Origin of the sequence: Shewanella avicenniae (assembly GCF_017354945.1) — a bacterium.
GTDB classification, from domain to species: Bacteria; Pseudomonadota; Gammaproteobacteria; order Enterobacterales; family Shewanellaceae; genus Shewanella; species Shewanella avicenniae.
In genome coordinates, this window is record NZ_CP071503.1 from 2,939,203 (window position 1) to 2,996,873 (window position 57,671).

The 57,671-nt window shown below is 44.3% G+C and carries 52 protein-coding genes and 2 pseudogenes (2 of these 54 only partly in view); 7 read left to right on the forward strand and 47 right to left on the reverse strand.

Annotated features, from left to right (window positions below):
- Together JYB87_RS13030 and JYB87_RS13035 are read right to left on the reverse strand one after the other, a co-directional pair.
- Positions 1–1,679: the 5' portion of a TonB-dependent receptor gene (locus JYB87_RS13030; RefSeq protein ID WP_207353910.1), read on the reverse strand. Its footprint begins 985 nt before the window's first position; 1,679 of the gene's 2,664 nt are visible here — the first part of the coding sequence; it begins with the start codon at positions 1,677–1,679; its stop codon lies beyond the left edge, outside the window.
- 255 nt (positions 1,680–1,934) lie between these two features.
- The gene (locus tag JYB87_RS13035; RefSeq protein WP_207353911.1) at positions 1,935–2,969 is read right to left on the reverse strand and encodes a LacI family DNA-binding transcriptional regulator; all 1,035 of its coding nucleotides are present in this window, start codon (positions 2,967–2,969) and stop codon (positions 1,935–1,937) included.
- Between the two features lie 181 nt (positions 2,970–3,150).
- On the opposite strand from JYB87_RS13035, the gene JYB87_RS13040 reads away from it, so the two are divergent.
- The 5 genes from JYB87_RS13040 (at position 3,151) to JYB87_RS13060 (ending at position 8,660) form a co-directional block, all read left to right on the forward strand.
- Complete coding sequence (locus JYB87_RS13040; protein ID WP_207353912.1) at positions 3,151–4,227, forward strand: acyltransferase family protein; 1,077 nt, start codon at positions 3,151–3,153, stop codon at positions 4,225–4,227.
- A 64-nt stretch (positions 4,228–4,291) separates the two neighbouring features.
- The gene (locus JYB87_RS13045) at positions 4,292–5,173 is read left to right on the forward strand and encodes a BadF/BadG/BcrA/BcrD ATPase family protein (protein WP_207353913.1); all 882 of its coding nucleotides are present in this window, start codon (positions 4,292–4,294) and stop codon (positions 5,171–5,173) included.
- Positions 5,170–6,174 carry a glucosamine-6-phosphate deaminase NagB-II gene (gene nagB-II / locus JYB87_RS13050; RefSeq protein ID WP_228729867.1) on the forward strand — a complete coding sequence of 335 codons (1,005 nt, stop codon included), beginning with the start codon at positions 5,170–5,172 and terminating at the stop codon, positions 6,172–6,174. The genes JYB87_RS13045 and nagB-II overlap by 4 nt, the downstream gene beginning before the upstream one ends.
- Positions 6,175–6,181: 7 nt before the next feature.
- Complete coding sequence (gene nagA / locus JYB87_RS13055; protein WP_207353914.1) at positions 6,182–7,306, forward strand: N-acetylglucosamine-6-phosphate deacetylase; 1,125 nt, start codon at positions 6,182–6,184, stop codon at positions 7,304–7,306.
- A 31-nt stretch (positions 7,307–7,337) separates the two neighbouring features.
- On the forward strand, positions 7,338–8,660 hold the full coding sequence (locus JYB87_RS13060) for a sugar MFS transporter (RefSeq protein ID WP_207353915.1): 1,323 nt from the start codon (positions 7,338–7,340) through the stop codon (positions 8,658–8,660).
- A 428-nt stretch (positions 8,661–9,088) separates the two neighbouring features.
- Here JYB87_RS13060 and rfbB read toward each other — a convergent pair whose 3' ends face one another.
- The 25 genes and pseudogenes from rfbB to JYB87_RS13185 all read right to left on the reverse strand — a co-directional run bounded on the left by rfbB (position 9,089) and on the right by JYB87_RS13185 (position 37,518).
- Positions 9,089–10,198, reverse strand: a complete 1,110-nt coding sequence (gene rfbB / locus JYB87_RS13065; RefSeq protein WP_207353916.1) for a dTDP-glucose 4,6-dehydratase — start codon at positions 10,196–10,198, stop codon at positions 9,089–9,091.
- A gap of 23 nt (positions 10,199–10,221) precedes the next feature.
- Positions 10,222–10,767, reverse strand: coding sequence for a dTDP-4-dehydrorhamnose 3,5-epimerase (gene rfbC, locus JYB87_RS13070; RefSeq protein ID WP_207353917.1), 546 nt, complete (start codon positions 10,765–10,767; stop codon positions 10,222–10,224).
- Positions 10,768–10,777: 10 nt separating this feature from the next.
- Positions 10,778–11,650 (reverse strand): glucose-1-phosphate thymidylyltransferase RfbA, encoded by an 873-nt coding sequence (gene rfbA / locus JYB87_RS13075; protein WP_207353918.1) that lies wholly within the window; start codon positions 11,648–11,650, stop codon positions 10,778–10,780.
- 30 nt (positions 11,651–11,680) lie between these two features.
- Positions 11,681–12,571 (reverse strand): annotated as a pseudogene (gene rfbD / locus JYB87_RS13080) (dTDP-4-dehydrorhamnose reductase); the annotation flags it as partial.
- 68 nt (positions 12,572–12,639) lie between these two features.
- Positions 12,640–14,109 carry an undecaprenyl-phosphate galactose phosphotransferase WbaP gene (gene wbaP / locus JYB87_RS13085; protein WP_207353920.1) on the reverse strand — a complete coding sequence of 490 codons (1,470 nt, stop codon included), beginning with the start codon at positions 14,107–14,109 and terminating at the stop codon, positions 12,640–12,642.
- Between the two features lie 123 nt (positions 14,110–14,232).
- Positions 14,233–15,666 carry a phosphomannomutase gene (locus JYB87_RS13090; RefSeq protein ID WP_207353921.1) on the reverse strand — a complete coding sequence of 478 codons (1,434 nt, stop codon included), beginning with the start codon at positions 15,664–15,666 and terminating at the stop codon, positions 14,233–14,235.
- Between the two features lie 4 nt (positions 15,667–15,670).
- A complete protein-coding gene (locus JYB87_RS13095; protein WP_207353922.1) occupies positions 15,671–17,089 on the reverse strand; it encodes a mannose-1-phosphate guanylyltransferase/mannose-6-phosphate isomerase in 1,419 nt (472 codons plus the stop codon).
- Positions 17,086–18,270 carry a glycosyltransferase family 4 protein gene (locus JYB87_RS13100; RefSeq protein WP_207353923.1) on the reverse strand — a complete coding sequence of 395 codons (1,185 nt, stop codon included), beginning with the start codon at positions 18,268–18,270 and terminating at the stop codon, positions 17,086–17,088. The genes JYB87_RS13095 and JYB87_RS13100 overlap by 4 nt, the downstream gene beginning before the upstream one ends.
- A gap of 94 nt (positions 18,271–18,364) precedes the next feature.
- Positions 18,365–19,477, reverse strand: a complete 1,113-nt coding sequence (locus JYB87_RS13105) for a glycosyltransferase family 4 protein (RefSeq protein WP_207353924.1) — start codon at positions 19,475–19,477, stop codon at positions 18,365–18,367.
- Entirely contained in the window at positions 19,455–20,795 is a 1,341-nt protein-coding gene (locus tag JYB87_RS13110; protein ID WP_207353925.1) for a hypothetical protein, read from the reverse strand. The genes JYB87_RS13105 and JYB87_RS13110 overlap by 23 nt, the downstream gene beginning before the upstream one ends.
- 28 nt (positions 20,796–20,823) lie before the next feature.
- Positions 20,824–21,855 carry a glycosyltransferase family 2 protein gene (locus JYB87_RS13115; RefSeq protein ID WP_207353926.1) on the reverse strand — a complete coding sequence of 344 codons (1,032 nt, stop codon included), beginning with the start codon at positions 21,853–21,855 and terminating at the stop codon, positions 20,824–20,826.
- Positions 21,856–21,862: 7 nt separating this feature from the next.
- Positions 21,863–22,435 carry an acyltransferase gene (locus tag JYB87_RS13120; RefSeq protein ID WP_207353927.1) on the reverse strand — a complete coding sequence of 191 codons (573 nt, stop codon included), beginning with the start codon at positions 22,433–22,435 and terminating at the stop codon, positions 21,863–21,865.
- A 1-nt stretch (position 22,436) separates the two neighbouring features.
- Positions 22,437–23,420, reverse strand: coding sequence for a glycosyltransferase family 2 protein (locus tag JYB87_RS13125; protein WP_207353928.1), 984 nt, complete (start codon positions 23,418–23,420; stop codon positions 22,437–22,439).
- Entirely contained in the window at positions 23,404–24,765 is a 1,362-nt protein-coding gene (locus JYB87_RS13130; RefSeq protein ID WP_207353929.1) for a hypothetical protein, read from the reverse strand. The genes JYB87_RS13125 and JYB87_RS13130 overlap by 17 nt, the downstream gene beginning before the upstream one ends.
- A 161-nt stretch (positions 24,766–24,926) precedes the next feature.
- Positions 24,927–25,357 (reverse strand): annotated as a pseudogene (locus JYB87_RS13135) (IS30 family transposase); the annotation flags it as partial.
- A gap of 426 nt (positions 25,358–25,783) precedes the next feature.
- Complete coding sequence (locus JYB87_RS13140; RefSeq protein WP_207353930.1) at positions 25,784–26,680, reverse strand: NAD-dependent epimerase/dehydratase family protein; 897 nt, start codon at positions 26,678–26,680, stop codon at positions 25,784–25,786.
- 22 nt (positions 26,681–26,702) lie between these two features.
- Entirely contained in the window at positions 26,703–28,016 is a 1,314-nt protein-coding gene (gene rfbH / locus JYB87_RS13145; RefSeq protein ID WP_207353931.1) for a lipopolysaccharide biosynthesis protein RfbH, read from the reverse strand.
- Positions 28,017–28,095: 79 nt separating this feature from the next.
- On the reverse strand, positions 28,096–29,181 hold the full coding sequence (rfbG, locus tag JYB87_RS13150; RefSeq protein WP_228729868.1) for a CDP-glucose 4,6-dehydratase: 1,086 nt from the start codon (positions 29,179–29,181) through the stop codon (positions 28,096–28,098).
- Between the two features lie 6 nt (positions 29,182–29,187).
- The gene (rfbF, locus tag JYB87_RS13155) at positions 29,188–29,961 is read right to left on the reverse strand and encodes a glucose-1-phosphate cytidylyltransferase (RefSeq protein ID WP_207353932.1); all 774 of its coding nucleotides are present in this window, start codon (positions 29,959–29,961) and stop codon (positions 29,188–29,190) included.
- A 13-nt stretch (positions 29,962–29,974) separates the two neighbouring features.
- A complete protein-coding gene (locus tag JYB87_RS13160) occupies positions 29,975–30,952 on the reverse strand; it encodes an FAD-binding oxidoreductase (RefSeq protein ID WP_207353933.1) in 978 nt (325 codons plus the stop codon).
- 29 nt (positions 30,953–30,981) lie between these two features.
- Positions 30,982–31,950 carry a Wzz/FepE/Etk N-terminal domain-containing protein gene (locus JYB87_RS13165; protein ID WP_207353934.1) on the reverse strand — a complete coding sequence of 323 codons (969 nt, stop codon included), beginning with the start codon at positions 31,948–31,950 and terminating at the stop codon, positions 30,982–30,984.
- A gap of 73 nt (positions 31,951–32,023) precedes the next feature.
- Complete coding sequence (locus tag JYB87_RS13170; protein ID WP_228729869.1) at positions 32,024–34,507, reverse strand: SLBB domain-containing protein; 2,484 nt, start codon at positions 34,505–34,507, stop codon at positions 32,024–32,026.
- A gap of 356 nt (positions 34,508–34,863) precedes the next feature.
- Positions 34,864–35,361, reverse strand: a complete 498-nt coding sequence (gene rfaH / locus JYB87_RS13175; protein WP_207353935.1) for a transcription/translation regulatory transformer protein RfaH — start codon at positions 35,359–35,361, stop codon at positions 34,864–34,866.
- Between the two features lie 186 nt (positions 35,362–35,547).
- Positions 35,548–36,660, reverse strand: coding sequence for a response regulator (locus JYB87_RS13180; RefSeq protein ID WP_207353936.1), 1,113 nt, complete (start codon positions 36,658–36,660; stop codon positions 35,548–35,550).
- Positions 36,661–36,741: 81 nt separating this feature from the next.
- A complete protein-coding gene (locus JYB87_RS13185; protein WP_207353937.1) occupies positions 36,742–37,518 on the reverse strand; it encodes an MlaA family lipoprotein in 777 nt (258 codons plus the stop codon).
- Between the two features lie 207 nt (positions 37,519–37,725).
- Between JYB87_RS13185 and JYB87_RS13190 the strand changes: the two genes are divergently transcribed.
- Both JYB87_RS13190 and JYB87_RS13195 read left to right on the forward strand, forming a co-directional pair.
- Positions 37,726–39,687 (forward strand): hypothetical protein, encoded by a 1,962-nt coding sequence (locus JYB87_RS13190; RefSeq protein ID WP_207353938.1) that lies wholly within the window; start codon positions 37,726–37,728, stop codon positions 39,685–39,687.
- A gap of 15 nt (positions 39,688–39,702) precedes the next feature.
- The gene (locus JYB87_RS13195) at positions 39,703–40,014 is read left to right on the forward strand and encodes an EscU/YscU/HrcU family type III secretion system export apparatus switch protein (protein ID WP_207353939.1); all 312 of its coding nucleotides are present in this window, start codon (positions 39,703–39,705) and stop codon (positions 40,012–40,014) included.
- A 14-nt stretch (positions 40,015–40,028) separates the two neighbouring features.
- Here the strand turns inward: JYB87_RS13195 and JYB87_RS13200 are convergent, their stop codons facing one another.
- From JYB87_RS13200 to fliM, 20 genes are all read right to left on the reverse strand, one after another.
- On the reverse strand, positions 40,029–40,430 hold the full coding sequence (locus JYB87_RS13200; protein ID WP_207356704.1) for a DUF2802 domain-containing protein: 402 nt from the start codon (positions 40,428–40,430) through the stop codon (positions 40,029–40,031).
- Positions 40,431–40,464: 34 nt separating this feature from the next.
- Positions 40,465–40,956, reverse strand: a complete 492-nt coding sequence (locus tag JYB87_RS13205; RefSeq protein ID WP_207353940.1) for a chemotaxis protein CheW — start codon at positions 40,954–40,956, stop codon at positions 40,465–40,467.
- A gap of 7 nt (positions 40,957–40,963) precedes the next feature.
- On the reverse strand, positions 40,964–41,989 hold the full coding sequence (locus JYB87_RS13210; protein WP_207353941.1) for a chemotaxis protein CheW: 1,026 nt from the start codon (positions 41,987–41,989) through the stop codon (positions 40,964–40,966).
- Entirely contained in the window at positions 41,973–42,764 is a 792-nt protein-coding gene (locus tag JYB87_RS13215; protein ID WP_207353942.1) for a ParA family protein, read from the reverse strand. Before JYB87_RS13215 ends, JYB87_RS13210 begins: the two co-directional genes overlap by 17 nt.
- Positions 42,765–42,809: 45 nt before the next feature.
- Positions 42,810–43,298 carry a hypothetical protein gene (locus tag JYB87_RS13220; RefSeq protein WP_207353943.1) on the reverse strand — a complete coding sequence of 163 codons (489 nt, stop codon included), beginning with the start codon at positions 43,296–43,298 and terminating at the stop codon, positions 42,810–42,812.
- Entirely contained in the window at positions 43,291–44,469 is a 1,179-nt protein-coding gene (locus JYB87_RS13225; RefSeq protein WP_207353944.1) for a protein-glutamate methylesterase/protein-glutamine glutaminase, read from the reverse strand. The genes JYB87_RS13220 and JYB87_RS13225 overlap by 8 nt, the downstream gene beginning before the upstream one ends.
- A 19-nt stretch (positions 44,470–44,488) precedes the next feature.
- Positions 44,489–46,753, reverse strand: coding sequence for a chemotaxis protein CheA (locus JYB87_RS13230; RefSeq protein ID WP_207353945.1), 2,265 nt, complete (start codon positions 46,751–46,753; stop codon positions 44,489–44,491).
- A 15-nt stretch (positions 46,754–46,768) separates the two neighbouring features.
- Positions 46,769–47,512 carry a protein phosphatase CheZ gene (locus JYB87_RS13235; protein WP_207353946.1) on the reverse strand — a complete coding sequence of 248 codons (744 nt, stop codon included), beginning with the start codon at positions 47,510–47,512 and terminating at the stop codon, positions 46,769–46,771.
- Positions 47,513–47,525: 13 nt separating this feature from the next.
- The gene (cheY, locus tag JYB87_RS13240; protein ID WP_011760392.1) at positions 47,526–47,909 is read right to left on the reverse strand and encodes a chemotaxis response regulator CheY; all 384 of its coding nucleotides are present in this window, start codon (positions 47,907–47,909) and stop codon (positions 47,526–47,528) included.
- A 45-nt stretch (positions 47,910–47,954) separates the two neighbouring features.
- Positions 47,955–48,674 (reverse strand): RNA polymerase sigma factor FliA, encoded by a 720-nt coding sequence (locus tag JYB87_RS13245; protein ID WP_207353947.1) that lies wholly within the window; start codon positions 48,672–48,674, stop codon positions 47,955–47,957.
- A complete protein-coding gene (locus JYB87_RS13250) occupies positions 48,667–49,548 on the reverse strand; it encodes a MinD/ParA family protein (protein ID WP_207353948.1) in 882 nt (293 codons plus the stop codon). Before JYB87_RS13250 ends, JYB87_RS13245 begins: the two co-directional genes overlap by 8 nt.
- Positions 49,549–49,552: 4 nt before the next feature.
- On the reverse strand, positions 49,553–50,950 hold the full coding sequence (flhF, locus tag JYB87_RS13255) for a flagellar biosynthesis protein FlhF (protein ID WP_207353949.1): 1,398 nt from the start codon (positions 50,948–50,950) through the stop codon (positions 49,553–49,555).
- A gap of 12 nt (positions 50,951–50,962) precedes the next feature.
- Complete coding sequence (gene flhA, locus JYB87_RS13260) at positions 50,963–53,062, reverse strand: flagellar biosynthesis protein FlhA (protein WP_207353950.1); 2,100 nt, start codon at positions 53,060–53,062, stop codon at positions 50,963–50,965.
- A 146-nt stretch (positions 53,063–53,208) separates the two neighbouring features.
- Complete coding sequence (gene flhB / locus JYB87_RS13265; RefSeq protein WP_207353951.1) at positions 53,209–54,345, reverse strand: flagellar biosynthesis protein FlhB; 1,137 nt, start codon at positions 54,343–54,345, stop codon at positions 53,209–53,211.
- Positions 54,345–55,142 (reverse strand): flagellar biosynthetic protein FliR, encoded by a 798-nt coding sequence (fliR, locus tag JYB87_RS13270; RefSeq protein ID WP_207353952.1) that lies wholly within the window; start codon positions 55,140–55,142, stop codon positions 54,345–54,347. Before fliR ends, flhB begins: the two co-directional genes overlap by 1 nt.
- 1 nt (position 55,143) lies before the next feature.
- A complete protein-coding gene (fliQ, locus tag JYB87_RS13275) occupies positions 55,144–55,413 on the reverse strand; it encodes a flagellar biosynthesis protein FliQ (RefSeq protein WP_207353953.1) in 270 nt (89 codons plus the stop codon).
- Between the two features lie 8 nt (positions 55,414–55,421).
- Positions 55,422–56,126, reverse strand: coding sequence for a flagellar type III secretion system pore protein FliP (fliP, locus tag JYB87_RS13280; RefSeq protein ID WP_228730012.1), 705 nt, complete (start codon positions 56,124–56,126; stop codon positions 55,422–55,424).
- A gap of 50 nt (positions 56,127–56,176) precedes the next feature.
- On the reverse strand, positions 56,177–56,551 hold the full coding sequence (fliO, locus tag JYB87_RS13285) for a flagellar biosynthetic protein FliO (RefSeq protein WP_207353955.1): 375 nt from the start codon (positions 56,549–56,551) through the stop codon (positions 56,177–56,179).
- A 4-nt stretch (positions 56,552–56,555) separates the two neighbouring features.
- Complete coding sequence (gene fliN / locus JYB87_RS13290) at positions 56,556–56,939, reverse strand: flagellar motor switch protein FliN (RefSeq protein ID WP_207353956.1); 384 nt, start codon at positions 56,937–56,939, stop codon at positions 56,556–56,558.
- 11 nt (positions 56,940–56,950) lie between these two features.
- Positions 56,951–57,671, reverse strand: the 3' portion of a protein-coding gene (fliM, locus tag JYB87_RS13295) for a flagellar motor switch protein FliM (RefSeq protein WP_207353957.1). Its footprint extends 308 nt past the window's final position; only the last 721 of its 1,029 coding nucleotides appear in the window; its start codon lies beyond the right edge, outside the window; its stop codon occupies positions 56,951–56,953.

Genomic DNA, 57,671 nt, shown 5'->3' on the forward strand with positions numbered 1-57,671 from the left:
CCCACGTTACCGCGGATCGGAAAATCACCGATTTCAGATTGGAAATCCAATTTTAGGTATGCAGACCAGATGTCGCGGTCTATTGAGTAGCTGCTCTGTGCGGCGAATAACGTTGGGATGGTAACGCCTTCGGCAACCAGTGCATCTTTATAAGCTTGGATATCTGGGATGGCCCAGCTATGAGGAATTGAGTATTGGTTATCTAAGAAACCTGAAACCATGCCATATGAGTCTTCAAATGGTGGTAAATCTTCGGGCGCTGCATCACCGATGGTGATCCGGTCAGTACGCCAAACATTTCGATCAAATGTTTCATGGCGGAATTTGCTGCCGAACGATACTGCACTGAAGAAACCGTCAAAGGTGCGTTTGATATCCAATTGAGCAGAGCTCTCTTTTGACTCCATGATACGAGTCGCACCGTTAGGATATTCGTTACGGATCAGATTTTCCTGAGCCCAAGTAGACGGATCACTGAGATCGGTTCCACCAAGTGACATGTAAACATCGTCAGGATTTGAAATATCGAGATCTGCTGAAAGGTAAGTCGCTAGAATGACAGCGTCTTCAACCTGGGTTGCTTTGCCCGTGGTATAGTTCAGTACGCCAGAAATAGTCCAGTTATCAAGTTCGTATTTGCCCTGTAGGGTATAGCCCTGACTTACGGCATCTTTATCTTCTAGCTGACGGTTGTTTTCAGCCCAAATATTTGAAGTCGAGACATTGGTAAAAACACCATCTGTGTCAGCACTATTGGCGAAGGTATAATCACGATCAAAGCCAAATACTAATTGGTTCAAATCTTGTTTGGTTTTGTCTTGAGCGTAAACAGCTGTGAACTTCCCTTCAAAGCTGTCTGTTGGACGCCACTGGAAGGCACCGTTATACAGGTAGCGCTTCGTCTCACGATCTATTCGACGGTCACGAGGACGGCGAGGCAACTCAGTACCATCTTCATTTTCAAACCAACGGTCAATCCAGAAGTTATCTACACGGTCATCTAACTCTTGATAACCAGCGTTCAAAAATACCCCCACAGTGCTATCAAGAAACTGATCAATGTAAGTGACGGTTCCTTTAGGGGTAACATCTCCCGTTGGAGAAAATTCAGAATATTGCCCTTTTGCAGACACTAACAGTTTACGCTCATCATAAGAGAGAGGATTAGCCGTATCGATATTGATGGTACCGGACAAGCCACCTGCGTCCATATCTGCTGTTGGCGATTTTACTACCGAAATATTTGATGCTAATTCAGATTGAATGATGTCGAAACGAAAGCCGCTAGTGAAGTCTGCGCTGTTAAAACTCTGCCCGTTTACGGTTGTACGAGCGTACTGAGCCCCTAAACCACGAACACTGATGGTAGAACCGCGACCGTTAACGTTAGAGATCTGCACACCAGGAATACGTTGAATCGCTTCAGCAATGTTTTCTGTTGGAAATTTACCAATGTCCTCAGACGTAATGACATCCGCTACGCGGTCATCTTCTCGTTTTAAATCGGCAGCGGCAGCTAAGCTCGCTCGATATGTAACCGCGATACGTTCAATTTGTTCTTCTGCTGCGGGTTCATTGGCCTCTTCTGCATAAGCAAACGGCATAACACCTAATGCGCATAGAACCGCACTAGCAAGGATTGTGTGCTTGGGGGGAGCAAATTTTAATAGCTTAGTCATACGTCCTACCTGCCTTACGAGAATTGTTTTGTTAACGAATCAACCACTGTCGAGATAGCTGAAAATGCAATATCTGTTTTGTTGTTAAGGTGAATTTTTCACCATTGCATCCTGACGCTAACATTTCGATGTCAACGTTGTCAATTTAGATTGTGAAAAAATTGTGTAGATTCTTTACGGCATGTTTGAGACTTCGTTGCAAATGATGAGCACTGCTGGGCATTAGCAGGCTAAAACAGGTAAACGAAACAAATTTTATGCGGTTAGGGCTTTTGCGGCAGAATCTCTAATTAATAATTTCGGACAAAAACCTACTGACTCAACGGCTTTTTCATCCTGCATCATTGAAATTACCAGTGAAGCAGCACTCGCTGCTATGTTGAAATTCGGTTGATCTATCGTTGTCAGATGCGGCCATGTCTGCACCGAGAACGGGCTGTTCTCAAACCCTACGATAGAAATATCTTCAGGTACTCTCAGATTTTTTAATCTCGCCATAAAGACCGCGCCCGCGGCAATTTCATCGTTACAGGCAAAGATTGCAGTGGGCGACGTGGTTTGATTTTCAAGCAAATCTTTGGTCATATTCATACCTGATTCAAAAGTGAATTCACCTTGTAAAATCAGGTTCTTATCAACAGCAACACCCGCTTTTTCATGTGCTAGTTGATAGCCTTGCAAACGTCCTCGGCTGGACTCGTGCTCAGGATTGTAACCAAGGAATGCGATGCGTTTGTGTCCCAATGAAATCAGGTATTGGCTAATTTCTTCGCCAGCAGCCTTGTCATCGACATAAATCACCGGCGCAAGCTCATCAGGCTCTTCACTGCCCGACAGAATTCTCACAACCTTCGCACCTTGGTTAATCAGAAAAGACACCAAGGCTCGGTTTTCAGAAAGTGGAGGCGTTAAAATGACACCGCCAATTTGATTTGAACCGATCATCGCAGCTAATTCTTTACCAACATCTTCTGCTTTCGAATTGGTTGGTCTAATAACAAGTTCAAAACCTTGCTTCCTACACTCAGAAATAATGCCGTTTTGCATTTGGATCACATAATGGCTGTTCGGATTATCATAAACAAAAGCCAGTGAAAACGGCGACTTACGCATAATTCTAGCAGTGTGATTAGGCTGATAATTAAGCTTTTTAATGCAATCGTTTACTTTTTCTCGGACAGCATCACTGACACTAGCTTCGTTGTTTACGACGCGAGAAACGGTTTTAAAAGAAACGCCGGCTAGTTTTGCCACGTCTTTTATAGTCGGCTTTTTCGTGCTTAATGCCATGATTTTTATGTACCTATTGCTGATATTTGGCCAGCATACGGTGAATATCGCCCCTCCGCAACTCAGCCAAATCACTTATGAACGTTATTTCCATTAGAGTTTAACTTTACCACCTCTGTATTGACAACGTTGACATATTGCCATTATGTTAATGGGAAATGGTTAAAAAGAAATCATCAATATGACTGTTCAAAATACAAAAAAGCGCCTGATGGCTTTAGACATTTTCCGAGGGCTAACCATGATGGCGATGATTATCGTCAATAGCCCAGATACCTTTGGAGAGTTATCTCACGCCTATTGGATTGGGGTTAATTTTGCTGACTTGATCTTCCCCTTCTTCATTTTGATTGTCGGCGTATCCATCAGCCTAGGATTCAGAAATGTCGACAAACAGAATTTAGCGCCAGTCACCCAAAAAATCCTAAAACGTACCGTCATCATGTTTGCCATAGGCATGGTTGTGAACCTGTTTTATACCCATTTTGAACAAATCCGCGTACTTGGCGTTTTGCAACGAATTGCGTTGGTCTACTGTGCCTGCTGCTTCTTAACAATCTATTGCAGCACCAGACAATTAGTAAAACTTGGGGCGGCCATTCTATTCACGTATTGGATTTTTATTTTGATCGTTCCAGCACCCGGTCTTGAAGCAGGTCAATTAGAGCGAGGCAAAAACATCATTAACTGGTTCGATCAATTTATGCCTGGAATGTTGTGGCGAGGCGACTGGGATCCTGAAGGACTTCTCAGCACATTCCCAGCAATTGTCACTGGGATCATTGGCGTTCTGATGGGACGGATTGTGATGAGCAAAGAATCACTCACTCACCAAGTTATGCAACTTTTCCTTTTAGGCTTCGGATTGTTTTGCCTAGGGTGTATTTGGAGCTTGGCATTCCCAATGATTAAGCAAATATGGAGCAGCACATTTGTACTCGTCACAGGTGGGCTTGGTGCAATGAGTCTCGCCGCCATTGTTTGGTACACCGACATGCGAAGCTTTCGTTGGGGCACTTACCTTCCCCTAGTGTTCGGAGCAAATGCAATCTCCGCCTACGTTATCCATGTTGTTATAGAAAAAATCTTGGACTGGAAAATCGGCAATCAGTCTGTTCACGACAGTTATGTGGCAGCAATGTCATCGGCCGGATTCAGTGAGATAACGAGTATTACACTGTGGGTCATCGTGTTCTTTGCTGTATGCACAGTTCCTGTGTGGTGGCTATATCACAAAAAAATCTTCATCAAGATCTAATGGCGAGCTGTAAACGAATTCAATTTAAGTACCGATGTAGGTGCAAAGATAGTAAGGGTTGTTGATGAAGTACGAACTATACCTCGGCATCGATGGTGGTGGCAGTAAGTGTAAAGCTAGGTTAGAGCTAGAGAACGGTGAACTCCTTGGTGAAGGTGTTTCTGGCCCAGCTAACCCAGTTCACAATTCAGAATTGGCGTTTCAATCGATTGTAGAAGCAAGTGTCATTGCCCTAACGAATGCAGGCTTCTCTCCAGATGTATTAGGACGAGTAAACACGGTAATGGGACTTGCGGGCGTAAACATCCCTAAATACCACGCAATTGTAGAAGCTTGGAAGCATCCGTTTGGAAATTGCCTGATCACTACGGACCTGCATATCGCTTGTCTTGGCGCTCACGCGGGAAGTGAGGGAGCCATTGTTATCACCGGAACTGGCAGCTCAGCCTTTACGAGCATCAACGGCGTACAAACGATGCTGGGTGGACATGGTTTTCCACTTGGCGATAAAGCGGGTGGCGCTTGGTTAGGTTGGAAAGCATTGTCAGCCGTGTTGGACGGATTTGATGGATTAATGTCGCGAAACGACCTGTTTGAGCGTGTTTGCAATCAGCTGCAAATATCTTCAAGCAATGAACTTGTGACTCAAGCCTTACATTTTTTACCGCGAGATTACGCTGCAATCGCACCTTTGGTGCTTGATGCTGCGAAGGCGGGGGATGAAATTGCCATCAGCATCATGAATGAAGGAGCTCATTACCTTCAATCATTGCTCAACCGATTACATGAACTTCAACCAAAACGGATATCCGTCATCGGCGGCTTAGCGAGCCGTTGGTTAGATTGGCTTCCAAGTGAAACCAAAAGTTTTCTTAATTCGCCACTTTGTTCACCTGAATACGGAGCGGTCGCTCTGGCGAAACAGCAGTTTAAGGATCCCCAATGAGTCAGTCAAAAACTAGAATGGCAGTTGAAGCAAGCGAAACGCCGAACGTCGTTAGATTGCAGCAAACAAAAAACAACGATCAATACCAAGTGATTGCCGAACATATCAGCCGTTGGCAACCAGAATTCGTATACATGATTGGTCGTGGAACATCTGATCACGCTGGGGTATTCGCAAAATACCTTATCGAAACAGAATTAGGTTTACCGGTTTGCCATGCGGCACCGTCAGTAAACAGTGTGTTTGGTAAGCAACTTAATCTCAGAAAGGCCCTCGTGATTGTAATTTCGCAATCAGGTAAGAGCCCAGACATCATTGCTCAAACTCAAATGGCAAAGGCAGCAGGAGCACTGTGTATCGCATTAGTCAACGATGTGTCACCTAAGCTGATGGAGCTTGTCGATTATTTTGTACCACTGCATGCTGGTCCAGAACTGGCTGTAGCCGCGACCAAAAGTTATTTAGCAACATTAAGCGCCCTACTTTCAATTGTGGCGTATACCAAAAAAGACAATGAGCTGAAAAATGCGCTCACCGACCTTCCTCAACTGCTCACAGAAACAATTGCTCGTGCGCCACAGTTATCCGCAGACGAAATTGCCAAGCTGGAGCGCTGTGTTGTGCTGGGAAGAGGATTTGGCTACGCCATTGCAAGAGAGGTCGCTTTGAAGATGAAAGAAGTTTGTCGAGTACAAGCTGAAGCCTTTAGTAGCGCTGAGTTTTTACACGGACCGATTTCACTTCTCAATCGTGGATTAACGCTGTTAGATATTTCCATTCCCGATGCTACGACCCCCTACCATGTCGCACAAATTGAGGAAGTCAAACAGCGCGGTGGCCATGTTATGCCAATGAGCTGGTCATTTGATCGAATACCTCCGTTACTCGTCCCCCTTCTGATTATGCAGCGATTCTATTTAGATATTGAGCTCGCAGCAGCGGCAATGGGGTTAGATCCTGATAAACCTCAGGGACTAAAAAAAGTAACCGAGACTGTATAGGACAATTATGGAACGCTACGTTGTTGAACGACTATTCGATGGAGAGAACGTACATAAGGATGTACTTCTCACTGTTGAAAATGGTGTCATCTCATCTCTCAGCACCAATATTGGTGCCGATGATACCCAATACTTATCGGGTACCTTAGTGCCTGGATTTATTGATATTCAAGTCAACGGTGGCGGAGGTGTTCAGTTTAATCAAGCGCCTTCGGTTGAGGCATTACACACGATCGTAAAAGCTCACCGTGACCACGGTACAACGTCGATGCTCCCAACCATCATTACCGACAGTTTTGATGTGATGGAAAAAGGCGCGAATGCTGTTGCGGAATATCGTAAACAGTATCCTCACGCAGTAGTAGGGGTTCACTTTGAAGGTCCTCACCTCAGTATTGCGAAAAAAGGGATGCACAATCCAGAATGTATTCGACAAATTGAAGAGCGAGATTTTGCGCTGTTCTGTCGTAAAGATTTAGGCAAAGTACTACTGACTGTAGCACCGGAATCAGTGTCACCCGAGATGATTAAGCGGCTAACTGACGCTGGCGTCATTGTGAGTCTTGGACACACTAATGCTACCGCAGAGATGTGCCAAGAATCGTTTCAGGCGGGCGCAACCGGTGTGACTCACCTTTACAACGCCATGTCGCAACTAACAGGTAGAAGTCCAGGCCTAGTCGGTACCGCCCTACTTAATGAAGATGTGTATTGCGGACTCATTGTTGATCATATTCATGTGCATCCGATGAACAGCAAGCTTGCAATTAAAAGCAAGGGACCAAATCGCACCATGTTGATCACCGATGCAATGGCCCCTGTTGGCAGCAATATTGACCATTTTTTCTACCAAGGCATCAAAGTTTTTCGTGATAGTTATAAATTGACGCTGGCTGACGGAACCATTGCCGGCTCGGTTTTATCGATGATAGAAGCGGTTCAAAACACCCATTTTGATTTAAATATCGATTTGTTAGAAACCGTTCAAATGGCATCACTGACACCCGCCCGTTTCTTAGGAATATCTGAAAGCATTGGTCAATTAAAGGAAGGTTGTATCGCTAACATGCTGTTACTCAATGATGATTTGACTATTCAGCAAATATGGCAACATGGGAAACCAAAAAAGTAACAACAATAACAAGACGCTTTAAGGAAAGATTATGACGGCAATCACTCAAGATGCACCCAAAAGTGCCACGTGGCTCCCTATGGTTATCATAGGCACTCTATTTTTCGTGTTCGGATTTGTCACATGGCTTAATGGTGCACTGATTCCATTTTTACAAATTGTCTGTGAATTAACCGGAACAGAAGCGATGCTAATCGCCTTTAGCTTCTATATCGCCTACGTTGTCATGGCCCTGCCGATGTCTTACGTGCTTAATCGCACTGGATATCGAAATGCAATGACACTCGGTCTGATGCTCATTGCACTTGGCTGTATGCTTTTTGCTCCGGCGGCTGAATCAAGACAGTTTTTATTGTTTATTGTCGCTCAATTTATTGTGGGCTCAGGCCTCACAATCCTACAAACAGCGTCTAATCCTTATCTCGTGAAGATTGGTCCATCCGAGACGGCAGCGGCTCGCATCTCTATCATGGGGCTGTTAAACAAAGGCGCGGGTTGGGCTGCACCACAAATTTTCGCAGTGCTCGTTATGGGCGAATTTGCAGGGATCACAACGCAGAGCATCAACGCGTTACCGGCAGCAGAGAAAGCAATTCAAATTCAAGCATTAGCCGATAGTTTGGTATACCCATACATCGGAATGGCCATTGCGCTAGTCGTATTAGCAATAGGTTTACGGTACTCAGGTTTACCTGAAATCGACCTTGCCGAAGAAGATAAAGCGCTTAACAACACAGGGAAAGACAAGTCATCAGTTTTGCATTTCCCTCACTTAGTCCTTGGTGTTGTCACGCTATTTTGCTACGTCGGTGTCGAAGTTATTGCCGGTGATACGATTGGCTTAGCGGGCTCTCATCTGGGAGTAGAAGGCGCAATGTCCTTAACCTCATACACCATGTTCTTCATGGTGATTGGTTACACATTGGGCCTAATCCTCATCCCTCGAGTGTTAACCCAAAGACAGCTACTGGCCTTATCTGCCAGTTTAGGTGTTGTGCTCGCACTACTCATTCCGATGACCAATGCTCAAAGCTATCAAATCGCTAATATTCTTTGGGGCTGGATGGGAATTACAACCATTCCAGATCCTATCGCCTGTATTGCACTGCTGGGGTTGGCTAACGCCATCGTGTGGCCAGCAGTTTGGCCACTGGCACTGGAAGGTCTTGGCCATTTTACCGCGAAAGGTTCAGCTTTACTCATCATGGGGATCGCAGGGGGTGCAATTCTGCCGCTTATATTTGGTCTCTGCAGTGATCAGTTCGGTATCCAAAATGCGTATTTGATGACGATACCATGCTACGGATTCATCCTATTCTACGCGTTGAAAGGTAGCCAAATTAAGCATTGGTAAGCAGTTTAAGTTTTGCCCCGAATGTATTGAGTAAATAAGTTGCAAGGTAATAACACGTATGGCTTCAACCTCAGCCTGCGCCCCCCTCCCTAACGTTTGCAACTTATTTGTTCCACTTGATACTGTCCTGTGAAGGTTCGGGGCGTTTTACAGCCCTCTAGATAATTATCCTAAAGTCCAGATTCCGTCCCCCTGAGTTTATGCATTTAAGTCATTTAGTGGATACTAAACTGAATCACATCGACAACATCGTCATATTGATTGTTAATTTTTATAGGTCTTGCGTAAATTTTCATAAAAGATAAAAAAATCCCCGCCAATTAGATTGGCGAGGATTCTCATTTTATCTAAAACTCCGTCAATTTCTACGACATAACGGCATTAGAGCAATCTTCTCATTACAGTATTCTAAGCAGACTTTAACCGCCTTACTTACGTTTAGTATATTGCTGGTCAATCCAGGTTTGATAGGCACCGCTTTTTACGTTGTCTACCCAAGATTGGTTATCCAAATACCAACGCACGGTTTTGCGCACACCGGTTTCAAAGGTTTCTGCTGGCTTAAAGCCAAGTTCCCGTTCGATTTTAGAGCAATCAATCGCATAACGGCGATCATGCCCTGCACGATCTTTTACATAGGTGATTAGCGAATTGGCAGGTTTACCTTGGGCACAAGGCGATTGCGGATAACGCTCTGCCAATGACGCATCGGCAGCAAACTCGCCATCCATCAACTCACACAGCAAATTGACAATATCGATGTTCTGCCATTCATTCACGCCGCCAATGTTATAGGTTTCGCCAGTGACACCTTTTTGCAGCACCAGCTCAATACCACGGCAGTGATCCTCTACGAACAGCCAATCACGTATCTGCTTACCATCACCATAAATTGGCAATGGCTTACCTTCAAGGATGTTAGTCAAACATAGCGGAATCAACTTTTCAGGAAAATGATAATAACCGTAGTTGTTGGAACAATTACTGGTAGTGACATTCAAGCCATAGGTGTGGTGATAGGCGCGCACCAAATGATCTGACGCCGCTTTGGAAGCGGAATACGGCGAATTCGGCGCATACTGAGTTTGCTCAGTAAACGCCGGATCATTGGCCCCCAAAGTCCCGTAGACTTCATCGGTCGACACATGATGAAAACGGTGTGGCAATGGATTAGCAGGATCGGCTAACCACACGCTACGCGCTGCCTTCAGCAGGCTGTGAGTGCCAATAATATTGGTTTCAACAAAGGCATCCGGCCCAGTAATTGAACGGTCAACATGCGACTCAGCAGCAAAATGCACTAAGGTGTCAATCTGCTCTTCGCGCAGCAGCAGTTCAACCAGTTCGGTGTTACCGATGTTGCCTTTCACAAACCGGAAATTCGGCTTATCCATCAGCGGCATCAGCGTTTCGAGGTTGCCCGCATAAGTTAATGCATCGAGCACCACCACACGGTCATCAGCATGCTGTGACAACCAGTAATGCACAAAGTTAGCGCCGATAAAGCCAGCAGCACCGGTGACAAGTAATCTTTTCATCGGAATAATCCTAATTGCTTAATTTAAAAAGTAACCGCATCTTTCAGCCATTTAGCGTCAGCATCTTTCGCTGACAATGATGGCAGCTCACCGTTGACCAATGGCCAGTTGATAGCAAGATCGGGATCATCCCAACGTACTGAGTGTTCCGCATTTGGGTTGTAGTAATCGGTACAACGATAAACAAACTCAGCAGTTTCTGTGGTTACATAAAAACCGTGGGCAAAGCCTTCAGGCACCCACAATTGACGCTTGTTTTCAGCGGAGAGTAATACACCAACCCATTGACCAAAGGTAGGTGATGATTTACGCATATCCACAGCAACATCAAACACTTCGCCACTCACTACGCGCACTAACTTTCCTTGAGTATTTTCAGTTTGATAGTGCAAGCCGCGCAAAATACCTTGGCGTGATTTGGAATGGTTATCTTGAATAAAACGACGTTCGCAAACTTGCTCGTTGAACCAAGTTTCACGCCAAGTTTCCATGAAAAAACCACGTTCATCGCCAAATACTTGCGGTTCAATAATTTTTACTTCAGCAATCGCTGTATCAATAACTTTCATTAGCTGTTACTCAAAACTTTTCTTTCAAAATACGCATTAAATATGCACCGTAACCACTTTTAATCAGCGGTTTAGCAAGTTCGGTCAGCTGTTCTGCGTTGATGAATCCCATGCGATAGGCAGTTTCTTCCGGTGAGGCCACTTTCTGCCCTTGGCGTTTCTCAAGGACACGGATAAAAATCGCCGCATCTAACAGTGAGTCATGGGTGCCAGTATCTAACCAAGCGGAACCACGGCTCATACGCTCCACCCGCAATTTGCCACGTTGCAAATAGATGTTGTTGACATCAGTGATTTCTAACTCACCACGGTGGGATGGCTTTACTTGCTTAGCAATTTCAACGACGTCGTTATCGTAGAAATACAACCCAGTCACCGCGTAATTCGATTTCGGTTCGAGCGGCTTCTCTTCAATAGAAATCGCGTTGCCGTCTTTATCAAAATCAACCACGCCATAACGCTCAGGGTCTTGCACATAGTACCCAAATACTGTGGCACCATCAGGCTGATTGGCGGCAGCTTGCAACGTTTTGCTAAAGCCGTGGCCATAAAAAATATTGTCGCCGAGTACCAAACACACCGAATCGGTACCAATAAACTCTTCACCGATGATAAACGCTTGCGCTAAGCCATCTGGACTTGGTTGAATGGCATATTCAATGCGAATGCCCCACTGGCTACCATCACCAAGAATGCGCTGATAGGTATCTTGGTCGTTAGGTGTACTAATAATTAGCACTTCACGAATCCCCGCCAACATCAATGTGGTGAGCGGGTAGTAGATCATCGGTTTGTCATACACGGGCAACAACTGTTTGTTGACGCCAATAGTTGCAGGATGTAAACGGGTGCCACTGCCGCCTGCTAAAATAATGCCTTTCATATTATTCTCTGTTTCGATAGGTCAGATGGGTTATTGAGGTAAATATTGCTGCAAATTTGCTAATGCACGCTGCCAATTGCTCGGTTCAATGCCAAACACCTGTTGGATTTTATGGCAATCTAAACGTGAATTAGCTGGGCGTCTGGCGGGTGTAGGGTATTCACTAGTACTGATAGCGTTAACCGTAGGCACCTTGTCCAACAAGGTTAACTCCGCCGCTTTGCTAAAAATGGCCTCAGCAAAGCCGTGCCAGCTAACATGTGGTGCACCGGAAAAGTGATACACGCCCCAAGCACTAAACTCAGGCTTCAACGCCTGGGCAGCCATGGTTAACAATGCATCAGCAATATCACCAGCGTAAGTCGGACCACCGAACTGATCGGCCACCACATTTAAGCTAGCGCGCATACTGCCGACCCGCAGCATGGTTTTAACAAAGTTATTGCCATGCTCACCAAATACCCACGCGGTGCGTAAAATGAGGTGCTTAGCGCAATGCTGCGCGACCGCCAACTCACCCGCTAATTTAGACGCGCCATACACCCCTTGCGGTGCCACGGGATCGGTTTCTAGGTAGATGCCTGCTTTATCACCAGCAAACACATAATCGGTAGAAATATGCAGCAGTAGCGCATTACAAGCACTAGCGGCCTCAGCAAGATACTGTGGGCCGTCGCGGTTAATGGCATAAGAGGCTTCTAACTCAGTTTCTGCTTTATCTACCGCCGTATGCGCGGCCGCATTGATTATCACATTCGGTTGAAACTGCGTTGAGGCTTGCAATACAGCAGCACGGTCAGTAATATCCAATTCATTTCGATCTACTGCCAGCACCTGCCAGCCCAAACGCTCCGCGCGTTGCTGCAAGCTCGTACCAACTTGACCGTTGGCACCAGTCACCATCAACTTAACTGTCATATAACTCCCTAAAAAATAAAGGCTACCCTATTCACGGTAGCCTCTTATAATCTTGTTGCTAAACCTGTTAACTAATACGCGCCATCACGATGTAGTACAACACCCACTGTCTTAAACAAAATGGCAATGTCATACCAGAGTGACCAGTTTTTCACATACCAACCATCAAGGTACACCCGCGTTGCATAATCCACATCGTTACGGCCACTGACTTGCCATAAACCACTCATGCCGGGTTTTGCCATGCGATAGTATTCAGCATCATCCCCGTAACGTTCGAGTTCGACATCCACCACAGGCCGCGGGCCGACCAAGCTCATTTCGCCTTTTAACACGTTCCACAGTTGTGGCAGTTCATCCAAACTGGTCTTACGCAGAAAATGTCCGATGGGTGTAATGCGAGGATCATTTTTCAGTTTAAAGTCTTTAAACCATTCTGCCCGCGCTTGAGGGTCGTTAGCCAAAAGCTGCTCTAACACTTCTTTTGAGTTACTCACCATAGAACGGAACTTTAAACACTTAAACTTACGCCCGTGTTGGCCAACGCGCTCATGACCATATATTGGCGACCCACCATCACGAGATGCCTTCCAAGCGATAAATCCTAGAAATGGAGAAAGTACCAAGATCAGTAGTGAGGACACAACAATGTCAAAAGTACGTTTTAGAAACCTTGAAGAAAAACGCGCCAAGTTGTTGTGCACGCGCAACATCAATAGTTCGTGGCTAAAAAAGTGCGACATATCTGTACCGTATAGCGGCACGCCACGCAAAGTAGGAATTATAGATATATTTCTCATTCCCTTTGCTGATAAATATCTTAACCAATTATCTCGAAGTTCCGCTTGCTCATACTCAAAAGCTAGGAAAAGCTTAGTTTTTTTATAGTTAAGAATTACGTCCTCCATTGCAATATTTAACAATGGAATACCTTCAATTGGTGACTTTTTGCAACTTTCGTTAGGCGCAATAAAGCCTGCAACTTCAAATCCCATCAAAGCTTCACTCTTGATAGCCTTATACGCATCAGAAGCATTCACACCGCACCCAACAATAAAACTGGGAAATTGCCAAAATCCAGCTTTACGCAACCCCATCTTTGTTGAATATCTGAGAATAGGAACGAGAATTAGGCATAAGCACCAAAGCACCAACCATTGTTCGCGAGAAAAATCCCATTTTGACAAAGCAACCATTGCCAAATCAGCCACTGCCATCGCCAAAATTAGCTGTAAACACTCCTTTAATTCACTCCAAAAGGGTTTACGGTATGTATAATGACGAAGTTTTGTCCATGACCATAACAGCCCCAAAAGAACAATAACGGTATAGCTCCACACTCTTGCGGCTCCGTTATCATTTGAAGATTGCACTAATAATTCACTGGACGTGAATACATTTTCTCCGATTACGAAAAACACTAATGCAAACGATATCGTAAATGCAAAGATGTCTGAAAGAAGTAAACTTGCTTTGTTTATCATTGGAGAAAAAGTCCGAGAAGATACACGAACAGCCATGTCAAGTTGAGATATATCCATATCTATTATCCATAATCTTAAATTGCACAGTGGGTAACATTGCGCACTAGTGTCAGTGATTATAGGGATTATTAAATTACCTTTAAATAGGTAGACTAATAATATCTAAACGAAGAAACTATTCTAAAAAAGCGCAGCGTGAGATATGGCGGTTAAAACCTTATTAACCAAAAACTTAGCATCATGCTCACTTTCTGCCTCAGCATAACAACGCAGTTCTGGTGCATTGCCGGAAGGTCGCAAATGTACCACAGTGCCATTAGACAAACTCAGGCGTAAGCCATCAGTGGTATTTACCGCCGACACACTAACCTCAGTCAACCCCAACGACTGCAGCAATGCGCTTGGATCAGCTTCACCTTTTGCCAGCAACGCCATGCTGCGTTCACGGGCAAAATCTTTAATGCGATCTGAGCCGGTATAACGCGCGGGTAACGCAGCGACCAAGGCTGACAACCGACTGCCGTTGGTAGCCGAGAGCACCATCAACGCCGGCAATAACGCATCACGTGTTGGCAATGCGGCTAACGCCCTACCCTGCCAAACGATGTCGCTACCCAAGAGGAAACCGCCGTTAGCCTCAAAGCCAGCAACATTGGCATATTGCTGCTGCAACTGGGCAAATTCAGCAATCACGTAAGGCGAACCGATACGCGTTAACACCACATGGTTAAAATAGCCACAGGTCTGAATGCTGGAATTACAACTGACAGGCACCGCTAATGCGTCGATCTCTAATGCTTTAGCACACAGCAACCCCAGAATATCACCCCGCAGCCACTGGCCCTGCTCATCCGCCACTAACGGCCGATCGCCATCACCATCTGTCGAAAAAATCGCATCAAACTGATACTGCTGTGACCAAGCTAATGCTTTGGCCTTGTCTTCAGCGCTAACCGCTTCGGTATCAATCGGCACAAACTCATTGCTACGTTCAAGGGCAACCACTTCCGCCCCAAGTGCCGCGAACAACGGCCCGTACAAATCACGGCCGGCACTGGAATGCTCATAAATACCAATGCACTTGCCCACTAATAAATCCGCCGGGAATAGACTTAAGTAACGCTCGGTATAAGCGCTGGCTGCAGCGGAGCTGGCCGGCACAGACACCGTCGCCCCATTAAATTCAAACTCAACATTAGCGGCTAAAATCGCCTGCTCATCCGCTTTGGTGATTTCACCATCAGGGCGATAAAACTTCAGCCCGTTGCGATCGAACGGAATATGGCTACCCGTCACCATGATGCACGGCATCTGGTCTTGCATCGCTTTGTAGGCCAGCGCAGGTGTTGGCACCACACCATAATAAATGGGTGTGATGCCAGCATCGGTCAACGCTTGCATACATGCTTGCGCCATTGCAGGGCTGCTCGGCCGATTATCAATAGCAATAGCTATATCGGTAACAGCAAATTCGGCCTTTAATGCAGCGACAAATGCATGAGTAAACGCTGCACAAACCTCTGGAGTAAAATCTACCACTAAACCGCGTGCGCCACTGGTACCGAAAGCGATACCTGACTCACTGATTACGACTTGGCTATTAAAACTTGCCATAAACTTAGCCCTCAACTCGGCCATAGCGGTCTTCAAAGCGGACGATATCGTCTTCACCTAAATAGGAGCCTGATTGCACCTCAATCAGTTCCAACGGCAATTTACCTGGGTTTTCTAACGCATGAATAATGCCGATAGGAATATAGGTAGATTCGTTTTCCGTCACGAGGAAAGTGCTATCGCCGTTAGTGACTTTGGCGGTACCCGATACCACAATCCAGTGCTCCGCACGGTGGTGATGCATTTGAATAGACAACTTCTCGCCCGGCTTAACGGTAATGCGCTTTACCTGATAACGTTCGCCCATATCAATAGAGTCATACTTGCCCCATGGACGATACACTTCACGGTGAATACGATGCTCAGTGCGACCATCTGCTTTGAGCTGTTGCACCACTTTTTTAACGTCTTGCACATTATTTTTGTGTGCAACTAACAACGCATCTTTGGTTTGTACTACCACTAAGTTGTCAACGCCCACCAAACTGACTAAGCCAGTTTCGGCAAACACATAGTTGTTAGCGCTATCAAAGGACATTACATCGCCTTTGTTGACGTTGCCCTGTTCGTCTTTAGGTGAGATTTCCCACAATGAAGACCAAGAACCCACATCAGACCAACCTGCGTCCATCGGCACTACCACAGCGTCCGCAGTTTTTTCCATCACCGCGTAGTCGATAGATTCGCTTGGGCAAGCCAAAAACGCCGCTTTGTTCACACGAACAAAATCTAAATCTGGATCGACCGTACCGACCGCTTTCTCACAGGAGGCATAAATATCGGGACGATAGGCTTTCAGCTCTTCCAGGTAGCGCTTAGCGCTAAAGAGGAACATACCACTGTTCCAGTAATACTCACCGGACGCCAAATAAGCGCTAGCAGTAGCAAGATCTGGCTTTTCAACAAACTGTGCGACCGAAAATGAAGAACCTTGCACAGCGCCACGTTTGATATAACCATACCCGGTTTCTGGAGCAGTTGGCACAATACCAAAAGTAACTAGCTTGCCCGCTTCGGCATGTGTCACGGCTACTTGCACAGAGTTAGTAAAAGATGACTCATCACGGATCACGTGATCGGCAGCGAGCACCAACAGCAACGGTTCACTTCCGTCAATAGCTGCTTGCAATGCAGTAAATGCAGCAAGCGCGATCGCTGGCGCCGTGTTGCGCCCGGCGGGTTCTAGAATAATGTTGCTAGCTAACTTACCCTGCTGGCGTAACTGCTCGGCCACTAAAAAACGGTGGTCTTCATTACAAATCAACAATGGCGCCCCACAACTTAACTCGCCTAAACGGCTAATAGTGGCTTGCAACATGGTTAGCTCACCATCAACATTCAAAAATTGTTTAGGAAAAAGCTCACGGGACAAAGGCCACAAGCGGCTTCCGGTGCCGCCAGCCATAATAACAGGGGTAATCATCGTTGCTCCAAATTCTTAATTAAACTAACCCACTTAGATCTAATCACTTCCATACGGAAATTGAGACTAAAATACTGATATGCATTTAGCGATATATTATCACGAAAACTCAAATCGTTAGCCAAACGCATAACTTGCTCAAAATACTCTTCAGGTGTGCCCGCCAAAAGTATATCTCGATTATTGTTGACATCTAAACCTTCTATCCCCTTTTGATTAGTAACCACTGGAAGGCCTAAAGAGAAAGATTCAACAATTTTTGTTTTTATTCCTGTACCTGAAACAATTGGGCTGAGCAAACAAACTGAATCTGCTACAGCCTCATGTAAATCGTCGACGAATCCTAAAAAATTAACATTAGACAAATTATAACGAGCCTTAAAATCATCAGAAGTCCGACCAATTAAATCTAAAGTTAGAACAACCCCATTCTGGATAAACACAGGAAATATCTGATTAACTATATAATCAACAGACTGTTGATTGGGGAAATAATCAAAATTACCAATTAAACTTACACGCACTGAAGAAACTTTTGAATCAGTGTTTTCTATTAAACAAGAAAATCTTGACACTCGCCTGGAATAATCAGGCACAGACATAGCTATATCTGTAACATCTAAGTTGGCCATTTCAGAGAGCATCTTAGATTCAACGGGAGAAACAATAACACGACCATCGAATTTACTGGCATAAAACAACTCGCGTTTTCGAATCCTAGCCGACTCAAATTTAAGAACAGCCCTAATGATAAGAGGGATGAAATATAAAACAACCCTAGGCAACTTACTCTTATAAAAGCCTAAAACATCAACAGCACCACCACTTTTATAAAGATTCTCGTAGCGCAGTGAATAAATATCATCATAATCTAGAACTGAAATCGCGCCAGAAAAACCATTAACCAGCAAATAAGTTGCCATTCTAACACTATCAACATATACAACATCGATATCTGAATTTAAATGGGAGTTGATAATACGCTGTGCTTTGTAAGAATAGAACAATGCCTCATTCAGAGACCAACGTTCTAGAAGCACTTTAAAAAAAAGATTTTTAAATAACTCCAAAAAACTGGGCTTTGGTAGCGTAACAAATTTTTGCTGACTATCTTGGCAAATCTTACATTTATCGGTATCAGAAAAAGCCAATACAACGACTTGAGAAAAATCAGCGAACACCTTAAAGGCCGTCCTCAGAACCATTTTTCGGCCACTCAATTCGCCACTGAGTGGCCGAGTTAACAACATTAATGAATGCAACTTAACCTCAACATCACGAATTAAACAGTTTCAACAACAACTCTGCACTTCGATCCCAAGAGTAGCGGCGAACATTAGCCAAACTACGTTGTTTGAAATCAGCATACTTATGTGCATCGTCAAGTAAAACTAAAGCACCTGCAATTTGTTCAGCCGAAAATTCTTCTATATATACACCAGCTTCACCAGCTACTTCACCCAACGAAGTAACGCGAGACGTGACAACTGGCGTGCCAAAAGACATAGCTTCAAGCACTGGCAAACCGAAGCCCTCATAACTAGAAGGAAATAAAAAGGCGTGAGCATTTTGATACAAAAATGCTAACTGACCGTCTGATACACGGCCAACAAATAGTACTCTCTCACTAAAACCGGCAACATTAGTAAATCGTTGCTTTAAAGCTTCCCAATACTTTGGATCACCAAAAAGTACCAAAGTACTATCGCTATTAGCGCTATGTTCACTATAACGTAAAAACCCCTCGACAGATAAGATTGAATTCTTCCTCGGATCGCTCAAACAAACACTCAAATATATACGCCCAACGGGTAATTTGACCGATTCAGATCTAGGGAATTTTTTCGCCGACTCGTCGATTACAGTGATATCATCTGAGTGAATGTTTGAAAAATATGAACATATATCAGACTTCGAGAAATTTGATACCGTAATTATCTTATCAACTGCTTTTAATGAAAAAAACAAATTCATTTTATAATATAGATGATTCAATCTATGTTTTAACGAGGAAAAAGATAACTCCCTCAAAAACATAACGTCGTGCAACAATAAATAATTCTCGAAAAAAGAAGAACTCAAAAATGGCATCGTGTTAGCAGGGTGAAAAACTTTAGAAACTCGACTAAAGTTTTTTAATAAAAAATAAGGAAGTACAACATTTGACCACAACAAAAAGGAAGAGCAATTTAATATTTTGACCTCATAGCCGGCTGGTACACTTTCAATTGCCGCTTCACATTTGGGCACTATAATAACAAATCGACTACGGCATTCAGCAGGTATTGCATTCAAAATAGACTGTAAACAATAGGACATTCCGTTGCACTTACTGAGAACGAATCCATCTACAGCCACAAGACGTTTAAGACTTTCCATATATGCCATAAAGATTTTTCTTGTAAAGAATAGAGAGTAAAAACCACATAAAAATATTTGTAATCTGCCCTTGAAAAAAAACGAACAACAATACTAAAAAAACAACTCCGTGCATCGAATTTCCATATCCGCCCCCCAAAATACGGTTAAACTTACTATGTTTATATTGAGATTTAAAAATCACAAATAAGAACATTAAGAAGATAGCTAAAAAAAACACTCCAAAGTCGAACGCCGCGTTGAAAAGGTATGTCTGAGCTTTAAGTAAACCTTGTTCCTCAAATAATTTAATAAATCCGAAATGGTGATATAAAAAATAAAGATGAAAGCGCTCAACCATATCGATCCAAAAAACGGAAATACCACCAGCACCATACCCAAATGGATTAGTAATCATGCCTAACAACCCAATAAGATTAGAAATAAATCTGGTCGATGATGAAGGTTCGGCAAGAGAAGCAGCAACTAAAACATCAGAAATTGGTACATTATAATTGATAGAAGATACCGCCTGCTGAATCTGTTTAACGCGAGGAATATTTGATGCCAAAAAAGAAAGTAATGCTTCACCGAAAACGTAAATAATCGGCACAAAAACCAAAAAGCTCTTCACCAATGTTACGACATATGACTTTCTAACAAACAGTATTAAAATAACCAATAATCCCATTAGAGACTTTGTTGTAAGTATACACAACACCAGCAAAAATGAGTAAATTTGTAATTCAAATCTGGATATTATTGATTTATAAAAAAAAACTCTCAAACAGACTAATGAGACCGCAAAACCTGTCGCAGCATAACTCGGTTCAGCATATAAAAAAGATAAGCCCCTTACAGATGACGTATCAATGCCGTAGTGTCTCAGAAAGAAAACATCAGAAATATTTTGGTAACCATTCATAATTAGATTAATCGAAAAAAGATATCCGATTGCAATCATAAATGAAATAGAAATATATACCTTTAAAAAAATTGCTGACCAACCGTTAAAAAAATCCATCCTCCCAATAAAGATAAAAACAACAGGACCGATTAAATAGCTAAAATAAGCGACATAATTCACACTAGAATATGGAAAGGCCAAATCAAAGAAAAACCGTAAAAGTATCATTAATATCAAAAACGACAAAAAAACATCTGCCTTAGTCAACTTAAAACGGTGTCTATTTATGACAAAAAAAATAAAAGCAAAAAAAATGGAAAATATAGGCTGCGTTTCAACATCAATCCTCAAAAAGTTAAAATTCTGAAAAAATAATGATGCAAAAAACAACGAAGGAATCAAAAAATTTATATTCCTATCTTCCGATGAAAAATATTTCATATTTTATACTTTCACAGTAGCCTAATTCTTAAATTTTCGGTGTAGAACCCAAACGATCGCGGACATATTTGATAAAAAGATCGTAACGAGAAGACTTTAAAATATAACCTACTACAACATGAACATAAAAAAACATTTCATTTTTAAATCCAATATCCATGAAGCGCTTAACCATTAAAATATAGTTTTTAATCGGTAAATTCAATTGATCGCGAATGTAAGGGTAAAAATAATGAGCTAAATCTTTCTTAATCGAAATATAAGCATCATCAATATGAGTATTTTCTTCAATATCCTTAGCTATATTCAGCAAACCTTTAACCATATGAATCCGACCTTCCGGAACATAGCCGCCAGGTACAAAAATGCCTTTTTCGCCAGCGGCATTACCAAAATCCGGAGTTTCACTATCCCGAGAAAGAGTGATCACGTCACTAAAATAATACCCTTTACCCTCCGACACTAACATTCCAGCCAAATACATTTGGTAATATAAGTGGCCATCAAACTTATCGGTGGCAAGCTGTTTAGCTTTATCTACATTAACCACGAAACCAGAAATCACCCCAACACGACGAAAAAAGAAGCGAATAGCATCCAAACCTGGCTCAAAGAGTTTATCTGAAGGTAAATGCTTAACTGTATCAATTATTTCATTAGGGTTTGATTTAAACCATGAGTATGCACGTGTACATAACACTATCTCAGGTTCTTTTTTCAATGTGCTAATAACTTTTTCTAATGCACCAACATTAAGTAGGTCATCGTTCCCCAGAATCATACAATACTTGCCCTTTGCAGATTCTATGCAGTTCCTTAAATTTTTATCGTAGCCAAGATTGACAGTATTCAAACAAAGGCGCGCATTATCAATTGATTTAGCTTCAACATAACTATTGAATGCTTTTATAATTTGATCACGCTGAGGCGATACATCCTCGCAAATGACAACTTCGAACTCATTCTGATTAAAATCTCCTACCTGAGAATAAACACTATCCAACAGAGGATATAAAAATTCAACGCGATTATAAGATGGTATACAAATACTAATAAACATAAATTACCTAATTTAAATATTTAATAACTTTGGCAGGAACTCCCCCAATAACGCAAGGACGATAATACTGATCTTTAACCACCGCATTAGCGGCAACGATTGAACCAGCGCAAATATGGGCACCGGCAAGCACTACTACTCCATTACCAATCCAAACTCTTTCACCAATAAATACTTCTTTAAAATCGTCAAGAGCTCTCATATATGGCGGAATGGCGATATCCAGTTTATCAACATTTAATGTTCCGTGAGAATGATCTCCGATGTAGACATTACTTCCAATTAACGTATCACGTTCGATCGTAATTTTATAGGCACAAGAAATTCGAACACGATCAGAGAGCATCAAATGACTACCGATCTGTAGCTGTGGTTCAAATGACTGCCCACGATATTCTGTTATCGCTTGAATTAAGCAATTGTCACCTAAACGAATTTCACCGTTGATACCAATAGCTTTCCGACCAATAATCTTTGAGCCTCTACCTACGGACGATATTGGAGCGTTATACACAAATGAAAATACCTTAGAACGCACCTTTGACATAGCTTTATGAAGAAAAAAAAATAACGAATCCATATCAAAAAAAAATCCGCTTTAAAAAATGAAACGTATATTTTAGTATTTTAGGATATTTTATAACCTTACTAAAAAAAGCCCTATAATAAATATTATTAGCGTACGATTTATCAATTAAACTAATAGCATCACTTTTATCAAAGCGAGTACCAATCTTGTCATTGTAAAAGAATGGAATTACAAAGAAAAGCGAATAATTACTAAACATCTTTTTAATATGTTGGTCATTATCAAAAAAATAATTAACTATATATAATAAATTTTGGGAGAAAACCTTAACTACATTATATCCACCAGAGTTATCTTGTTGGGCTATAACCATTGGACTGCTAACATAAGTAAAGTTAGTGCCACTTAATAAAGAAGAGAATACCCATGACATCTGATAAAGCTTTGTACCTTCAAAATCAGAATAGTCCTCGACATTAATGTGAGATACTTGTCGATCAATAATTATACTAGATATAAATGTAAAATAAACACCGACTTTTTCTATAAAGGCCTCCTTTAAACTATAATTATGATAACTAATCTTATTTTTACATGATAACGCCTTGTATCGAGAGGAACTTTTTCTAATATAATATGGCTTTAAAAAATATATTGCAGATTCATTATTTTCAAAAAGCGTTAATAATTCCCTCAATGAATCAGAACAAATTTCTTCATCATCACCTAATAACCAAAAAAAACGTCCTTGTGCTCGCTCATATGCTGCACGAAAATTGCCATCCATACCTAAATTTTTACGGTGACGAATGTACTTAAACCAACTATGGTCCTCTAAAGTCGATTTAAAGTATTCACATAATGATTCTGTTGTATCCTGTGAATTATTATCCAAAACTACCAATTCAATTTGGTCATTATTAACGTTTAAATCTGACACCTGTTGGAATACAGATTCTAACAACCTTTCTAAATAGTGTGCTCGATTAAACGTAGGTATACATATTGATAACTTATAATTAAACGTTTTGTCCATAATTGTTCTTCATTTTGAATTTAGAGAAAATAAAATTCGACCCAAGTGCATAAAATAACCAAGACACCAAAAAATATGAAATTATCATCGAGAATGATGAAAAATAAATGCAACAGGTCAAAAGAACTATAGTGAGCAATATCGCTGTCAATACAGATAAAGTAGTATAAATTTCTATTTTGTGGGCTCGAATGAAAGTGGCCTGGCAAGCAACAATATGGTTTGCAAACATAGCTAACGACATAATCGCAAAAAACAAAGGACTCAATAAACGATCTGCTTGTTTTATATGTAAAAAATCTAGAAAAAAAAGTGACAGAGTAGCTATTGCAGTCAAAAATAAGTAAAACGAAGCAGACTGAATAAAAACTGTACGGTAGTGATAGAACACATTTTTATCTTTTTGGGAGATTAATTTACCCCACAAGGGGACCTTTGTAGTAATCCAAGCAAGAGACAAGGTGATCATCATATTTATAACAGTCATACTCATGCCAAGCTTACCCGAAAATTCAGGACCATAAAATTTAAATGCTAATGGGTTTATCAACTGAAATATAAAATAACCGCTCAACCAGCTCAATGACGTCCGCCATTGCATTGGATAAACTTCTTTTTTCCAATTGATTGTATTTTCGTACAAATTCCGCTCAACAATTGATTTTCTGAGGAGAAAAAAAAGATTTTTTCTCAACCATGAACTACCTACAAGTACAGCACTAATAGAAGTAGCAGCTGTAGCATAAATACCAAGATTAGTTACAATAAAAATACAGGCTAAAAATATCGTTACAATGGACTGACACAATCTAACTTTCGCGATATTTATTACGTAACCGCACCCTTCTGAAAAGGATAAAAATGCATTTACCACCAAACTCATCCCCGATGTAATTACAAGCAAACACCAAGGGATAACTATATTTATATCATTAACCGTATTGGCGGAGTCTAGTTTTTTTTCAGTAAAAAAAAATAGCCCCGCTGGTATTAAGACAACTAAAACGACTAAGAAAATCAGTATATAGCTTACCCCTGTTAAACGACAAAGTGACAGCAATCTGCCTAGAGATTCCTTATCGCCTGTTATTTTAGAGTTATCTATTCTCAATTTAGCCATTTCATGACTTGCAAACTGGGTAATGATTGTCCCCAAACCTAATTCAAATACAACTTGAAAGGCAATAACACTCATAAAAGCAAAGTAGTATCCCTGCAGCTCAGAGGACATAAAACTTGATATTAATACTAAAACTAACACCCCCCCCAATAAAGAAGTAAACTTTCCTAAAATGACAAAAAAAACCGCAGAATCCACACCAATTTTTTTAAAGAGATTTTTCATCTATAATATCTATAACATAACCAAATGAAAGTAAGCTATTAAAACTTTATAACCCTGAATTCAACTGCAAAGTGCAACACTCGCCAATATCAAGCAGGCAATGCCATTTCTTTAAATCAAATTGTTGGCTGCTTGAAGTCTAAACATGTTCTTGGTCGTTAATTTATCCGCAATAAAGCGAATTCAATTTCGCTATCTGTTACCGTTGTTAGGTCGGTTCCTTTCTTCACATATCACCTTAAAAGACCGTTAGCATTCTCATTGGCTCCACGCTCCAAAGAGCTATAAGGGTGGGCAAAGTACAAATCGGATTCCGACTCTTGGACGATGGTTTCATGACCCACAAACTCTCTCCCGTTATCTGCCGTGATGGTATGTACATGCGCCTTGTAGCTCTATTGTTGCTTTGGTGATATCACCCGCTGACTTGGATGGCACTTTCTTCACCACGTAAAATCGTATTTTACGCTTTGAAATAGTCTCCATAGTGCCGTGCTTGCTACTTGCCTAATACGGTGTCAATCTCCCAATCACCAAATCGCTCCTTACTGTCAACGATGCTTAGCCTATCATCGTTCGAAACGGCATTCTTCTACACCTTCCCTTGAAGGTCGCACTTATTCTCTTAAATCAGGTGTATAATATTAATTAAGCCAAAACCTGATAATTAATTATAGATCTTGTTATATAATTGCAGCACTCATGGCGTTACATATTACCAATATAAAACAACTAGCGTGCTCATAGTAATAACAAAGGAAATGTCAGCCTTAAATAAAATAGACAAAAAACTCAATCAACAATAAATTCAATTAAAAACCTTATTACTATGAATTATTATGAGAATATAAAATACTTTAATGCTAAATATTTAATTAGCGGCCGCTGTTGAGTTACACAACCATCAACAATTAAATAGCCAGAAAAAACAAAAGACAGACATTACAAATGTTTTGAGTTAGTGTTTTGCAATGCCAATCATGATAGCAATTAATTAAACCTCTGACATATACAATACCTAATTTACTAGTTTTTCAATTCCACGTTGGTAAGTGTGTTTTGCCTCCCACCCCAATGCGATTAAACTTTCATTCTTAGCATAAGAATTCAATATCTCATTTTTACGCGTAGGCATCGAGCCATATAAAATCTCAGTTTCTTTATTATTAAGGTGTTTTTTTAGATGTTCAATAAATGTGTAAAGAGGAATAGACTTTCCAGTACCGACTTGAAATTCTGCGTAACTTTCTAAGTTTTCATAAGGTGTTATTATTACAGTTAGGTAGGCACTTATCACGTCATCTATATATACTAAATCCCTTTTTTGTTTGCAATCTGTACATTCAACTTTTCTTTCATTCCTAACTAAGGCATCAAGAATAAAAGGGATGAACTTTTGACCACTATCACCGGGACCATAAACATGCTCAAGCCTCATATTTAAAAATTTCACGGGATGATTTTCAGAAATCAATTGTCCCCAGTTATTAAAACTTTTTTTAGTATAAATATAAGGTAGCATATATTGATAGTCGAACTCAGCTTTGGAAAAGTAGCTATCTGTATTAATAAACTTTTTTATACCCAGCTTAGCGCATAACTCAAGTAACTTTAGAGGTTTAACAACATTAGCATCTTCAACAGATGAAAATGATTCATTATTTCTTCCGTATGCTGTTGCAAGATGAACAACTGCATGAGGAATAACATCAAGCTTTTGTATGGTTTCTCTAATATTCTCCCATGTGCACCATACAATTTTATTTTTTTTGTATGGTGCATTATTTTTGAATGTCTTGCGAGACAAAGCAATGACAATGAATCCTTTTTCCAACAAAAGATTAACTAAATGACCACCTATAAAACCTGTTGCACCAGTTACAATGATAGTCTGGGAAGTTGGATTCATTGACATCGTATAGTCCTTTTAGTTTTCTTTAGAAGTTTACCCCAAAAAACTCTTCAAATTTCGCAATCACGTAATTTAAATGTTCTTTGGTTAATCCTGGATAGATACCCACCCAGAATGTTTGGTTCATAATACGGTCAGTGTTAGTCAATTCACCCACCACACGGTATTCACGACCTTCAAAGTAAGGCTGACGAGTCAAGTTACCGGCGAACAGTAAACGAGTGCCAACTTTGGCTTCATCGAGGAATTTAACCAGTTCAACACGGCTAACCCCGGCAGTTTCCTTCAATGTGATAGGGAAACCGAACCAAGAAGGTTCAGAGTTAGGGGTTGCTTCTGGCAGTTCTAAGAACTCAGCACAGCTGCTTAAACCCGCTTTCAAATAGGCGAAGTTGGCTTTACGTTGTGCTACAAACTCTTCGACGCGTTCAAGCTGTGCCAAACCACAGGCGGCTTGCATGTCGGTGATTTTCAGGTTGTAACCTAAATGAGAGTAAGTGTATTTGTGGTCGTAACCTGCTGGCAATGAACCCAGTTGTTGGCCAAAACGCTTACCGCAGGTGTTGTCACAACCCGGTGCGCAGTAACAATCACGGCCCCAATCACGGAAGGATTCGATAATCACTTTCAGCTCTTTAGACTTAGTGAATACCGCACCGCCCTCACCCATAGTGATGTGGTGTGCTGGGTAAAAACTCACGGTACCGATATCACCAAAAGTACCGACCATTTTGCCGTCATACTTGGTGCCTAAGGCATCACAACAATCTTCCACTAACCAAAGGTTGTATTTATCAGCAATTTTGCGAACTTCAGCAAGATTGAATGGGTTACCTAAGGTATGCGCCACCATGATCGCTTTAGTTTTTTCGGTCACCGCTGCTTCAATCAAGGCTGCATCGATGTTGTAAGTCGGAATATCAACGTCAACAAATACCGGAATGAGGCCGTTTTGAATACTTGGGTTAACGGTAGTTGGGAAACCAGCGGCAACTGTGATCACTTCATCGCCTGGTTTTAAAGCGCGGTCACCTAACTTGTGTGAGGTTAGCGCAGTTAGCGCCAGCAAGTTGGCAGAAGAGCCAGAAGTGGTGGTCAACACATGTGGCACGCCAATGTATTCACCCAGTTTTTTCTCAAACGCATCATTAAAACGACCGGTAGTTAACCAGCCATCCAGCGATGCCTCAACCATTAATTGCAGTTCTTTGGCACCAATGACTTTACCTGATGGCGGCACCACACTTTGCCCTGCCACGAACATTTTAGGTGCTAATGCTTGCTCAGCATATTTTCCAACCAACTCGGCAATTTGCTCTCGTAACTCTTGAGTGCTCATCAGTCTCAATTCCTATCGTTATTTTTTAAAATGTTGCTGCTGGTGAATTCAGTCAGCGTTATTGATTAATGCCAGTGAATTAGTTAATTCCCGCGGCACTCATGTAATCGCGGATTTCGCGCAACGTCACCTCACGCATGTTTTCATTGGCCAGCCATGCTTTGTGCCAACGAACGATGCGCGCTAAGGTGGCGTCTAAATCCCACTGCGGCTGCCAATTAAGGCGCATTTTAGCTTTGGAGCAATCCAGTTTTAAGTAGTGCGCTTCATGGGGGTGTTCCGCACCGTCGAGTTGCCATGTAGCGTCATCCCCCCAGAGCTGGGTCATTTTATTAACAATGTACTCAACCGGTTTAGCATCGTTGTCATTTGGACCAAAGTTCCAGCCTTCCGCAAATTCACAACCATGCAGGTACAGTTGCTGGGCAATCAAGATGTACCCAGAAAGCGGTTCCAACACGTGTTGCCACGGGCGAATGGAGTGCGGATTGCGAATAACTACCGGTTGAGATTGCTCAAATGACTTCAGAATATCTGGGATTAAACGGTCTTTTGCCCAGTCACCACCACCAATCACGTTACCGGCGCGCACGGACGCCAACGCAACGCCATGTTTGGCATAATCTTTTGGGTTAAAAAAGGAGTTACGGTAAGCCGATGCCACGAGCTCTGCACAGCCCTTACTGTTTGAATAAGGATCGTAACCGCCCATCGCTTCGTTTTCACGATAGCCCCAAACCCATTCACGGTTTTCATAGCACTTGTCGCTGGTGATATTCACCACGGCTTTAACGCCGCCGACGGCTCGAATGGCCTCAAGCACATAGACGGTGCCCATCACGTTGGTTGAGTAGGTTTCTACTGGGTCTTCGTAAGATAGGCGTACCAATGGCTGTGCGGCCATGTGAAATACGATTTCAGGCTTAAAATCTGCCATCGCTTGGCGCAGATGTAGGTGATCACGGATATCACCTTCCTCAGATAATAAACCTTGATTAACACCAGCTTGTTCAAATAAGCTCGGTGTTGTTGGCGCTGGCAACGAATAGCCACGCACCACTGCTCCCATCTCTGCTAACCACAGTGACAACCAACCGCCTTTAAACCCGGTATGTCCGGTGACAAAAACGCGTTTGCCCTGCCAAAATGCTTTATCAATTGCCAATGCTAATTACTCCCAGATTTTCCACGGCGCTTTATTTTCTTGCCACAGTTCTTCAAGGTAATGTTTATCGCGTAGCGTATCCATTGGCTGCCAAAAGCCGTCGTGCTCATAGGCCATCAATTGCCCTTGTTCTGCTAATTGCATTAGCGGCTTTTGTTCCCAGGTGGTCGCATCATTGTCGATAAGGTCAATCACTTTAGGGCTTAATACAAAAAAGCCGCCGTTAATCATCGCACCATCACCTTTTGGCTTTTCTTTGAATGACTTAACTTGGCCATTCTGCATGTCTAATGCACCGAAACGTCCTGGTGGGAAGGTGGCAGTTAACGTTGCTAACTTGCCATGTTTGCGGTGAAAATCGATAGTAGCTCCAATATTCACATCTGACACACCATCACCGTAGGTGAATAAAAATGCTTCTTCATCTTTCAGATGTTCAGCCACACGCTTCAAGCGGCCACCGGTCATTGAATGTTCACCAGTATCCACCAAGGTGACCTTCCATGGTTCAGCACGACGATGATGCACTTCCATATGGTTGTCACGCATGTTGAAGGTGACGTCAGACATGTGTAGGAAGTAGTTAGCAAAATACTCTTTAATTACATAGCCCTTGTAACCGCAGCAGATAATAAAATCATTAATCCCGTGGGCTGAGTACATTTTAAGAATATGCCAAAGGATAGGCTTGCCACCGATTTCAATCATCGGCTTTGGCTTAACCACTGTTTCTTCGCTGATACGAGTACCTAGGCCTCCAGCCAAAATTACTGCTTTCATTTAGTCACCATTTTTATTTTGATACGGTAAAAGCATCAGAGAAAAACTTTTTCTCTGATAATCCATAATTAACAAAGTCTGCTTTAGCGGCGTTAATCATTAGCGGCGAGCCGCAAGCATAAACACAGAAAGCAGAAAGGTCTGTAAAATCGCTGAGCACGGCTTGGTGTACCAGCCCGCTGCGCCCTTGCCAAGTAACGTCGTCTTCGGATACCACAGGCACAAATTTGATATGTGCATACTGAGATGCCCAATCGTTTGGCAAGGTACTGTAAAAATCAGCTGCGGTTCTCATCCCCCAGTAGATATGTATCTCGCGTTGGCTTTGTGCAGCAAGCAATTGTTCCACCATGGCTTTAACAGGCGCAAAGCCTGTACCACCCGCGAGAAAAATAATTGGGCGTTGGTCTTCACGCACAAAAAAAGTGCCTATTGGACCTTCAATGCGCATCAAGGTGTTGGGTGCCACTTCAACATTGAATAGCTGTTCACTCATTGCACCCGCTGGCACTTTTCTAATATGCAGCTCAATGCCTTCGGCACTATCAGCATTGGCAACGGAGTAACTCCGTACCAATCCGTTGTAATGCAGGTTGATGTATTGGCCGGCAAGGTAGCGAAAATTTGCCGTAGGAGGAAGACGAAATTTGAGGGTAAGAAACTCGCCGTTGTACTCCGCCGCCGAAACTTTAGCCGGGCTAATTTTCTTTGTAAGCTCGGCAAGCTCTGGAAAATACTCTGCCTCTATCGCTACTTCATTACTGTTCGCTTTACATTGGCAAGTAAGAAAGCTCTGTTGTGCTTCGTATACCTTCCCTTCAGTATCAATCACACTGCCAGCCAGCAGCTTTGATTCACATAAGCCACAAGAACCATTCTTGCAACTGTGTTCAAGTACCACTCCAGCGCTGAGTGCACTTTCAAGCAACGTAGCGTCTTGCGTTGCTTGAAAGTTAATGTCTGCGGGGAATAGGGTAATTTTTGATGTCATTAATGTTGTTCCAAAGCTATCGGTCGCACTTACTTTTCAGACTTGAAAAAATGTCTAACTAGTATGAAAAACACTGAAAAAATGCCACCCAATACCACGCCTAACACCACAATCAACGCGCGCTTTGGCTTAGCTTTTAGCTCAGGCACAACCGCTGGATCGATTGTTTTAAAAATGTACTCTTGGCGCACATTGGCAAACATAATGGTTTTGGCTTGCTCTTCGATCAGGTTAAACAGTACTGAACGGATATCTGCCACATTGGTTTGTTGAATTTGGTGATTCAGGTACTCAGTGCTTTTGGTGGCTTCTTCTACATCGCGGGTTTTCATTTCGCTATTGATGTCTTCAACCAACCAATCTACCCACTGTTTGGTGATGTATGGGGATTTGTGCTCTACCGCTATGGTCACCATGCTGGTTTTGGCATCGTTGGTCACAGTGATCAGTTTTTGAAACGCTAGATAGGCTTCTTGCAGTGAGGGCTTTGGCTGACGCGGCGGTTTTACGTTACGAACCCATGTTTGACTAGTGGCGTCATAAATTTCTGGGTCATAGACAACTTGGTTATTTGCAGAGTCCCATTTTTTATCTGCCATTAAATCTGGCAAGATTTGATGTTTTTCAATGAAAATACCAATAAATCGACGAGATTTTAAAACTTCGAGAGCCAATTGCGATTTATCAGCTTTATTACCGCCACCGAGATTAACTCCTGCAAGACTAGCAAGCCCTCCAAATTGACTTGCCAAGGCTGACAACCCCCCCCCCTGAGCTTCTGCCGCTGGCGCCAGAGTAGCTTCAGAGCGATATATATTCGGCAAATATAGTGCAACACAAACAGAAATGACTGCTGCAATAAATGTGGTGATAATTATCAGCCATTTACCTTGCCAAATCACATCAAATAACTCGCGAAGATCAATTTCATCGCGTGAATCAATTAACGCTGCTCTATAATCTTCTGACGTTGATATTGTTGTAGATGTATTAGCCATATTTAATAATGAATTCCATCAAATCTAACAGCAGGAAACAAGTCCACAATTCCCAAGTTCAAATTAACAAATTTTAAAGGTTAGCTATCGCTGCAAGCGCTACCGCTGAGTTATAGATAATCCCCGTAACCTGAGTCCACAATGACAAATTATCCTTATACTCAGTGTCTAAAGGCACGACTACTGTATCTCCTGGCGATAATTCGGTACCTCTTGAAAAGAATGAGTCATCTGGTAACTGAACCGCTCCATTAGCTTTAATGACGTATATCCGCTCTTCGTCAGCGCGTTTCCGAGTACCACCTGCCAATTTGATGTATTCTTCAACTCCTAATCCATCCTTAAAGATTAAGCTTGTTGGGTGTTGAACTTCACCAATTACAGATACGGTTTGTCTCTTCGCTGGTACGAACAGCATATCTTGGTCTTCGAGTTTTATATCCGCTTGTGCAACCCCTAAAGACAACGCTGGCAAATCGATCACCAATCGTCCAGTGGCGGGTACTTTCTCTAAATCAGCTAACATGTTCTGTGCGTCAGAGTAGCTAACGGTAGAGGTATTATCACTTAGGCCCTTCGCCGCTAAGTCTCGACGCAGTTGCTCTGCAAACCGTCTAATCTCAGCAGATTCTTTTTCCTTTAGAACTTCTCGTACGAAAACAGAAGCATATAAATCGGCTGAATCTGTATAGCCACCCGCGCGTTGTAGCACGGCTTCGAGAGTTTCACCACGTTGAATACTGTAAGTGCCAGGGAATTTGACTTCACCACGAATGGTCACCCAACGAGTGTCTTGCCAATCAGGCAAGGTTCTTACGGTGATTGTGTCGCGGCTGATAAGTTTGACATCACTGTTAACATCGCTTTGAAGCAACTCTTGAAGATTCAATTGATGATGCTCGATTGACACACCATTTTCGTTGGAAATTACTTGGCGAGTTAATTCTGCACTAAGCGTGTAGGCACCTTCTTTTAATCCACCGGCAGCTACGATAAGACTCTTTACAGACGCTCCAGCAGAAATTGGATACTCACCTGAAAAACGAACATTACCGTTAATATGAGCCGTCAATATCGGCGCACCAAGACGGCTTTGTGAACGCAGTTTAGCTAAGATGGGCTCAAGCAACGTGGTACGTTCTGCGTAATCAAATACGACTAATTTATCTCTAGGTTGTAAAGAAAGGTTATCAGCAGAGTCAGGGTGCGAGATTGCATTACCTAAATTGAACTGCAGAACCTCAATGTCCCCCCTAGTATTTGTTTCACGCACAACCAAGGCATAATCGAGATCCGCTTTAAGGGTTAAGTCTTCCCAAATAGACGGAAGCATTTCAGCCACTTTTAGGCCTTGGTGCCATTGGTAATCACCAGGACGAACGACAGCGCCAAAGACGGATATCGCGTTATCGATTCTGTTAGTCGATGATTTTACTCGAATAAGGTCACCATTACTTAATGTGGTGCTTAACGCAGTGCTGTTTGTCAAATCGATTGAAACAATGGTTTTAGCAGTCGAAGAACCATAACGCTCAATAGTACTGAGTTTTGGATAAGCACCTGGCTTCAAACCGCTCGCCATCTTAATTACGTCAGCGACAGTTTCTCCCGCTTTCAATTCGAATACTGCTGGGCGACGGATTTCGCCAGTAATTGAAACAAGATTTCCGACAGGCGCGATATAGATGACATCACCGGAGAGTAGGCGGACGTCTTTGGATGCATCACCGTTCAGCAACAAATCATACACATCGAAGTGCGTAACGACTCGGCCAGCTCGCTTTACCTGTATGTCACGTAATGAACCTATTTCGTTTACACCACCCGAAACATACAACGCTTGCGTTAACGTTGACAAACTTGAAACAGTATAAGAGCCTGGTTTGTAGGCTTCACCAGCAATGAAAATTCTGATTGAACGAAGTTCACCCATGGTGATACTTACATCCACACCGATCATTGAGGTTTTTACTCTTTCAGTAATCAGATTTTTCGATTCTGAAAAGCTGAGCCCTGCTAGTGTTATTGGCCCCAACTCTGGAAAATTGATATTGCCATCTCGTTGAACAGTTAAATCAAAATTACTATTTTCTTTGCCAAAGATTTGAACCTTCAAGCTATCGCCTGGACCGACCATATATTCAGCTGGCACTGGCACATCCGATACGGGGGCAAATGTAGTAGGCGCGTTGCTAAAGAGCGCGTAGCCAAAACGCTCTAATGAAGTTTCTTTTCGTCTATCAAGTTGCTCAACTTTTACTTCTGACTTTGTCTGTTCTAACGTTGCTTCATCTTCAGACGTGTTTACATCAGCTTTGACAACTTCACTTCGACCAGTCACAACCGGTGGATTAGTTACTTCACTATTCCCGGAACCAGATTTTAGGCTATTAAGATTCACACCATATTGACTCGCAATTCTTTCCTGTTCAGATTTTGGCAGGTTTTTGAATTGTTGCGCCATTTGAGGGGATATTTCGACTGCAAACAGTTGAAAGCTCATCATCATTAGTAGGCTAATGACGAATATTTGTATTTTATTTGCTACGAGCGACACTCGATAATCTCCATCAATTAAAGTGTAACATCATTAAGTTAAAGCTTTTAAATCAGCGATATAGCGCGACATAATTTGTTAAAACTGGATTCGCAAGCGCGAAATCCCGAATTGATATTTGAATAGTTAGATATAAGTAAAAAAATCGGCAGTCAGCCACATTAGTGATTAGCGCCAATGATTTGTTCACAACAGCGTGATTTTTAACGAACGTTTAAACACTGAGGTGTTTTAGGCACGCTACCGCCCATGGATTTTGGCTTCCAACACGCCCCACATACCGTATTTTTATTTTGCGCCCATAAAAAAATAATCAATTGATTGATTTTATGGGTTTATATTTTTACAGAGAGCTACTAAGCCGAAACGCGCTCTACATCGCTCAACGCATAATCGATCGACTGCATCTTACCCAGAATTTCAAACAACACTTTACAGCGCTGTTGGCTATTACGTTCGAGGAAAACCCCTTGAAGCTCACGAAACGGTCCGGCGATAAATCTGACCTTGTCACCAGCAACGAGCGAATTATCAACAGTAACTGGCGCAGTTAGCTCTTGACGCTTCAATTGAGTAATTAATATGTCGTTCAAAGGGATAGGCTGTTCTTTACAATCAACCAACCTTGAAACTCCACGAGTGGAATGTATTTTGGCCACGCTAAAATCGGCTGGATCAAAATTCACAAACAGATAATTTGGGAAAAGCGGGGATTTTTTGACAACTGAAAGGCCTTTTTCCTGCTTCTCCACCTTGATCATCGGCAGATAGGTTTCTAATCCTTGCATCCCGAGGTTAAGTTGAGCGCGTTGCTCACTTTTGGGCTTGCAATAAAGTAGATACCAACCTTTCATATAACGCTCACTTCACTGTTTTGGGGTAGATGTCCTATCTAGTGCTCGGCATCATAGCAAAGTTGCATCGGGGAGGGAAAGACCAAAGTCGAAGGAAATTTACTGAATGTTTATTACGTCATTGTTTTTGATAAAAGTGTATTTATTTTAGCCATTAACTATGAATAAATAGCTAGATAATCGGCATTATTGCTCATTCGCAATCGATAGTTGAAAATACCCACCAAGCGGCAAATCAGGGCGATATTCTACGCCGGAAAAGTGATTTCTTGCGATAAAATCCTTGTCTTTGCAATTTCGTGACATAACGCAGATTTTTTCATCTTTTCTCAACTCGCGAGCATGGCCTTGGCAATCTCCCCAATCGAGTAGACCGAGCTGAATAGTGGCTGGTAACATCAAGGGTGTAAATTCTTGTTGCTGCCGTAGATAGCACCTCAATCCACTGCCTGCTTGCGCAAGTCTCACAGTTTGAGTGGCAGCCTTATATACCACGAGTACAATATCTGTATAAAAACCCATGCCAGAATGCACCAATCGTTGATTGATGTACCCCAGCATTTTGCACGGTTCTATCAGCTGCTTGTGCTTTTTCAACTCTTGGGCACTTTGGTGCACAAAACTTCTCAGCAAAACACTGGCGAAGGCTGCACGATTATCTTCTGGATAAAAGTGTGCCATGTACATCACAATATGCTCCGTATCTACAGGCTCAGAATCGATAAAATATGGCGTGACATTGTCCCCAGTGAACAGGCTATATTCAAATTCTGCGTGTTGATAAGTTACAGAAGAGACAGGGAATAACTGTTGTTGTACGCTTTTTGCGGCGTTTGCGTTGTGTTCCAGTAACGACAGGTGCTCATTCAATTCTTGGTAGGATAACGCATCCAACTCTTGTGCAAGATTACCGTTACCGTGTTGCACAACCCGCAAACTTTCCGACAGAGCATGCTCGATTTGGTAGAGATCTGAGATGGGTTTCACGAGATAGTCCGAAGCACCATACCTTAACGCATCGGATACGATTGACATCTGTTGGTTACCAGACATCACTACCGCTGGAATGTTCGCCCCAGCCTCTGCGAGCTCTTGCAGTAGCTCTAAGCCACTCATATTTGGCATGGTTAAGTCAGACAGAAGTACATCGAAGCTATCGGTAAAAAATTGTGCTAATGCCACTTCGCCGTCGCTTGCTTCAGTCACAAGCGCACCGCGACTTCTCAGAAAAGACGCAACAATGTTACGAAAGACAGGGTCGTCTTCAACTAGCAAAACTTTTACTGCATCAAGCGTCATACAATTTCCTACATTGCTGACGTGACACACAATAAGTACTAAAACACCTTGCTAGGGTTTTCTAGGACGACAATTGTGTAACTACTCCAGCTCCTGCATATACTGGTCGAGCAACTCATCATCATTGTCCTTTTTAGATGGTATTTTACCGTCATACAGCTTGTAATCCACATACTGGATATACGCATCCTTGACGAAGCTGTAAGGGTCGAGTGCATTATCAACTAATCGTTCTTGATCTACCGCTGCGGCACGAGCACTAAGCCCCTTTAACCCCCAACGTAGAACCGTTTGCCAAAGGCTAAACTCTGACAATGGGAAGTATAGACTATCTACCCAATCTGTTGTTATTTCACGGGTCACATAAGGCCCCATAAATGGCGCCATAAAGTAAGGGCCATTCGGCACACCGTAATAACCGAGTACTTCGTTAAACTCATCTTGTTTACGTGGCATTCCCATCATATCGGCAACATCAATAACACCCAATATCCCAACAGTGGTATTTACCACAAAGCGGCCACCCGCATTGGCGGCCCAATGCCATTTCCCCTGCAAGGTGTTGTTTACCAGAGAGCTTGGTTCTTCAAGATTTTGCAAGAAATTATCGACCCCAGTTTTGACAGGGACAGGCACATAATTTCTGTAGCCATGCGCAACAGGTCGCGCGACATATTTATCCAAGTAGTTGTAGTTGAAATTCCACATAGCCCTGTTGAATCCTTCCAAAGGGTCACGCGGATCGTTGTAGGTGATTGATACAGACTTTTGCTCCACTGCATTTTGCTGCCCGTCAGCAAATACTGAACTGTTGCAGGTTAATAATGCGGCGACAAGCCATAGCCGATGGAATTTCATATCACGCTCTTATGTCGAAGTTACTACAAATAATACTGGAGTTAGCTCAAGGATGTTGTCGATAATGACGATAATATTCTTAGCGGTAATGGACACGGTATCCCTAATCGCGGCCACAGTTATAGGATACTGCTCAAGTTGATTAGGTCAAATCGATATTTTTATAAACCTGCATAAAACTGTCTGTTAAAATGGTAATTTGAAACAATGAAATCAGTTAGTGAAACAATACCGATTCCTTTGCAACAATCTGTAAGTAATGCAGATGGCAACAAGACAGCCCCGTTATTGCCGGTGAGTATCACGTCACCCGCAGGTTCATCAGCTGTGGAACTTGTCCTTCAAGGGCAACGCTTCGAGCTTATCAATAGCCCCCTAGTCGAAACGGTCAGGCAACAGCTTCTAGGTGAATCCAGCCTTATTCGCGTATCAAATTTGGCGCAACAACCGATGCAAGCCACATTGTTGCAACTGGGAGAAAAAGTTGTATTAGCGGTTCCCAAAGAACTTTTAAGTAGCGCAAAATTAACCCAAACGGAATTTGCCGAATTGCAAACGCTGGCAAAGCGCCCCCAAGGTTACCCATTACCCGTCGCCACCATCGATAGCGGCAAACTATCTTTTCCCGCAGGAAAGAGTATGACGCTTCCGGCGAGCGTTCAGCTTGTCAACGGTGACTATGCCGCAAAAATCACCTTCGTTAATAATCGGTTATCACTGGAACTTCGACCAATCCAAAACGAGTTCCAAGTACAGCTCGCTCCAGCTAAGCCCACAAGTACTGTTGCAGATACATCCACAAATTTAGTAGCCGATAAAGCCAGTCAATCTATCGTGGTTGCAAAAAATGATCTTTCCCAAGTATCAGCAAGTTGGTTGCACAAACTGGAGCGAACACCATGGCATAGCAGCTTGAGCACGACGACGCAGACACAGCTGTCGCTGCACATGTCTAAAGATGACATCATCAACCTTGGAAACGCCAATAGGCCGCTATCAACAACGCAAACTGCACCTACGCCGTCTGAACAGTACCGTGCTACTCAGCATCAAGCTGACAGTGCGACGATTAAACAAACGCCGATACCTTCTTCTGCCCTTGATCAAACGAATCAGCAGAAAGCTGACAGTGCGACGATTAAACAAACGCCGATACCTTCATCTGCCCTCGATCAAACGAATCAGCAGAGAGCTGACAGCAACGTCAATGTGAACGTCCGCCTGAGCAACAATCTAAGTGTTAATAAAATTAACGTTCAGCCAGTCACCTTTGGTAACGATTTTACGTCTCAAGTACCGGAGTCCAAGCCAACGACAGAGACTGATGATAAAGCAGAGCTGAATAACAATCTGATGTTAGCCAAAGCCTTAAATAAGATGGGACTCGCCGCGCAAACTGAAGCGGTAGCCCTGCCGAAGCAGAGTTTGGCGACTGCGCTGATGAAAGCACTGCCAGCGTTAACGCCAGCGCTATTAACCGAATTGGTAGACCCTGACAAACTTCAGCAGGAACTAACTGCGTCGCTCAACTTCCAGCCGGTGCGAGTATTCACCACTCCACCCAGTTCACAAAGTGATGCTATTGCCTTCATGTTTCAGCTGTTACTCGGCGCGAAGCCCAATACAACCGCTTCATCCGACAAAATCAGTCAGCGGCTAAAGCAATACCTTGAAGCTTTGCAAAATAGTAGCGGGATAGGAGGCAAATTGCTCGAAGCCTTAGAGCGTAACCGAGGGCTTGAAAGTATGAGCCATCTAGTGAATTCAATTCGACTGTTTCAACAGTCATCACACGAGATTGCAGGACAAGGTTTTTACTTTGCTCTCCCGTATCAATTAGATAATCACACCGAGCAATTTGAAGGCAAGTTTGAATATGAAGATCAGCAAGCTAAAAACCAGCAAGCCAAAGGGTGGCGTCTACAACTTAAATTCGCATTAACCAGCGGTACCATGTTGGTCAACGCTTTTATTCAAGGTAAATCGTTGCGGCTCGAATTGACCAGTAGCTGTGAGTCGCTGCTGCAACGCATCACGACTTTTGAATCACTGCTGTCTAACAAGCTTTCTCAAGTGGGGTTTCAGGTCGACAATATTAAAACTACCATGGGCAATGTTCCCGCCAGTGTGTTACCGGGCGATCATGTCTTAGTCAAAGTACAGGTATAGGTTTTAGGTACAGTCATGAGTAATGAATCTAAACGCCCCAAGCAAGCGACAGCCTTGTTTTACGATGGAAAATCAGCACCGCAGATCACCGCGCAAGGGAAAGCGTTACTGGCAGAAGAGATTATTGCGCTCGCCAAAGATGCAGGAGTATTTATTCATGAAGATGAGCATTTAAGTAACTTTTTACAAATGCTTGAAATAGGAGAAGAAATTCCAAAAGAACTTTATTTACTCATCGCTGAGTTAATTGCCTTTGTCTATATGCTAGACGGTAAATTTCCAGAACAATGGAATAACTTGCATCAGAAAGTCATGGCCAAAGCCTAAGCGCGATGAAATCATTATTTGGCGTGCAGTCGCAATAGTAGCTCTGCTTCTGCTTTAGGTAGCTCACATTCGCGCATCAATTCATCAACCCCAGCACCCAATTGCACCATTTTTATGGCGCGACTATACATGCGCGCTTGGGGTTCCTGCTGAATAGCCTCATCAAGTCGAGCGTTTTGCGACGACAACTGTTTTTCAATGTCGATCACCCGTCGACCTACACCAATGGTGCCATTACGTAATTCGTGTACTTCTTTACGTAATGAATCTCGATGTTTATCAGCGTCTTTGACCAACAGCGTCAAAGCATCAACCTTGGCTTTTAACTGTCGGCTTTGTTTACGTTGAACAAGGACTAATGCCACCACGAGGGCAATACACACTGCAACTAAGGCAATTAACAGCTCATCGCCTATCATTGGCGGCAACTCCTTTGTCATCCAATCACAATTACAACTGAGAAATTTCAGCCCACTCTTCATCAGAGAGCAGTTTATCGAGGTCAACCAAAATCAACAGCTCTTCACCGCGGTTGCTCACACCCTGAATGAACTTGGCACTTTCTTCTGTACCCACATTAGGTGCGTTATCAATTTCAGAACGTCGCAGATAGACCACTTCAGCAACGCTATCAACCAAGATACCGATGACCTGCTTTTCCGCTTCAATAATCACGATACGGGTAGAATCATCCACCTCTGCAGAAGGCAAGCCAAAACGCGAACGCGTGTCGATAACCGTGACAACATTACCGCGCAGGTTAATAATCCCTAGCACGTAATGCGGTGCACCAGGCACTGGCGCAATTTCGGTATGACGCAGCACTTCCTGCACTTGCATCACGTTGATACCGTAGGTTTCGTTATCCAACTTAAAGGTTACCCACTGGAGCACGGCATCATCTTTTGCCGCTACGGCAGCCACGTTTCTTGATTCAGTCATAATTACCTCAGTTTATTGGATCTTGACAACCCAAACCGGCATTTAGCATCTCGATCAACGCCTGAACATGCAAAATGCCACACATTTGCTCTTTTACTACCCCAGCCAACCAAGGGCGTTTACCCGCTTTTCCACGCCAGTTTACTTGGGACTTATCAATTTTTACCGCATTAATCAGGGACTCACATGCAAGTCCCCAATTGCTATTTTCTAATACTACAAGATATTGATATTTTACGGATTGCGCCAGTTTCTCATCGTATTTTTCTGGCATAACCCATGCGGCGGTATTCACTAAGTTGAGCTGAGTCTCACGATATTGTTGTACACCTAAAAACCACTTAGGACGCCCAATAATATGGTTGATATGCTCAACTTGAACGATGCCGCCCAAACTAATCAAAGGCACCGCCAAGGTTAACCCCGCGACTTTAAAAAAAAGTACTTGGAACTCTTCATCCAACTGTTCATCAAGCGCCGGTGGTAACGCAGGAGGTGTCGCTGCCGTTTGCGTTACCGGCGTCACCTCGACGTCAACGGCCTTACGCTGTTCTTTAATTATTGCAGCAGTTGGATTTTCAGCAATTTTTTCAGCAACTTTTACTGTTGGTGAAACCTCAAGTGTGGCCTTTTCTGCCAATTCAATGTTAGCTTTAGGCTTTACTTCTGCCGCAGCAGCCACTGTCGCAACTTCGGGTACCACACTTGAGAGCAATTTTTCTAAAGCTTGCTTATCTAATGTTGCCCGCGCAAGTTTACTTTCTACGTCAATGTGTGGCGTTACCACAGCAGCAGGTTGTTGCTTCTCAACAACATTGAGTTTAGGTTTTGCAATTGCTACATCAACAGACTCAACTGCGGGCATGTCAACCACTACACTGGCTGTCGCTTCGGATAACTTAGCAGCCATTGGCGCAGCAGTCGCAATGGGGCTTGAAACCTGCTCAGGCGCTGCTTCTCGCTGAACGTCATCAGGCTCGGCGAGTAACAAGCTAAAGTAATCAAAAACAGTTTGATCAACCGATTTTGACATGAGCAAACTCCCCGTTCTGCAAGTAGTCGAGTAAGCGTTCATACGCCTTAACACCGCGGGATTGCGGCGCATAATGAGAAGCAGGTAGGTGTGCTAAGCTAGCATCTCTAAATTTGGTATCGACAGGAATCACATCCGGCCACAATTTATCACCATAGACTTCACTCAAATGTTGCAGTGCAGCTGGCGATGCCTTGGTACGACGATCGTACATCGTGGGTATAATGGAAAAACTATAACGAATCTTCTTTGAGCGCCCCATGAGTTCCATCGTCTTAATCATCCGATCTAAGCCTTTTATGGCCAAGAATTCGGTTTGCACTGGCACAACAATATGATCGCTTGCAGCCAAGGCGTTTACCATCAATACCCCGAGTACTGGTGGACAATCCACTAACGCCACGTCGTAGTCTTCGGCCAATAATTTGACGAGGTTTCGCAGCACAAGCCCCATCCCCTCTTGATGACCAAGCGAACGGTCAAGCGTTGCTAACGCCATCGTAGCGGGCAACAGATCAATGCCATCAACAGATGTGGGCACAATGTGTTGTTTGATAAGCTCGCGCGATAAGGTTTGATGTGCAAGAAATACATCGTAAAGGGAACTAGGGATCTCTTCCGAATCAATACCGAGATAATATCCAAGCGAAGCATGCGGATCTGTATCGATCATCAATACCCGTCTACCACGCGCAGCTAATACGCCGGCGAGACTGGCAACAGTGGTGGTTTTACCTACGCCACCTTTTTGATTCGCTATGGTCCAGACGTTCACTTCTAGGCCCCTTGTACTATGAGTTCGCCAATATCAAAACGGTGATTAGTCGTCGACTTTGCGCGTTGTAATTATTATGCCGCCGTGTTCAAGAGGCACGACTTTCACACCTTTAGAGGTTAACTCCACTTTAGCAGCAACCGGCTTAGAGTCAGTATCTTGTTTCAGCGGTTCAGTTGGCAGCGGTTTTGGCGCCACAGGCGATGTATTCGTGGGCTCTTTTTGTTCGCTAACCTTATTATTCTCTTTTTCGAGCGCCTGTTGTTCAGTCATTTTCCCTTGAGACACGGGGTTAACAACGTCTAACAACGACGCAATTTGCTCCGGATGTTGCTGCATCCAATTCGCAATCACGCCAGCCTGCTCTTTTGGCACCATAAGCATAACTTGCGACGATGCTAATTCATCGACTCGCGTTTTCAGCTTTTGACTTAGATCGTAAAAATGCCAAGTGGCGGTCGCAAAAGACATCAAAACGACCACCAGCAAAAAAATAATTAATCTGTATGCTGTCGTATTGACGCCGTTAGCCACGACCAGACTCTCGCAAAATAGCATCAGCCATATGGTCTAGCGCTATAGATTGCGTCGAAATTCCTGCTACAGCAACCGCTTGCGGCATACCATACACCACCGACGAGGCTTCATCTTGTGCCCAGATTGTCGCGCCGGCAGACTTAAGCATGCGAGCCCCTTCGCGACCATCAGCCCCCATACCGGTTAACACAACCGCCAACACATCGCCGCCAAACACTTTAGAAGCGGAGGCAAAGGTAATATCGACTGAAGGCTTGTAATTCATCTCGGGTGACCCAGCGAGCACTTTAATCCGCCCAGATGTACCAGCACGTTCGATCATCATTTGCATACCACCCGGTGCCAAATAAGCGCAACCAGGGCGCATCATGTCACCGTTACTCGCTTCCTTCACCTCGATTTGGCACAAACCATTGAGGCGTGCAGCAAACGCTGGCGTAAAAGCAGCAGGCATATGCTGGATCAGCAAAATGGGATGCGGGTAGTTGGCTGGGAATTGCGTCAAAATACGCTGCAATGCGACAGGTCCGCCGGTAGAAGTACCTATCAGCAAGGCGCGGTAATGTTTCCCTGTTGCTTTGATAGGCGCGGGAGCGGGTGTCGCATGACGGCGAACTTCAGCAGCAGATTCCTCTCTGATTGGCTGCAACGCTGCTCGGGCGCGTTGGAATCGCGATGGCTCAGCGGTGGAAGTCCCTGAACTGCCAGCAGTCATGCTAGTGGAAGAATCGTTGCTACGCATGGTTGCGGGTCGTATTGGACGATAGATACGACGACGACCCAATGCTTTAACGCGTTGCTGCAGCTGTGCAATTGCTTCGTCTTTATTTGACGCAATATCTTCAAAGCGTTTTGGCAGAAAATCTAATGCTCCTGCCTCTAACGCATCCAGCGTTGCTTTAGCACCTTCATGAGTCAATGAAGAAAACATCAAAATGGGCGTAGGATGACTTTCCATGATGCGCTTAACTGCGGTAATGCCATCCATCACTGGCATTTCAATGTCCATAGTGATGACCTGCGGTTGCAGTTCTGCCACCATTTTTATGGCCTCAACGCCATTTGAGGCCATACCGATTACTTCAAGGTCAGGATCATGATTAACAATTTCACTGACGCGCCGACGAAAAAAGCTTGAATCGTCGACGACTAATACTTTAATGCCCATTAAATTCCTTATCTGTGGCTTAAGCTTTTGCTCTGGCGTAATGCTTTAACAGCCCTGGGACATCCAAAATCAACGCGATGCCACCATCAGATGTGATAGTCGCCCCCGCCATACCTGGCGTTCCATGCAATAATGCGCCCAAAGGCTTAATCACCACTTCCTCTTGACCAATCAAAGCATCAACGACAAAACCCACATGCATAGTACCAAGTTGCACGATCACCACATGGCCAAATTTTTTGTCGCCATGTTTTAAGCGAGCACCATTTCGCTTCAACCAGTGCTCTAAATAGAACAGCGGTACTGCTTTCTCACGCACAATAACTGTGAGTTGGCCATCAACAATATTGGTTTTGGTCAAATTAAGATGGAAGATTTCATTCACACTTGAAAGTGGTAAGGCAAACACTTGCTTAGCCACCTCAATCATCAAGGTTGGCATAATCGCCAAGGTCAGCGGTACTTTGATTTCTAACCGAGTACCCTTGCCTTTGAGGGAGTCGATATGCACAGTGCCGTTGAGTTGAGTGATGCGGGTTTTTACCACATCCATTCCTACCCCACGGCCCGAAATATCTGAAATCTCTGTTTTGGTAGAAAATCCCGGTGCAAAAATCAGATTGTAGGCTTCAGAGTCAGACATACGTGCTGCTGTATCTTCGTCTAACACACCACGACCGATAGCAATCTGTTTGAGTTTTTCCGGATCCATACCAGCACCGTCATCCTCAATCTTCAACAGGATGTGGTCACCTTCTTGGCTGGCAGAGAGCGTAATCACCCCTGTACGCGATTTACCAGCAGCTTCACGCACAGCTGGCATTTCAATACCATGGTCTACCGAGTTACGCACCAAGTGCACCAAGGGGTCAGCCAAGGCTTCAACAAGGTTCTTATCGAGGTCGGTTTCTTCACCCACCATACGCAGATCAATATCTTTATTGAGGCTACGGGCAAGGTCACGTACCACTCGAGGGAAACGGCCAAACACTTTCTTAATTGGCTGCATGCGGGTTTTCATTACCGCGCCTTGCAGATCAGAGGTGACTAAGTCCAAGTTCGCCAGCGCTTTGGACATCTCTTCGTCTTCACGCGTAATCCCAAGGCTCACTAAGCGGTTACGCACCAAAACTAACTCGCCCACCATATTCATGATCTGGTCGAGACGTGCGGTATCTACCCGCACCGTAGTTTCGCCCTGAGGCACACTATTACCAGCCGCTGCAGCAGGTGTCTTTGCGGGAGCCATTGCGGGGACAGGCGCATCTTTGGCGACAGCAGCAACGGAGGCCGTAGGTTTAGGTGCGACGGATGCGGCAGGTTTAGCTGGTTCAGCTTTCGGAGCAACAGGCTTAGCTGCCGCTTTCGGGGCTTCTGGCGCAGCAGCTTTAGGCGCTGCAGTTGGTGCAGTACCGGTACCAGGCGCAGAACCTTTACCGTGTAATTCGTCTAGTAGTTTCTCAAATTCGTCTTCGCTAATCTCATCTGCATCCACCGTCGGCGCTTTAATGATTTCAGCAGTTTTGGCTTCAGCATTGGCGGCAAACTTACCCTTGCCATGCAGCTCGTCAAGCAGTGATTCAAACTCATCATCGGTAATATCATCAGAATCACTGGCAACCACTGCAGGTTTGGTTTCAACCACTGCTGCAGCTGCGACAGATGGACCTTTACCTTGGCCATGTAGAGCATCGAGTAAAGCCTCAAACTCAGCTTCATCAATATCGTCGATGCTATCTGAGCTCGCACTTGATGAGGGAACGTCTGCGACGGGCGCAATGTCAGTCGCTGCCACATCCACCATTTCGTCAAACAGCGCGTCGGTAGAGTCTGGGTCGATAAAGGTTTCTTCAACTGTCTCCTCGACCTCAGCAACTCCTTCAGCAGGCAATGGTGCCCCCGAACTCAGCAACTTTAATTTTGCTAATAATGCCGGATCCGCAGGCTCTTGCTCTTGGCCAGATTGCGTCTGAGAAAACATGACATTGATGGTATCAAGCGCCTGCAGGATGATATCCATCAGCGCCGCAGATACCTCTCGCTTGCCAGTCCGCAATAAATCGAAGGTATTTTCCGCTTCGTGACAAACATCCACCATCGGCGCGAGACCTAAAAAGCCAGCACCACCTTTTACGGTATGGAAGCCACGAAAGATGGCATTGAGTAAATCGGTATCTTCAGGATTATTTTCCAAGGCAACAAGTTGCTCTTGAAGCAGCTCAAGAATTTCACCAGCTTCTATCAAAAAGTCCTGAAGAATCTCTTCATCAACATCAAAGGCCATTAAATTGACTCCTAATCAGAATCCTAAGCTGGATAACAGGTCATCGACTTCGTCTTGCCCGGTAACGACATCTGCACGGGTCTCAGCATTTAAGATTGGGCCTTCGGCCTCGATACTGCTCTTAGCTGACGTAGTCTCTGCTAACTGCTCTTCGGTTTGCGCCCCAAAAACAGTGAGTAATGACACTAGGCTGGTTTCAACTTCACGCACGAGATCAATCACGCGACGGATCATCTGCCCAGTTAAATCCTGAAAATCCTGCGCCATCATAATTTCATTCAAAAGTTGGCGTAATCTATTCGCATCGGCATCACACTGGCCAAGAAAATGCTGTACGTCATGGCACAGACCTTTAAATTCGGCGAGCGAAATATCACGCCGCATAAGACGTTCCCAATTGGGTTTAACTGCAGAAAGGTTGCTGGTTAACGCATCAGAAAGCGGTAAACATTCTTCAACCGCATCCATGGTTTTGTTTGCTGCTTGTTCGGTCATATCGATGACATACGTTAGCCGTTCTTTGGCATCTGGTATGTCGTTATTCGCTAATTCGATTAAGCGACTGTCGACCTGAAAATCAACCAAGGCGTTATGTAACTGCCGAGTGAGTTTTCCTACTTCATCAAAGAGTTCTTTTTGAATAGGCTGCGCTAAATCGCGTACGATTTCATCAGCTTGAGCCTGTTCACCAGCTTGCAACAGGGCAACGAGTTCCTGAGCCTGCTCAAGGGTAATCAGTTTGGACGTTTCAGCATTCATTGCATCACCCCAATTAACCGAGACGTTCAAAAATCTTATCGAGCTTCTCTTTTAGGGTTGCAGCAGTAAATGGTTTAACAACGTAACCATTAACCCCAGCTTGTGCGGCTGCAATAATTTGCTCACGCTTAGCTTCGGCGGTCACCATCAACACAGGGATGTGCTTCAAATTTTCATCAGCACGAATGGCTTTTAATAGATCAATACCTTGCATGCCGGGCATGTTCCAGTCTGTCACTACAAAGTCAAAATCGCCTTTTTGCAGCATTGGCAACGCTGTTGAACCATCATCGGCCTCTTGAGTATTGTTAAACCCAAGATCCCGCAGCAAATTCTTGATGATGCGCCTCATCGTTGAAAAGTCGTCAACAATGAGAATCTTCATATTCTTGTCCAAGGTTTCCTCCGCTGAGCTGAAATTATCTACGGCTCACTATTAATTCTATATCTGAGTCCAATGTTTGAGCTTGGCTTTTAGTCTAAGCATTGCCTGACTATGAATTTGGCTGACTCTTGATTCACTAACATCCAAAACGGCGCCGATCTCTTTTAAGTTAAGCGCCTCGTCATAGTAAAGCGACAATACCAAGGCTTCTCTTTCCGGTATTTGTTTGATTGCTTCGGTCAGCGCTGATTGAAATTGACTCGATGCCAAGCTATCAAAGGTGTCGTTCTCGACCATATCTTCCGATATAAGTATATCGGTAGATACGCCAAGATCCTCAATTCCTATTATTTTACCAGCAGATACGTCTGAAAGTATGTGATGATATTCATCCAACGATATATTCAAACGCGCTGCAATTTCAGTATCTCGCGCATCTCGACCGAATTCCTGCTCTAGCTCATCAATCACTTGAGCAATCATACGTTGATTACGATGAACAGAACGCGGCACCCAATCACCACGACGAATTTCGTCAATCATCGCGCCACGGATGCGGATACCAGCAAAGGTTTCAAATTTTGCACCTTTGCCACCATCGTATTTGGCGGCAGCTTCCAACAAACCGATCATTCCGGCTTGAATTAAATCATCTACCTGAACTGAGGCGGGTAACCGCGCCAACATATGGTGTGCGATGCGTTTAACAAGTGGCGCATACTGTTCAACGATAAGGGTTTTATCGTTTGCTCCAGCATACGCTGCCACTTTATTCACTCGCACCTTCCTCTTGGTATTCAGGCTTCTTAACCAGTCGTTCAACAAAGAACTCTAAATGACCACCCGGTTGTTGTGGGATAGGCCAACTGATCACTTTGTTCGCCAATCCATGATAGGCGATACTGGCAGGCGACTTAGGAAACGCTTCTACAATCAATTTTTGCTTACGTACTGATTTTCGCAAGTTTTCATCGAAAGGAATTGTTGCTACTAATTCTAGCGCGACATCTAAAAATCGGTCGGTTACTTTACTGAGCTTAGCAAATAATTCCATGCCTTCACGTAAACTGCGGACCATATTAGCCACAATTTTGAAGCGGAACACACCATGCTCACGACTGAGAATTTTGATAAGCGCGTAGGCGTCGGTAATCGAGGTAGGTTCATCACAGACAACCACCAATACATCTTGTGAGGCACGAGAAAAACTCAGCACCATGTCAGAGATACCGGCGGCGGTGTCCACGATGAGGATATCAAATTGGGTTTTCATTTCGCTGAAGGCGCGAATCAACCCAGCATGTTGTGCTGGACTGAGTTCTACCATTGCTTGCGTACCTGAAGTTGCGGGGATAATCCCGATGCCTTTAGGCCCACGCAGAATGATGTCGTCTAACTCAGCTTCGCCTGACAACACGTGTGACAAGTTACGCTCCGCACGTAAGCCCAGCATGACGTCAACGTTGGCCAACCCGAGGTCAGCGTCCAGTACGACTACACGCTTCCCTTTCTCTGCTAATGCAACAGCGGTATTGATGGAGACGCTCGTTTTACCAACCCCGCCTTTGCCACCAGTAACGGCTATCACTTTCACTTTGTCGTTATATTCCTGATTCATTTTTCGTAAACCGCTCGCTTGGTCCCGGGTCATAACTCTACTCAAATGCATAGGTCATCTCTGGTGACCTGGCTCTAGGGTGAAATACTTGTGTCTCTGACTTATTCAACAAGGCTAAGGCTTGTTTCGCTAATGCCAGCGTATCAGCTACCTGCATATCTTCTGGCACGCGTTGTCCATCAGTGATGTAACTCAATGATAAACCACTTTGAATCAATACACTCAATGCGGCACCTAAAGAAACTGACTCATCGAGTTTAGTCAAAATTGCGCCTGCTAACGGGATCCGTTGAAAATGCGCCACCGCTTCTTCTAATACGCGACGTTGGCCAGTTGCCGACAGCACCAAATAACTTCTGATAGGCAAGCGACTGTTGGCTGCCAAGTTATCCAATTGTTCGCACAATCGCATATCTCGTTGTCCCATTCCAGCGGTATCGATCAAGACTAATTTGCGATTGCGGAATTGATAGACAATTTGCTCCAACTCTTTAAGATCATTAGCTTGTTTTACTGGACATCCCATTATCTTGCCATAAGTTGCCAATTGCTCAAAGGCTCCAATGCGATAATGGTCGGTGGTGATCAAAACCACGGAATCTGGGCCGTGATGCGCCACAAACCGAGCTGCAATTTTGGCCAGTGAGGTCGTTTTACCAACGCCAGTTGGTCCTACCAATGCGACAATGCCACCCTGACGAACAATATCGTCACCTTTGTTATCCAACAAATTAGCTAACGCTTGTGGTAAGGCTCGCACCAGCTCTGCAGGTGTGTAGTGTTCACTCAACGCAGCGAGCTTAGCTGATACCGCGGGTGAAAATTCAGCTTCCAGCAGTTTACGCTCAAGCATCGCCCCGACCGGATCAGTACGATTTTTATGATCTTTCATCAGCGAGCTCATTTGATGCGTCAATAAATTACGAATAGAGGCCAGCTCTTCACGCATCAACTCAATCTCTTTTGACTGCTTGGCATTGGTATTTTTTGCCGCCGGCTGATGGCCAAATGGCATGCTGTCGGCCAAACTGCGCGACTCAGCTGCTTTAGGTTTTTCTAGCCCCTGTGCCCAAGCGGGTGTTTCTATTGCTGATGCTTGGTGCGCGTTATTATCGCTAATTTGTTGCTTCAGGCGTGCGTGTTGACGCTCTAATAAGGCTTCCAGTGAATCTGCAGCGGGAGCAGTAGCTTTCACAGGGCGCGCAGTGGTTTTGACGTGCCCAATAGAGACTTTGTCGTCAGACAGGTCTGGAAAAATCGCCGCTTGCGGTTGAGTGATTTTTGGCTGTGGCTCGTCGTAATCGACCGCGGCCACAATTTCGATGCCACCAGTGACCTTTTTGTTCGACATAATGACTGCATCAGAGCCGAGTGTGTCTTTGACTTGCGCCAGCGCAGTTCGCATATCTTTGGCAAAAAAACGTTTAATTTTCACTGTTGCTTACTCCTACTGGCCGACTGCCGCGACGATTCTAATCTGCTTCTCGTCAGGCACTTCCTGATAAGAGATGACTCTTAAGTTTGGAATGGTGTGCTTAACGAAGCGTGACAGTGTGGCGCGGAGCATTCCTGAGGTCAGTAGAATTGCTGGCTGACCGACCATCTCTTGCTTTTGCGCTGCGTCTACTAAGGAGCGCTGCATCCGTTCTGCAAGGCCTGGTTCGATGTTTGGACCATCGCCACCTGTCGCTTGCATCGACTGATGCAACATCTGTTCCAACTCAGGCGCCAAAGTAATGACAGGCACTTCATCTTCGGGTCCTGCAATCTCTTGTACGATCATGCGTTTAAGGGCAATACGCACTGCAGCGGTTAGCACTTCCGGATCGGTGCTCTTAGGCCCATACTCCAACAGCGTTTGTACAATTGTGCGCAGATCGCGTACTGATACACCTTCGTTGAGCAGGTTTTGCATTACTTTTACCACGGTCGCCAAACTCATGACATCGGGGACAAAACCCTCCACCAACTTAGGCGCACGCTTCGACAACATATCCAGCAATTGCTGTACTTCTTCATACCCGAGCAATTTAGCTGCGTTGTTGGTCAGTAATTGGCTTAAGTGAGTGGCAATAACCGTAGATGCGTCAACCACTGTGTAACCGAGAGTTTGCGCGTGTTCACGCATTTCAGGCGCAATCCAAACCGCTTCCAACCCAAAGGCTGGGTCTTTAGTTGCCACCCCATCAAGCTTGCCAAACACTTGGCCTGGGTTGATAGCCAATTCGCAGTCATGGCGTATCTCCGCCTCACCTGAAGCGACGCCCATCAATGAGATACGATAAGCAGAAGGGGCCAAATCAAGGTTGTCACGAATGTGTACCGCAGGCACCAAAAAGCCCAGCTCTTGCGACAGCTTTTTACGTACCCCTTTGATACGACCAAGCAGTTCGCCGCCTTGGCCTTTGTCCACCAACGGGATCAAGCGATAGCCTACTTCAAGGCCAATGGTATCCACAGGGCGCACATCGTCCCAGCTGAGATCTTTCGGCTCAGCAGTCGCTTTTTCGATTGGGCCATTTTTGGCCAGCTCGAGCGCTTTTTTCTTGTTGGCTTCGTTGCGACGATTAATGAAGTAGGCACCAGCAGCTGCCACCAATGCAAAGCTGAGGAACGCCAGATGCGGCATCCCCGGCACTATGCCCATGATGAACAGCACTGACGCTGCAATCATCAGTGACTTAGGGTTATCAAACATCTGCTGGACGACTTGCTCGCCCATATCACCGCTTTCATTTTGACGAGTCACCATTAAGGCGGCGGCGATAGACAACAGTAAACCGGGGATCTGAGCCACCAAACCGTCACCAATGGTCAACAGGGTGTAGATCTCTACCGCTTGAGAGAAGTCTAATCCGTGCTGCACCATACCGATGATAAAGCCGCCGAGAATGTTGATCACCAGAATCAAAATACCCGCAACCGCATCCCCTTTTACGAACTTCGAAGCACCGTCCATTGAGCCGTAAAAATCCGCCTCTGCTGTCACTTCAGCTCGGCGCAGACGCGCTTGTTCTTGATTGATGATACCCGCATTTAAGTCCGCATCAATCGCCATCTGCTTACCTGGCATGGCATCCAAGGTAAAGCGAGCACTAACTTCAGAAATACGGCCTGCACCTTTGGTCACTACCGCGAAGTTGATGATGATGAGGATTAAAAACACCACCAAACCCACAGCATAGTTGCCACCAATCACTACCGAGCCAAAGGCTTCAATCACTTTACCTGCGGCGTCGGCGCCATTATGCCCCTCAAGCAACACAACCCGCGTTGACGCAACGTTTAGCGCCAATCGCAATAAAGTTGCGACCAAAAGTACAGTGGGAAATGCAGCAAAATCTAGTGGGCGGCTGGTGTACACCGCCACCAGCAGCACCACAAGTGCTAAGGCGATATTGAATGAAAACAGGATATCCAGCAGAAAAGCGGGCATCGGCAACACAATCATTGCCAGCGTAGCTAACACGAGTAGCGGCGTACCTACGCCTTTAAAACTGGCAGGTCGAATTTGGCGCCACTGTCCGAGAGTTGCTCTTACATCCATCACATCAGCCTGAGAATTGACACTTTGCAAGGTAAAAGCAAACTTCGCGCCAATCGTTAGTGAGTGACTGATACCCTATCAAACACTACTCACAATTGCTGTTTAACTGAGCAAACTCAGCGAGATAGCACTCACCGAATATCCAGTTAGTACTTTTTAAACTCATCAGGAATCGGTTGATTAAGCGGGATCGGCGTAGGCTTACGACCACGGCCTTTTTGATATTGACGCAATTGAAATACGTAGGCCAACACTTGTGCCACAGCAGTAAATAGCCCTTCAGGGATCTGCTGTTCAATCTTAGTGGTGTGGTAAATTGCCCGTGCCAACAGCGGCGCGGAAACAATCGCAATATTATATTCACGGGCGATTTCACGAATTTTAAACGCCACTTCATCCGTGCCCTTGGCGACGATATAGGGCGCGGCGGCTTTCTTCGCATCATACTTCACCGCAACAGCATAATGCTCAGGGTTCACCACAATCACGTCAGCTTTTGGCACTTCGGCCATCATCCGCCGCTGTGCCATTTCACGTTGCAGCTGACGAATCCGCCCTTTCACTTCAGGCTTACCTTCAGTGTCTTTATATTCGTCTTTTACCTCTTGTTTAGTCATCCGTAACTGTTTGTTATGGTTCCAAATCTGATACGGCACATCGATAATCACAATCAACAAGGTTGAAAAACACAGCAGGGTAAAAATCCACCACAGCAAGTCCATCGCATGCATTAAATTGCCGGGAAGATGGTCCTGTGACAGATTCAAAATATCGGGGAAATACACAGTCAGCAGCAGGTAAGCCGATAAGGCCACTACCGAGAATTTTGCAATGCCCTTGGTCAGTTCCACTAACGCTTGCAGACCAAACATCCGCTTGAGTCCGGTCAAAGGGTTCATTTTACTGCCCTTGGGCGTAATCGCCTGCGCACTAAAACTTACCCCACCAACCACGATATTGCCTACAAACGCAACCAATGCTAGAAACGCTATAAACCCCAAAATGGGCAGACCAGTCTCAGCCAGCACCGCACTCCAAACGCTGAATAAACTGCGGGTATCGAAAATCTGGTCACGTTCAATCGTGAACAGACTTCTCATCATATTGGATAAGCCATTAATCAAACTGGGCCCCGCAATCGCGAATCCTAACGCAGACGCCAGCAGCACTGCCGAGGTACCCAACTCTCTTGAGCGCGGTACTTGGCCTTTCTCCCGCGCCTGCTCAAGCCTTCGGGAGGTGGCCTCTTCGGTTTTTTCCTGTCCGTCCTGATTTTCCGCCATTAGGGCACTCCATCAAGCTTACATTGCAAGCCGGCGATGTCGCACAGTAGCACCTGTGCCGCCTGCCAGACTTCATCAAAATGGGACATGATTTGATCAAGCGTCAACCACAAGATGATCAAACCACCGATCATGGTCACCGGAAAACCGATGGCAAAAATGTTCAACTGAGGTGCCGCGCGAGTCATAACACCAAAAGATAAGTTAATGATTAACAATGCGATAATAGAAGATAACGACATTGTCAGCGCCGCGCCAAACATATATGCGCCCCACTCGCCAATTTGCTTATAGGTGCCCACTTCAAGCCCGCTGGTGGATACGGGTACGGTATCAAAGCTGGCAATTAGCATTCGAAGCATCACCAGATGCCCATCAACGCTGAGAAAAATGAGCGTGGTTAACACTAAGAAAAAGTTACCTACCACGGGCGTTTGTTGCCCCGATGAAGGGTCAACCATCGAGGCAAAGCCCAAACTGGTTTGCATACCAATAATCTGGCCAGTGAGCACAAAGATTTGCATCAGCATCAGCGACACAAATCCCATCGCCACCCCTATGAGAATTTGCTGAATGGTAATAAAGGTCGATTCGATAGACAGCAGATCGGCTTGCGGCATCGGTGGCAACATAGGGGCAACCGCCACGGTAATGGCTACAGCCATAAGCAAGCGAACGCGAGTTGGGGTGGTACTGGCGCCAAATATCGCCATTACCATTAACATGCTCGATATACGGAATAGTGGCCAAGCATAAGCGGCGATGGTCTGTTGCAGCGTAGCAAACAAAAAGTCCATGCTAACCTACCACTTGCGGGATCCGCTGCACCATCTCCAAAAAGAAATCCATCAATGTCTGCACCAGCCAATGGCCAATAAACATCAGCGCCAACAAGGTGGTCAATAAGCGGGGCAAAAAGCTCAGCGTCTGTTCGTTAATTGAGGTTGCCGCCTGAAATACGGCCACGATAAGCCCCACGACTAAGCTCGGGACGACCACTGCCGACACAATAACCACGATGATGGATAAAGCTTCTCGTAGAACATCGACAAAGGCTTCAGGTGACATACGTCCTCCTAATTCCCGAAACTGCCAGCGAGGGTACCCATCACCAGCGTCCAACCGTCCACCAGCACAAACAGCATGATTTTAAAGGGCAGCGAGACAATCATTGGCGATAGCATCATCATCCCCATCGCCATCAAAATACTGGCAACCACAAGATCAATCACTAGGAACGGAATAAAAAGCATAAACCCTATTTGGAATGCCGTTTTAAGTTCGCTAGTAATAAACGACGGAATGACTACCGTCATCGGTGTTTCTTCCGGGGTGGTAATGTTTTGATAGCCAGAGATTTCGATAAACGAATTGAGATCGGTATTGCGGGTTTGCGACAACATAAACGTTTTGAGCGGTTTCTGGGCGGCATCATAGGCTTGCTGCAGCGTAATGGTTTCATTCATGTAGGGCTGCACGGCGTTATCGTAGATTTTTTCAAACACTGGATTCATGATGAAAAACGTCATGAACAAGCTAATACCGATAAGTACCTGATTTGAAGGCGTTTGTTGTAAGCCGATCGCTTGTCGTAAAATCGATAACACCACAATGATACGGGTAAACGAGGTCAACATGATGAGCATCGCTGGCAAGAAACTCAGCGCGGTCATCAACAACAGAATTTGCATGGTCACTGAGTATTCAGTGTTGCCATCAGCGCCGGTTGTGACAGTTACAGCCGGGAACAAACCATCCTGCGCCCAAGCCAGCTCGGGCATCAGTGCACCCAATGCCAACGCTGCCGTACAAAAAAATGCCGTTAACCACTTCATTGTTGTTGCGCCCTCACCTGCTTGAGTTTTTGCGAAAATGAGGTCGTTTCAATATTGACCGGTGAATCATACTTGTCGAGCAAGGTGACCTGCTGCGAGGTAACGCCGAGAAGATACTGTTGCCCATCTAACTCTATCAGCACCACCCGCTCTTTGGGGCCTAACGCAGATTGCGCTTTGACTTTAATGGCAGCGTTATTACCGGTCACCAAGTTCAGCCGTTTGACGGCGTAGGCCAGCAAAAATATTAGCAACAGCACAAAGATGAGCCCGCCGAACATGCCAACAATCGCGGTGAAATCGACGCCAGCGCGCGGTGTTGTGGTTGGCGTAGTCGTTACGGTCGAGGCTGCAGCTAATATGGTTATCATAGCGTTATTTAAGCTTTTTAATCCGTTCAGTTTGGCTGATAACGTCGGTCAAACGAATACCAAATTTATCGTTGACCACGACCACTTCACCGTGAGCAATCAAGGTACCGTTAACCATAACATCCAGCGGTTCACCTGCAACACGGTCCAGTTCTACCACTGAGCCTTGGTTCAGCTGCAGCAGGTTACGAATACTGATTAGGCTGCGGCCAACTTCCATCGAAATGGTGACCGGAATATCCAAAATTGAATCAAGCTTAGCGGACTCTTCATCAGTTAATTTTTTTGATTTATCGTTGCTAAACTCTTCAAGCTCGACCGCTTTCGCCTCTTCTTCAGCCTGCTCAGCCATTGCTGCGGCCCAATCGTCCATCTCATCATTACTCATACTGATAAACCTTATATTTCAGAGATATCTTTAGATTTGTTTTTACGCATCACTAATTGAAGCTCGCTTTTAACTGTTTCTGGTCGAGGGATCTTCGACGCAATTTGCAGTGCCAAATTGTCTTTAACACGTCCCAATTTGCAACGGTAGGATGGCAGATCTTCTACTTTCATCACCAGATGTTCTGGCATATCCACCGGAATAATGTCGCCGGTTTTCAGTTCCATGACATCGCGTAATGTCACCTGCTTTTCGATTAAACGCGCGTCAACATTCACCAACACATCCATGATTTCATCTTGCAACGCTTGTGACCAGCGCATGTCGGTGTCTTGCTTATCACTTTGCACCCCGGCATCCAGCAGTTCGCGGATCGGCTCAATCATCGAATATGGCATGGTAATGTGGAAATCCCCACCACCACCATCCACTTCGATATGGAATGAGCTCACCACCACTACTTCGGTCGGACTCACAATGTTGGCCATCGCCGGGTTCACTTCAGAGTCGAGATAATCGAACTCAACATCCATCACCGGTGCCCAGGCATCTTTGTAATCTTCAAAGATAATCTTCAGCAATAACTGAATGATACGCCGCTCCGTTGGAGTAAATTCACGGCCTTCAATTTTGGCATGAAAGCGGCCATCACCACCAAAAAAGTTATCTACCAGAATAAACACTAACCGTGCTTCCATGGTGATCAAGCCCGTGCCTTTCAGAGGACTTAAG

Excerpts from the sequence above, each read along its gene's own strand:
- JYB87_RS13035 (WP_207353911.1), bottom strand. The coding sequence starts at position 2,969 with ATGGCATTAAGCACGAAAAAGCCGACTATAAAAGACGTGGCAAAACTA.
- JYB87_RS13040 (WP_207353912.1), top strand. The coding sequence starts at position 3,151 with ATGACTGTTCAAAATACAAAAAAGCGCCTGATGGCTTTAGACATTTTC.
- JYB87_RS13045 (WP_207353913.1), top strand. The coding sequence starts at position 4,292 with ATGAAGTACGAACTATACCTCGGCATCGATGGTGGTGGCAGTAAGTGT.
- nagB-II (WP_228729867.1), top strand. The coding sequence starts at position 5,170 with ATGAGTCAGTCAAAAACTAGAATGGCAGTTGAAGCAAGCGAAACGCCG.
- nagA (WP_207353914.1), top strand. The coding sequence starts at position 6,182 with ATGGAACGCTACGTTGTTGAACGACTATTCGATGGAGAGAACGTACAT.
- JYB87_RS13060 (WP_207353915.1), top strand. The coding sequence starts at position 7,338 with ATGACGGCAATCACTCAAGATGCACCCAAAAGTGCCACGTGGCTCCCT.
- rfbB (WP_207353916.1), bottom strand. The coding sequence starts at position 10,198 with ATGAAAAGATTACTTGTCACCGGTGCTGCTGGCTTTATCGGCGCTAAC.
- rfbC (WP_207353917.1), bottom strand. The coding sequence starts at position 10,767 with ATGAAAGTTATTGATACAGCGATTGCTGAAGTAAAAATTATTGAACCG.
- rfbA (WP_207353918.1), bottom strand. The coding sequence starts at position 11,650 with ATGAAAGGCATTATTTTAGCAGGCGGCAGTGGCACCCGTTTACATCCT.
- wbaP (WP_207353920.1), bottom strand. The coding sequence starts at position 14,109 with ATGGATATATCTCAACTTGACATGGCTGTTCGTGTATCTTCTCGGACT.
- JYB87_RS13090 (WP_207353921.1), bottom strand. The coding sequence starts at position 15,666 with ATGGCAAGTTTTAATAGCCAAGTCGTAATCAGTGAGTCAGGTATCGCT.
- JYB87_RS13095 (WP_207353922.1), bottom strand. The coding sequence starts at position 17,089 with ATGATTACCCCTGTTATTATGGCTGGCGGCACCGGAAGCCGCTTGTGG.
- JYB87_RS13105 (WP_207353924.1), bottom strand. The coding sequence starts at position 19,477 with ATGGCATATATGGAAAGTCTTAAACGTCTTGTGGCTGTAGATGGATTC.
- JYB87_RS13110 (WP_207353925.1), bottom strand. The coding sequence starts at position 20,795 with ATGAAATATTTTTCATCGGAAGATAGGAATATAAATTTTTTGATTCCT.
- JYB87_RS13115 (WP_207353926.1), bottom strand. The coding sequence starts at position 21,855 with ATGTTTATTAGTATTTGTATACCATCTTATAATCGCGTTGAATTTTTA.
- JYB87_RS13120 (WP_207353927.1), bottom strand. The coding sequence starts at position 22,435 with ATGGATTCGTTATTTTTTTTTCTTCATAAAGCTATGTCAAAGGTGCGT.
- JYB87_RS13125 (WP_207353928.1), bottom strand. The coding sequence starts at position 23,420 with ATGGACAAAACGTTTAATTATAAGTTATCAATATGTATACCTACGTTT.
- JYB87_RS13130 (WP_207353929.1), bottom strand. The coding sequence starts at position 24,765 with ATGAAAAATCTCTTTAAAAAAATTGGTGTGGATTCTGCGGTTTTTTTT.
- JYB87_RS13140 (WP_207353930.1), bottom strand. The coding sequence starts at position 26,680 with ATGTCAATGAATCCAACTTCCCAGACTATCATTGTAACTGGTGCAACA.
- rfbH (WP_207353931.1), bottom strand. The coding sequence starts at position 28,016 with ATGAGCACTCAAGAGTTACGAGAGCAAATTGCCGAGTTGGTTGGAAAA.
- rfbF (WP_207353932.1), bottom strand. The coding sequence starts at position 29,961 with ATGAAAGCAGTAATTTTGGCTGGAGGCCTAGGTACTCGTATCAGCGAA.
- JYB87_RS13160 (WP_207353933.1), bottom strand. The coding sequence starts at position 30,952 with ATGACATCAAAAATTACCCTATTCCCCGCAGACATTAACTTTCAAGCA.
- JYB87_RS13165 (WP_207353934.1), bottom strand. The coding sequence starts at position 31,950 with ATGGCTAATACATCTACAACAATATCAACGTCAGAAGATTATAGAGCA.
- rfaH (WP_207353935.1), bottom strand. The coding sequence starts at position 35,361 with ATGAAAGGTTGGTATCTACTTTATTGCAAGCCCAAAAGTGAGCAACGC.
- JYB87_RS13180 (WP_207353936.1), bottom strand. The coding sequence starts at position 36,660 with ATGACGCTTGATGCAGTAAAAGTTTTGCTAGTTGAAGACGACCCTGTC.
- JYB87_RS13185 (WP_207353937.1), bottom strand. The coding sequence starts at position 37,518 with ATGAAATTCCATCGGCTATGGCTTGTCGCCGCATTATTAACCTGCAAC.
- JYB87_RS13190 (WP_207353938.1), top strand. The coding sequence starts at position 37,726 with ATGAAATCAGTTAGTGAAACAATACCGATTCCTTTGCAACAATCTGTA.
- JYB87_RS13195 (WP_207353939.1), top strand. The coding sequence starts at position 39,703 with ATGAGTAATGAATCTAAACGCCCCAAGCAAGCGACAGCCTTGTTTTAC.
- JYB87_RS13205 (WP_207353940.1), bottom strand. The coding sequence starts at position 40,956 with ATGACTGAATCAAGAAACGTGGCTGCCGTAGCGGCAAAAGATGATGCC.
- JYB87_RS13210 (WP_207353941.1), bottom strand. The coding sequence starts at position 41,989 with ATGTCAAAATCGGTTGATCAAACTGTTTTTGATTACTTTAGCTTGTTA.
- JYB87_RS13225 (WP_207353944.1), bottom strand. The coding sequence starts at position 44,469 with ATGGGCATTAAAGTATTAGTCGTCGACGATTCAAGCTTTTTTCGTCGG.
- JYB87_RS13230 (WP_207353945.1), bottom strand. The coding sequence starts at position 46,753 with ATGGCCTTTGATGTTGATGAAGAGATTCTTCAGGACTTTTTGATAGAA.
- JYB87_RS13235 (WP_207353946.1), bottom strand. The coding sequence starts at position 47,512 with ATGAATGCTGAAACGTCCAAACTGATTACCCTTGAGCAGGCTCAGGAA.
- JYB87_RS13250 (WP_207353948.1), bottom strand. The coding sequence starts at position 49,548 with ATGACCCGGGACCAAGCGAGCGGTTTACGAAAAATGAATCAGGAATAT.
- flhA (WP_207353950.1), bottom strand. The coding sequence starts at position 53,062 with ATGGATGTAAGAGCAACTCTCGGACAGTGGCGCCAAATTCGACCTGCC.
- flhB (WP_207353951.1), bottom strand. The coding sequence starts at position 54,345 with ATGGCGGAAAATCAGGACGGACAGGAAAAAACCGAAGAGGCCACCTCC.
- fliR (WP_207353952.1), bottom strand. The coding sequence starts at position 55,142 with ATGGACTTTTTGTTTGCTACGCTGCAACAGACCATCGCCGCTTATGCT.
- fliQ (WP_207353953.1), bottom strand. The coding sequence starts at position 55,413 with ATGTCACCTGAAGCCTTTGTCGATGTTCTACGAGAAGCTTTATCCATC.
- fliP (WP_228730012.1), bottom strand. The coding sequence starts at position 56,126 with ATGCCCGAGCTGGCTTGGGCGCAGGATGGTTTGTTCCCGGCTGTAACT.
- fliO (WP_207353955.1), bottom strand. The coding sequence starts at position 56,551 with ATGATAACCATATTAGCTGCAGCCTCGACCGTAACGACTACGCCAACC.
- fliN (WP_207353956.1), bottom strand. The coding sequence starts at position 56,939 with ATGAGTAATGATGAGATGGACGATTGGGCCGCAGCAATGGCTGAGCAG.